Source organism: Streptomyces sp. NPDC091682, from assembly GCF_044756625.1.
Taxonomy (GTDB): Bacteria; Actinomycetota; Actinomycetes; order Streptomycetales; family Streptomycetaceae; genus Streptomyces.
Genome location: NZ_JBIVTH010000001.1, coordinates 199,242 through 254,801, shown reverse-complemented (window position 1 = coordinate 254,801; position 55,560 = coordinate 199,242). Strand labels below are relative to the sequence as shown.

Annotated in this window: 56 protein-coding genes (2 of these 56 running past the window's edge); 22 read left to right on the top strand and 34 right to left on the bottom strand. The window is 71.5% G+C overall.

Annotated elements, in window-relative coordinates; all coding sequences use genetic code 11:
* The 3 genes from ACIQK6_RS01230 to ACIQK6_RS01220 form a co-directional block, all read left to right on the top strand.
* A protein-coding gene (locus ACIQK6_RS01230; RefSeq protein WP_329099406.1) for an acyl-CoA carboxylase epsilon subunit crosses the window boundary here: on the top strand, positions 1–158 show its 3' portion. 52 nt of this gene lie to the left of the window's left edge; only the last 158 of its 210 coding nucleotides appear in the window; its start codon lies off the left edge, out of view; it ends in the stop codon at positions 156–158.
* Between the two features lie 79 nt (positions 159–237).
* Entirely contained in the window at positions 238–372 is a 135-nt protein-coding gene (gene mmpB / locus ACIQK6_RS01225; protein ID WP_263411711.1) for a morphogenic membrane protein MmpB, read from the top strand.
* A gap of 42 nt (positions 373–414) precedes the next feature.
* Positions 415–1,038, top strand: coding sequence for a nucleoside triphosphate pyrophosphatase (locus ACIQK6_RS01220; protein ID WP_329099407.1), 624 nt, complete (start codon positions 415–417; stop codon positions 1,036–1,038).
* Here ACIQK6_RS01220 and ACIQK6_RS01215 read toward each other — a convergent pair.
* Both ACIQK6_RS01215 and ACIQK6_RS01210 read right to left on the bottom strand, forming a co-directional pair.
* Entirely contained in the window at positions 1,019–1,510 is a 492-nt protein-coding gene (locus ACIQK6_RS01215; RefSeq protein WP_329099408.1) for a hypothetical protein, read from the bottom strand. The genes ACIQK6_RS01220 and ACIQK6_RS01215 overlap by 20 nt on opposite strands.
* A 155-nt stretch (positions 1,511–1,665) precedes the next feature.
* The gene (locus ACIQK6_RS01210; protein ID WP_402694070.1) at positions 1,666–3,270 is read right to left on the bottom strand and encodes an MFS transporter; all 1,605 of its coding nucleotides are present in this window, start codon (positions 3,268–3,270) and stop codon (positions 1,666–1,668) included.
* Between the two features lie 609 nt (positions 3,271–3,879).
* Between ACIQK6_RS01210 and ACIQK6_RS01205 the strand changes: the two genes are divergently transcribed.
* On the top strand, positions 3,880–5,643 hold the full coding sequence (locus ACIQK6_RS01205; protein ID WP_329099410.1) for a biotin carboxylase N-terminal domain-containing protein: 1,764 nt from the start codon (positions 3,880–3,882) through the stop codon (positions 5,641–5,643).
* A 93-nt stretch (positions 5,644–5,736) separates the two neighbouring features.
* Here ACIQK6_RS01205 and ACIQK6_RS01200 read toward each other — a convergent pair whose 3' ends face one another.
* From ACIQK6_RS01200 to ACIQK6_RS01190, 3 genes are all read right to left on the bottom strand, one after another.
* Positions 5,737–6,144, bottom strand: a complete 408-nt coding sequence (locus ACIQK6_RS01200; RefSeq protein WP_402694069.1) for a hypothetical protein — start codon at positions 6,142–6,144, stop codon at positions 5,737–5,739.
* Positions 6,145–6,329: 185 nt separating this feature from the next.
* The gene (locus ACIQK6_RS01195) at positions 6,330–7,280 is read right to left on the bottom strand and encodes a DeoR/GlpR family DNA-binding transcription regulator (RefSeq protein ID WP_329099412.1); all 951 of its coding nucleotides are present in this window, start codon (positions 7,278–7,280) and stop codon (positions 6,330–6,332) included.
* Positions 7,281–7,455: 175 nt separating this feature from the next.
* A complete protein-coding gene (locus ACIQK6_RS01190) occupies positions 7,456–8,895 on the bottom strand; it encodes an NAD(P)H-quinone dehydrogenase (protein WP_329099413.1) in 1,440 nt (479 codons plus the stop codon).
* 196 nt (positions 8,896–9,091) lie between these two features.
* On the opposite strand from ACIQK6_RS01190, the gene ACIQK6_RS01185 reads away from it, so the two are divergent.
* From ACIQK6_RS01185 to ACIQK6_RS01175, 3 genes are all read left to right on the top strand, one after another.
* Positions 9,092–9,529, top strand: coding sequence for a gamma-glutamylcyclotransferase (locus ACIQK6_RS01185; RefSeq protein WP_328789036.1), 438 nt, complete (start codon positions 9,092–9,094; stop codon positions 9,527–9,529).
* 567 nt (positions 9,530–10,096) lie between these two features.
* Positions 10,097–10,903, top strand: a complete 807-nt coding sequence (locus ACIQK6_RS01180) for a purine-nucleoside phosphorylase (RefSeq protein ID WP_329099414.1) — start codon at positions 10,097–10,099, stop codon at positions 10,901–10,903.
* A gap of 28 nt (positions 10,904–10,931) precedes the next feature.
* Positions 10,932–12,590, top strand: a complete 1,659-nt coding sequence (locus ACIQK6_RS01175; RefSeq protein WP_402694068.1) for a phospho-sugar mutase — start codon at positions 10,932–10,934, stop codon at positions 12,588–12,590.
* 223 nt (positions 12,591–12,813) lie between these two features.
* On the opposite strand, the gene ACIQK6_RS01170 is transcribed toward ACIQK6_RS01175, so the two are convergent.
* Together ACIQK6_RS01170 and ACIQK6_RS01165 are read right to left on the bottom strand one after the other, a co-directional pair.
* A complete protein-coding gene (locus ACIQK6_RS01170) occupies positions 12,814–13,281 on the bottom strand; it encodes a hypothetical protein (protein ID WP_329099416.1) in 468 nt (155 codons plus the stop codon).
* The gene (locus tag ACIQK6_RS01165) at positions 13,268–13,501 is read right to left on the bottom strand and encodes a hypothetical protein (protein ID WP_329099417.1); all 234 of its coding nucleotides are present in this window, start codon (positions 13,499–13,501) and stop codon (positions 13,268–13,270) included. The genes ACIQK6_RS01170 and ACIQK6_RS01165 overlap by 14 nt, the downstream gene beginning before the upstream one ends.
* A 133-nt stretch (positions 13,502–13,634) precedes the next feature.
* Between ACIQK6_RS01165 and ACIQK6_RS01160 the strand changes: the two genes are divergently transcribed.
* Positions 13,635–14,390: an XRE family transcriptional regulator gene (locus tag ACIQK6_RS01160; protein WP_402694067.1), complete on the top strand. Its 756-nt coding sequence runs from the start codon at positions 13,635–13,637 to the stop codon at positions 14,388–14,390.
* Positions 14,391–14,521: 131 nt separating this feature from the next.
* On the opposite strand, the gene ACIQK6_RS01155 is transcribed toward ACIQK6_RS01160, so the two are convergent.
* Genes ACIQK6_RS01155 through afsQ1 form a run of 3 tightly spaced genes read right to left on the bottom strand, consistent with a single transcriptional unit; the run spans position 14,522 to position 17,314 of the window.
* The gene (locus ACIQK6_RS01155; RefSeq protein WP_402694272.1) at positions 14,522–15,160 is read right to left on the bottom strand and encodes a hypothetical protein; all 639 of its coding nucleotides are present in this window, start codon (positions 15,158–15,160) and stop codon (positions 14,522–14,524) included.
* Positions 15,153–16,583 (bottom strand): HAMP domain-containing sensor histidine kinase, encoded by a 1,431-nt coding sequence (locus ACIQK6_RS01150; RefSeq protein WP_329107694.1) that lies wholly within the window; start codon positions 16,581–16,583, stop codon positions 15,153–15,155. The genes ACIQK6_RS01155 and ACIQK6_RS01150 overlap by 8 nt, the downstream gene beginning before the upstream one ends.
* Positions 16,584–16,636: 53 nt before the next feature.
* Positions 16,637–17,314, bottom strand: coding sequence for a two-component system response regulator AfsQ1 (afsQ1, locus tag ACIQK6_RS01145; protein ID WP_063754818.1), 678 nt, complete (start codon positions 17,312–17,314; stop codon positions 16,637–16,639).
* Positions 17,315–17,503: 189 nt separating this feature from the next.
* Here afsQ1 and ACIQK6_RS01140 point away from each other — a divergent pair, with 189 nt between their 5' ends.
* On the top strand, positions 17,504–18,202 hold the full coding sequence (locus ACIQK6_RS01140; RefSeq protein ID WP_329099420.1) for a SigE family RNA polymerase sigma factor: 699 nt from the start codon (positions 17,504–17,506) through the stop codon (positions 18,200–18,202).
* A gap of 155 nt (positions 18,203–18,357) precedes the next feature.
* Here the strand turns inward: ACIQK6_RS01140 and ACIQK6_RS01135 are convergent, their stop codons facing one another.
* The 4 genes from ACIQK6_RS01135 to ACIQK6_RS01120 are packed head-to-tail and all read right to left on the bottom strand — an operon-like array spanning position 18,358 to position 23,722.
* Complete coding sequence (locus ACIQK6_RS01135; RefSeq protein ID WP_329099421.1) at positions 18,358–19,428, bottom strand: NlpC/P60 family protein; 1,071 nt, start codon at positions 19,426–19,428, stop codon at positions 18,358–18,360.
* 50 nt (positions 19,429–19,478) lie between these two features.
* Positions 19,479–19,961 (bottom strand): poly-gamma-glutamate biosynthesis protein PgsC/CapC, encoded by a 483-nt coding sequence (locus ACIQK6_RS01130; protein WP_030009641.1) that lies wholly within the window; start codon positions 19,959–19,961, stop codon positions 19,479–19,481.
* Complete coding sequence (gene pgsB / locus ACIQK6_RS01125; RefSeq protein WP_402694066.1) at positions 19,958–21,460, bottom strand: poly-gamma-glutamate synthase PgsB; 1,503 nt, start codon at positions 21,458–21,460, stop codon at positions 19,958–19,960. The genes ACIQK6_RS01130 and pgsB overlap by 4 nt, the downstream gene beginning before the upstream one ends.
* 6 nt (positions 21,461–21,466) lie before the next feature.
* Positions 21,467–23,722 (bottom strand): HAMP domain-containing protein, encoded by a 2,256-nt coding sequence (locus tag ACIQK6_RS01120; RefSeq protein ID WP_402694271.1) that lies wholly within the window; start codon positions 23,720–23,722, stop codon positions 21,467–21,469.
* A gap of 346 nt (positions 23,723–24,068) precedes the next feature.
* Here ACIQK6_RS01120 and ACIQK6_RS01115 point away from each other — a divergent pair, with 346 nt between their 5' ends.
* The gene (locus ACIQK6_RS01115) at positions 24,069–24,953 is read left to right on the top strand and encodes a hypothetical protein (protein WP_329099424.1); all 885 of its coding nucleotides are present in this window, start codon (positions 24,069–24,071) and stop codon (positions 24,951–24,953) included.
* A gap of 12 nt (positions 24,954–24,965) precedes the next feature.
* Here ACIQK6_RS01115 and ACIQK6_RS01110 read toward each other — a convergent pair whose 3' ends face one another.
* Positions 24,966–25,667, bottom strand: coding sequence for a uridine kinase (locus ACIQK6_RS01110; protein WP_329099425.1), 702 nt, complete (start codon positions 25,665–25,667; stop codon positions 24,966–24,968).
* Positions 25,668–25,718: 51 nt separating this feature from the next.
* Between ACIQK6_RS01110 and ACIQK6_RS01105 the strand changes: the two genes are divergently transcribed.
* Positions 25,719–26,066: a hypothetical protein gene (locus tag ACIQK6_RS01105; protein WP_329099426.1), complete on the top strand. Its 348-nt coding sequence runs from the start codon at positions 25,719–25,721 to the stop codon at positions 26,064–26,066.
* A gap of 240 nt (positions 26,067–26,306) precedes the next feature.
* Here ACIQK6_RS01105 and ACIQK6_RS01100 read toward each other — a convergent pair whose 3' ends face one another.
* From ACIQK6_RS01100 to deoC, 3 genes are read right to left on the bottom strand one after another with little or no spacing between them, the layout of a single operon-like run.
* Positions 26,307–27,200: an aldehyde dehydrogenase family protein gene (locus ACIQK6_RS01100; protein ID WP_329099427.1), complete on the bottom strand. Its 894-nt coding sequence runs from the start codon at positions 27,198–27,200 to the stop codon at positions 26,307–26,309.
* Complete coding sequence (locus ACIQK6_RS01095) at positions 27,193–28,629, bottom strand: aldehyde dehydrogenase family protein (RefSeq protein ID WP_030010884.1); 1,437 nt, start codon at positions 28,627–28,629, stop codon at positions 27,193–27,195. The genes ACIQK6_RS01100 and ACIQK6_RS01095 overlap by 8 nt, the downstream gene beginning before the upstream one ends.
* 5 nt (positions 28,630–28,634) lie before the next feature.
* The gene (gene deoC / locus ACIQK6_RS01090) at positions 28,635–29,597 is read right to left on the bottom strand and encodes a deoxyribose-phosphate aldolase (protein WP_329107696.1); all 963 of its coding nucleotides are present in this window, start codon (positions 29,595–29,597) and stop codon (positions 28,635–28,637) included.
* Between the two features lie 244 nt (positions 29,598–29,841).
* On the opposite strand from deoC, the gene ACIQK6_RS01085 reads away from it, so the two are divergent.
* The 5 genes from ACIQK6_RS01085 to ACIQK6_RS01065 all read left to right on the top strand — a co-directional run bounded on the left by ACIQK6_RS01085 (position 29,842) and on the right by ACIQK6_RS01065 (position 33,435).
* Entirely contained in the window at positions 29,842–31,095 is a 1,254-nt protein-coding gene (locus ACIQK6_RS01085; RefSeq protein ID WP_402694065.1) for a hypothetical protein, read from the top strand.
* Between the two features lie 128 nt (positions 31,096–31,223).
* On the top strand, positions 31,224–31,838 hold the full coding sequence (locus ACIQK6_RS01080) for a class F sortase (RefSeq protein ID WP_329099429.1): 615 nt from the start codon (positions 31,224–31,226) through the stop codon (positions 31,836–31,838).
* Between the two features lie 25 nt (positions 31,839–31,863).
* On the top strand, positions 31,864–32,517 hold the full coding sequence (locus ACIQK6_RS01075; RefSeq protein ID WP_329099430.1) for a PH domain-containing protein: 654 nt from the start codon (positions 31,864–31,866) through the stop codon (positions 32,515–32,517).
* Between the two features lie 107 nt (positions 32,518–32,624).
* The gene (locus tag ACIQK6_RS01070) at positions 32,625–33,197 is read left to right on the top strand and encodes a VanZ family protein (RefSeq protein ID WP_329099431.1); all 573 of its coding nucleotides are present in this window, start codon (positions 32,625–32,627) and stop codon (positions 33,195–33,197) included.
* 37 nt (positions 33,198–33,234) lie between these two features.
* Entirely contained in the window at positions 33,235–33,435 is a 201-nt protein-coding gene (locus ACIQK6_RS01065; protein WP_329099432.1) for a PspC domain-containing protein, read from the top strand.
* 46 nt (positions 33,436–33,481) lie between these two features.
* Here ACIQK6_RS01065 and ACIQK6_RS01060 read toward each other — a convergent pair whose 3' ends face one another.
* From ACIQK6_RS01060 to ACIQK6_RS01050, 3 genes are all read right to left on the bottom strand, one after another.
* Positions 33,482–34,258: a hypothetical protein gene (locus ACIQK6_RS01060; RefSeq protein ID WP_329099433.1), complete on the bottom strand. Its 777-nt coding sequence runs from the start codon at positions 34,256–34,258 to the stop codon at positions 33,482–33,484.
* Between the two features lie 133 nt (positions 34,259–34,391).
* Positions 34,392–34,649, bottom strand: coding sequence for a hypothetical protein (locus ACIQK6_RS01055; protein WP_329099434.1), 258 nt, complete (start codon positions 34,647–34,649; stop codon positions 34,392–34,394).
* A gap of 139 nt (positions 34,650–34,788) precedes the next feature.
* Positions 34,789–35,937, bottom strand: coding sequence for an adenosine deaminase (locus tag ACIQK6_RS01050; protein ID WP_329099435.1), 1,149 nt, complete (start codon positions 35,935–35,937; stop codon positions 34,789–34,791).
* Positions 35,938–36,050: 113 nt separating this feature from the next.
* Between ACIQK6_RS01050 and ACIQK6_RS01045 the strand changes: the two genes are divergently transcribed.
* The 3 genes from ACIQK6_RS01045 (at position 36,051) to ACIQK6_RS01035 (ending at position 38,594) form a co-directional block, all read left to right on the top strand.
* A complete protein-coding gene (locus tag ACIQK6_RS01045) occupies positions 36,051–36,785 on the top strand; it encodes an alpha/beta hydrolase (protein ID WP_329099436.1) in 735 nt (244 codons plus the stop codon).
* Positions 36,786–36,866: 81 nt separating this feature from the next.
* Entirely contained in the window at positions 36,867–37,238 is a 372-nt protein-coding gene (locus tag ACIQK6_RS01040) for a cupin domain-containing protein (RefSeq protein WP_329099437.1), read from the top strand.
* 327 nt (positions 37,239–37,565) lie between these two features.
* Positions 37,566–38,594 carry a helix-turn-helix transcriptional regulator gene (locus ACIQK6_RS01035; RefSeq protein ID WP_329099438.1) on the top strand — a complete coding sequence of 343 codons (1,029 nt, stop codon included), beginning with the start codon at positions 37,566–37,568 and terminating at the stop codon, positions 38,592–38,594.
* Here the strand turns inward: ACIQK6_RS01035 and ACIQK6_RS01030 are convergent.
* Positions 38,591–39,628, bottom strand: coding sequence for a hypothetical protein (locus ACIQK6_RS01030; RefSeq protein ID WP_402694270.1), 1,038 nt, complete (start codon positions 39,626–39,628; stop codon positions 38,591–38,593). The genes ACIQK6_RS01035 and ACIQK6_RS01030 overlap by 4 nt on opposite strands.
* 66 nt (positions 39,629–39,694) lie before the next feature.
* Positions 39,695–40,696, bottom strand: coding sequence for a LysR family transcriptional regulator (locus tag ACIQK6_RS01025; RefSeq protein WP_329107700.1), 1,002 nt, complete (start codon positions 40,694–40,696; stop codon positions 39,695–39,697).
* A 62-nt stretch (positions 40,697–40,758) separates the two neighbouring features.
* Here ACIQK6_RS01025 and ACIQK6_RS01020 point away from each other — a divergent pair, with 62 nt between their 5' ends.
* Entirely contained in the window at positions 40,759–42,042 is a 1,284-nt protein-coding gene (locus ACIQK6_RS01020; protein WP_329099439.1) for an MFS transporter, read from the top strand.
* A 106-nt stretch (positions 42,043–42,148) separates the two neighbouring features.
* On the top strand, positions 42,149–42,874 hold the full coding sequence (locus ACIQK6_RS01015; RefSeq protein WP_329099440.1) for a L,D-transpeptidase family protein: 726 nt from the start codon (positions 42,149–42,151) through the stop codon (positions 42,872–42,874).
* A 53-nt stretch (positions 42,875–42,927) separates the two neighbouring features.
* Here ACIQK6_RS01015 and ACIQK6_RS01010 read toward each other — a convergent pair whose 3' ends face one another.
* Complete coding sequence (locus ACIQK6_RS01010) at positions 42,928–44,238, bottom strand: MFS transporter (protein WP_329099441.1); 1,311 nt, start codon at positions 44,236–44,238, stop codon at positions 42,928–42,930.
* A gap of 198 nt (positions 44,239–44,436) precedes the next feature.
* Between ACIQK6_RS01010 and ACIQK6_RS01005 the strand changes: the two genes are divergently transcribed.
* A complete protein-coding gene (locus ACIQK6_RS01005) occupies positions 44,437–45,435 on the top strand; it encodes a sigma-70 family RNA polymerase sigma factor (protein WP_329099442.1) in 999 nt (332 codons plus the stop codon).
* Here ACIQK6_RS01005 and ACIQK6_RS01000 read toward each other — a convergent pair.
* From ACIQK6_RS01000 to ACIQK6_RS00955, 10 genes are all read right to left on the bottom strand, one after another.
* Positions 45,331–45,669, bottom strand: coding sequence for an STAS domain-containing protein (locus tag ACIQK6_RS01000; protein ID WP_329099443.1), 339 nt, complete (start codon positions 45,667–45,669; stop codon positions 45,331–45,333). The two genes, ACIQK6_RS01005 and ACIQK6_RS01000, sit on opposite strands and share 105 nt — an antisense overlap.
* 81 nt (positions 45,670–45,750) lie before the next feature.
* On the bottom strand, positions 45,751–46,341 hold the full coding sequence (locus ACIQK6_RS00995) for a Uma2 family endonuclease (RefSeq protein ID WP_402694064.1): 591 nt from the start codon (positions 46,339–46,341) through the stop codon (positions 45,751–45,753).
* A gap of 95 nt (positions 46,342–46,436) precedes the next feature.
* Positions 46,437–47,714, bottom strand: coding sequence for a thymidine phosphorylase (locus tag ACIQK6_RS00990; RefSeq protein ID WP_329099445.1), 1,278 nt, complete (start codon positions 47,712–47,714; stop codon positions 46,437–46,439).
* A gap of 103 nt (positions 47,715–47,817) precedes the next feature.
* The gene (locus tag ACIQK6_RS00985; RefSeq protein ID WP_402694063.1) at positions 47,818–48,216 is read right to left on the bottom strand and encodes a cytidine deaminase; all 399 of its coding nucleotides are present in this window, start codon (positions 48,214–48,216) and stop codon (positions 47,818–47,820) included.
* Positions 48,213–49,502, bottom strand: a complete 1,290-nt coding sequence (locus tag ACIQK6_RS00980; RefSeq protein ID WP_329099447.1) for an ABC transporter permease — start codon at positions 49,500–49,502, stop codon at positions 48,213–48,215. Before ACIQK6_RS00980 ends, ACIQK6_RS00985 begins: the two co-directional genes overlap by 4 nt.
* Complete coding sequence (locus ACIQK6_RS00975) at positions 49,499–50,611, bottom strand: ABC transporter permease (protein WP_329099448.1); 1,113 nt, start codon at positions 50,609–50,611, stop codon at positions 49,499–49,501. The genes ACIQK6_RS00980 and ACIQK6_RS00975 overlap by 4 nt, the downstream gene beginning before the upstream one ends.
* Complete coding sequence (locus ACIQK6_RS00970; protein ID WP_329107702.1) at positions 50,608–52,191, bottom strand: ABC transporter ATP-binding protein; 1,584 nt, start codon at positions 52,189–52,191, stop codon at positions 50,608–50,610. The genes ACIQK6_RS00975 and ACIQK6_RS00970 overlap by 4 nt, the downstream gene beginning before the upstream one ends.
* A gap of 222 nt (positions 52,192–52,413) precedes the next feature.
* Complete coding sequence (locus ACIQK6_RS00965) at positions 52,414–53,460, bottom strand: BMP family ABC transporter substrate-binding protein (protein WP_329099449.1); 1,047 nt, start codon at positions 53,458–53,460, stop codon at positions 52,414–52,416.
* A gap of 395 nt (positions 53,461–53,855) precedes the next feature.
* Complete coding sequence (locus ACIQK6_RS00960) at positions 53,856–55,106, bottom strand: amidohydrolase (RefSeq protein WP_329107704.1); 1,251 nt, start codon at positions 55,104–55,106, stop codon at positions 53,856–53,858.
* Positions 55,107–55,243: 137 nt separating this feature from the next.
* Positions 55,244–55,560: the end of a hypothetical protein gene (locus ACIQK6_RS00955; RefSeq protein WP_329099450.1), read on the bottom strand. 856 nt of this gene lie beyond the right edge of the window; only the last 317 of its 1,173 coding nucleotides appear in the window; the start codon falls outside the window, past its right edge; it ends in the stop codon at positions 55,244–55,246.

Below are 55,560 nucleotides of genomic sequence, written 5' to 3'. Positions count from 1 at the left end.
CACTGGCGGTGGTCCGAGCGCGCGCGGCGGCGCTGGCCGTGGCGCCGTCGGGCGCTCCGCCGGTCGCGGACGAGTGGTCGGCGCCGGCCCGGGTGGCCCGGCGGCGGGTTCCGCATCCGGGGCCGCGGGCCTGGGGCCGTACGTACTGGCCCGCGTAGCCCGATCGGTATGAACGGATGGTGGCGCCTGAGTACCCGTACTCAGGCGCCACCGCCGTTCCCGCGCCAGGATCGGGGCATGCTCTGGTCCGACCCGAAGAACGAGCCGCCCAAGGACATGCGCGACGCGCAGGCGATGATCCGGCGGCTGACCCTGGTGCTCGCCCTCGCCATGCTCGTGGTGGTGTACGTCCTGGGTGTGGGCCACTTCTAACGCCCTGTTCGGGGGGTCCGGGCCGCGCCTACGATGGCCTCCATGACTGCGACACCTGAGCCCTCCACGACCGGGCGCACGCTCGTCCTGGCCTCCGCCTCCCCCGCCCGGCTGAACCTGCTGCGGCAGGCCGGGCTCGCCCCGCACGTGATCGTCAGCGGCTTCGACGAGGACACCCTGAACCACGACGAGCCGGCCGCCCTGGCGCTGGCCCTGGCCGAGGCGAAGGCCGCCGTCGTGGCGGGGCTGGACGAGGCCGCGGGCGCCCTGGTGATCGGCTGCGACTCGGTGCTGGAGCTGGACGGCGAGGCCCTGGGCAAGCCGGCGGACGCCGAGGAGGCCACCGCGCGCTGGAAGTCGATGCGCGGACGCGCGGGCGTGCTGCGCACCGGGCACTGCGTGATCGACACGGCGGACGGCCGTCAGGTCTCGGCCACGGCGTCGACGACGGTCCGGTTCGGTGAGCCCACGGACGCTGAGGTGGCGGCGTACGTGGCGAGCGGAGAGCCCCTGCACGTGGCGGGGGCGTTCACCCTGGACGGGCTGTCGGCGCCGTTCATCGACGGCATCGACGGGGATCACAGCAACGTCATCGGGCTGTCGTTGCCGCTGCTGCGTTCCCTGCTGGGCGAACTGGACGTGTCCATCACGGACTTGTGGGCTTGAGCTCCCCGAACGGCGGCGGTGGCGGCGGGGTGTCCCCGCCCGCACCGCCCTCGCCGCTGCCGTTCCCGCCGGGCCGGGCGGGCCGGGCGGCGTAGGACGTCAGGGTCAGTACGAGCAGACACAGGATCAACATCATCGCCGCAAAGGCGGCCCAGCCGACCAAGGCGACGCAGAGGATGCCGAGCACCCCGTGCGCGACGGCGCCGCTGATGAGCACGACGCGGCCGAAGCGGCCCGGGGAGCGGTCGCGGAGCGCGGTGGTGGCGGCGAGCACGGCGCACAGGACGAGGAAGGCGCCCATGCCCGCCCCCATGACGTAGGTCGCCTTGGACATGACATCCGGATCGCTGCCCGCGATCGACATCGACTGGTTCGCCGTGGTCCGGCCCAGCACGATGTGGACGAGCACGAGCGCCGCCGCTTCCACGACGAGCACGATCGCGGCCAGTCCGGCCACGAGTCTTCGCAGCACGACGCCCCCACCCCCACGTGTCACAAGCCCGTTCGACGCCCTGGAGGCTACTAACGGGTAGCCCGGCGGGCAAGACATCCGCGCACCCGGCTTGCAGACGTCTCCCGCCCCACGGCGCGCCCGCACCGCGCCCCGCGCCACGCCGTACGTCGGGACTACGCCGACGGCTTCGGCTTCTTCTCCCGCGGCCAGACGGTGTACGACCAGGACCAGACGGTGTCGATCACCCAGATGGTCAGCCAGATCCGGCCGACCCAGACCAGCGGTCCGCGCTGCCCGTCGGGCACGGCACCATCGGTGAGCTGCCGAACGATCCAGCTGGAGTCCAGGTACCACAGGACCAGTTGCCCCAGCGCGAACGCGACCGTGTGGAGGTACCAGTCCCGCCGCTCCTTGCGGGCATGGGCCTTCGGCCCGGGGCCGGTCTCCGCCGCCGGCCGCGCCACTTCCCACTCGCTCATGTCCGCCCCCGTCCCCGTGTTCGTGTCCGTGTTCGTGCCCGTGTTCGTGTCGATGTCGATGCCCCTGTCGATGTCGGTGGCCTCTTGGCCCCCTCCCCCGTCGCCGGGCCGCGGCCCGGACTCCTTGTCCTCCTGCGCCAGGCCCAGGGTGCGGACCGCGTACGGCACCACGAGCGCCCCCAGGACCGAGGTGGCCGCGGCCGCCGCGCAGGCGGCGACCCAGCCGGCCTCCTCGTAGAGCAGGCCCATCACCAGGGGGCCGACCACCACACCGGCCAGGCGGGCGCTCTCGTACAGGCCCATGGCCCGGCCGATCCGCCCCCCGGAGGCGGCGGCCACGGTCGCCTGCTCCACCGGGATCTGCGCGGCGAAACAGGCGGCGGCCACGGTCCACAGGACGGCGACGGCCGGCGGCGTGGAGACCACCGCGAGCCCTCCGGCGAACAGCGCGCCCGCCGCGAACGAGGCGACCATGGCCGGGGTGCGGCCCAGCCGGTCGGTGAGGTGGTGCGCGTGCGCCGGCAGCAGGACGAACACCACGAAACCGGGGGTGAACACCAGCGCGATCTCGTTCGGGGACAGCCCCAGGTCCGCCTGCAGCCGGAGCAGCAGGAGCATCCACAGCCCCGCCTCGGCCGCGGCCGTCACCGCGGACACCACCATCAGCGGCAGCAGCCGGCGCTCCGCCGCACCCCACCGTTCCCGGCGCCCGGTCGCGGCACGGGCCCGCTCCTGGCGGGGCCCGCGCAGCAGCAAGCCCGTCGCCACCGCGCAGGCCGCGCTGCCCAGCCAGAACAGCAGCGGATAGCCACCGCGTTCCAGCAGGGAGAACGCCACCAGGTAGCCGACGAAGGCGCCCTGACCCTCCGCCGACAGCAACCTGCCGTAGGCGGAGGTGCCGTCGCCGCCCTGCGCCCGCTGCCCGGTCCAGGCCCGCAGGGCGACCCAGAACAGGGCGCCGCCGGCGCCGCCCAGGCCCGCCGCGACGAAGGCCACCACCAGCGAGTCGGCGAGCGCGTAGCCGGCGAACGACAGGGCGTACAGACCCGCGCCGACCGCGGCCACCCGCCGCTGGTCGAAGCGGTCGGCCAGCTCCCCGGCCAGCGGGCGCACGATCAGCGACAGCACCGCCTCGAAGGCGATCAGCATGCCGACCACGAAGGCCCCGGCGCCCAGCGTCGAGCCGGCCCACAACGGCAGCAGGAAATCGAACACCTCCGCCGGGGCGCTGGCGAACAGCGCCGCCGACAGGACCCGGCGCCCGGCCGGATCCGCGGGCGCCTCCGTCCCGGCGCTCACGCCCCGGCCGCCGGTGAGCAGCGCGCGGCCCCCGCCGCGCCGGACCGGTTGGGAGCGGGCCCCGGAACGGAGTCCTCTAACGCCATGTGCCTCGCCCTCGTCTCGTCGTCGTCGTTTCCACGCAGTTCGTGAGACGCCGTTCGGCCCGCCCGGGTTGTCACGCCGATGCCGCCACCGCCACCGCCGCGCGGTCGCGGGCCCCGATGTCGTCCATCCGTAGGACACGCCCGGCGCGCTGCCACCCGTCCGGGCCCGTACGGTCCGCATCGCAGTGGGTACGGTGTTGTCCCTGTTCACCCAGCGGGACGGCCGGGCTACCAATCAGTAAACAAGGGGACAACTCCGCTTACGACCGCAGAGAAACTGTGGGCCGTTCGTAGGGACTCAACAAAGAATCACCCGGGGCCGCTGACCGGAGAGACAGAGACCTCGACTACATGACGGGGTTACTGTGCAGTCGGGGATCCCCCTGACCTGGGGCGCCACAAGGGTTCTCCGGCGGATCGACCCTCGCATCACACTCTGTGTGGGCAAGGTCACCACCGGGGGAGGGTCGAAAGGCCGTGTGGGCTGTCCCTAAACTCAGCTTGTTTCAAGGAGGGAGCCATCGTGCGCAAGGTGCTCATCGCCAACCGTGGCGAAATCGCTGTCCGCGTTGCTCGGGCCTGCCGGGACGCCGGGATCGGGAGCGTAGCCGTCTACGCCGATCCGGACCGGGACGCCCTGCACGTCCGCGCGGCCGACGAAGCTTTCGCGTTGGGCGGTGACACCCCGGCCGCCAGCTACCTGGACATCTCCAAGGTCCTCCAGGCCGCAGCCGACTCCGGTGCGGACGCCATCCATCCCGGATACGGCTTCCTCTCCGAGAACGCCGACTTCGCCCAGGCCGTGATCGACGCCGGCCTGACCTGGATCGGTCCGCCTCCGCAGGCCATCCGTGACCTCGGCGACAAGGTGGCCGCCCGTCACATCGCCCAGCGCGCCGGCGCGCCGCTGGTCGCCGGTACGCCGGACCCGGTCTCCGGGGCCGAGGAGGTCGTCGCCTTCGCCAAGGAGCACGGCCTGCCGATCGCCATCAAGGCGGCCTTCGGTGGTGGCGGTCGCGGTCTGAAGGTCGCCCGCACCCTCGAAGAGGTGCCGGAGCTCTACGAATCCGCCGTCCGCGAGGCCGTCGCCGCCTTCGGCCGCGGCGAGTGCTTCGTCGAGCGCTACCTCGACAAGCCGCGCCACGTCGAGACCCAGTGCCTGGCCGACTCGCACGGCAACGTGGTCGTCGTGTCGACCCGTGACTGCTCCCTCCAGCGCCGCCACCAGAAGCTCGTGGAGGAGGCCCCTGCACCGTTCCTGAGCGAGGCTCAGAACGCGGAGCTGTACGCCGCCTCCAAGGCCATCCTGAAGGAAGCGGGCTACGTCGGCGCCGGCACCGTCGAGTTCCTCGTCTCCGCCGACGGCCTGATCTCCTTCCTGGAGGTCAACACCCGCCTCCAGGTCGAGCACCCGGTCACCGAAGAGGTCTCCGGCATCGACCTGGTCCGCGAGATGTTCCGCATCGCCGACGGCGAGGAGCTCGGCTACGGCGACCCGGTCCTGCGCGGTCACTCCATCGAGTTCCGCATCAACGGCGAGGACCCGGGCCGCGGCTTCCTCCCGGCGCCCGGCACGGTCACCAAGTTCAACGCCCCCACCGGTCCGGGCGTCCGCCTCGACGCGGGCGTCGAGTCCGGCTCCGTGATCGGCCCGGCCTGGGACTCGCTCCTGGCCAAGCTGATCGTCACCGGTGCCACCCGCGAGCAGGCCCTGCAGCGCGCCGCCCGCGCGCTCGCCGAGTTCGAGGTCGAGGGCATGGCCACGGCCATCCCCTTCCACCGTGCGGTCGTCGCCGACCCGGCGTTCGCCCCCACCGACGGCAGCCCCTTCACCGTCTTCACCCGGTGGATCGAGACCGAGTTCGTCAACGAGATCCCGGCGTTCACGGCTCCGGCCGCGGACGACACCGAGGACGAGCCGGGCCGCGAGACGGTGGTCGTCGAGGTCGGCGGCAAGCGCCTCGAAGTCTCGCTCCCGTCGTCCCTGGGCATGACCCTGGCCCGCACGGCCGCCGCCGGTGGCGCGAAGCCGAAGCGCCGCGTGGCCAAGAAGTCCGGCCCGGCCGCCTCCGGCGACACCCTCGCCTCCCCGATGCAGGGCACGATCGTCAAGGTCGCGGTCGAGGAGGGCCAGCAGGTCAACGAGGGCGACCTGGTCGTCGTACTCGAAGCCATGAAGATGGAGCAGCCGCTGAACGCGCACCGCTCCGGCACCGTCGTCGGCCTCACCGCCGAGGTCGGCGGGTCCGTCACCTCGGGCGCCACGATCTGCGAGATCAAGGACTGACCTCCCCGGCAGCAGCCGCGAGACGAAAGACGGCCCGTACGCCCCTTCCGGGGTGTGCGGGCCGTCTTCCTTGCCGGAGTTCCGCCCCAAGGGCTAGAACGCGGAGGGGCTCGTGAAGTTGCACCGGACGTACTCCGAGTCGTTCTCCTCCAACGCCAGGCAGTAGCCGCCCAGGCGGTCGAGGTGGTCGTACAGGGAGTGCGCGAACGCCTCCGCGTCCTGCGCGTGCGCGAGCCGGATGGACGCCGGAACCATGTTGCGCGGCCAGTCGGCCGTCGACCAGTCCACGATGAGCTGGGCGAAGAACTCGTCCGACCGGAAGTGGCTGAAGAGCTGGAAGGAGCTCCGGGTCACTTCATGGGGCTCTCCGTAGAATGCCGTCAGATCGGCCACGAGGCGGCGCCACAGGCCTTCGACATCGCCCTCGCGAAATGATTCCGCGACCGTGTCTCCGGCGGGAGCCAATCCGGCGAACAGGTAATACGTCTCCTTCTCGCTCACCGTGGATCCACCTCACATCGTTCGCTCGTCGATCTTGTCGTCCGTGGTGGTGAACCAGACTTCCTCATCGGACGCCCCGGAACAACATCGATAGCCGATGCGGCACCGCGCCACGGAGCCCCGCCACGGACCATCGTCCGGGGCGGGGCTCCGCTCCGTCGTACGCCGCCGGGCCGGCGGCGGTGCTACCGGCGCCGCATGTCCGCCACCCGGGCCCGTTCGCGTTCACCCGGGTCCGACAGCGGCGACGCGCTGCGCAGCTGGGCCGTCGGGCCGCCGCGACGTTGGACCGGCAGGGGGGACTCCCGGCGGGGGCGGCGGGCGCCCATGCCGTCCACGCCGCCGGAGGCGACGGGGCCGCCGGCCACGGTGATCTGCACGCCCTGGTCCGCCAGCGCCTGCAGCTCCGTACCCGCCCGGTCGTCGTGCGGCGGCGGCTCGTCGGTCACCAGCCGCGTCATCACGTCGGTGGGCACCGTCTGGAACATGGTGTCGGTACCGAGCTTCGTGTGGTCGGCCAGCACCACCACTTCCGCCGCCGCCTGCACCAGCGCCCGGTCCACGCTGGCGGACAGCATGTTGGACGTGGAGAGCCCGCGCTCGGCGGTCAGACCGCTGCCCGACAGGAAGGCCCGCGAGACCCGCAGCCCCTGGAGGGACTGTTCGGCTCCGCTGCCCACGAGGGCGTAGTTGGACCCGCGCAGGGTGCCGCCGGTCATGACCACCTCCACCCGGTTCGCGTGGGCCAGGGCCTGGGCGACGAGCAGCGAGTTGGTCACGACGGTCAGTCCGGGCACCCGGGCGAGCCGACGGGCCAGCTCCTGGGTCGTGGTGCCCGCGCCGACGACGACGGCCTCGCCCTCTTCGACGAGGGAGGCCGCGACATCGGCAATGGCGGTCTTCTCCGCCGTCGCGAGATGGGACTTTTGCGGAAAGCCGGACTCCCGCGTGAAACCGCCCGGCAAGACCGCACCGCCGTGTCGGCGGTCGAGGAGTCCTTCTGCCTCCAGTGCCCGCACGTCCCGCCGTACGGTCACTTCGGAGGTCTGGACGACGCGGGCGAGCTCCCGGAGCGACACCGCTCCGTTGGCCCGCACCATTTCGAGGATCAATTGGCGACGTTCTGCAGCGAACACGAAACTGACAGTAACGCCAACGACCGTCTGCTTTCAGCTCTTTGCGCCGGAATACCGAAGTTGTCCATAAGGCGGGGCGACTAGTGGTATACGCGGCCCGAGAGTTGGGTGAACTTCTCGCCACGAAACCGCACCCCGCCCCAAACCCCTTACGGTGTGCGGCGGTTAGCGGGGCTCACGCCTCGCCGGCGGCCTTCCGCGTGTGCAACTGACGGGCCACCTCGGCGATCGAGCCCGACAGCGAGGGGTACACGGTGAACGCTTTTGCGATCTGCTCGACCGTCAGGTTGTTGTCGACGGCGATCGAGATGGGGTGGATCAGCTCGCTCGCGCGCGGGGAGACGACCACGCCGCCGACGACGATGCCGGTGCCCGGACGGCAGAACAGCTTCACGAAGCCGTCCCGGATGCCCTGCATCTTGGCGCGCGGGTTGCGCAGCAGCGGGAGCTTCACCACGCGGGCGTCGATCTTGCCGGCGTCCACGTCCGCCTGGGTGTAGCCGACGGTGGCGATCTCGGGGTCGGTGAAGACGTTCGAGGAGACCGTCTTGAGGTTCAGCGGGGCCACCGCGTCACCGAGGAAGTGGTACATCGCGATGCGGCCCTGCATCGCCGCGACCGACGCGAGCGCGAAGACGCCCGTGACGTCACCGGCGGCGTACACGCCGGGCGCGGAGGTGCGCGAGACCTTGTCGGTCCAGATGTGCCCGGAATCCTTGAGGCGGACCCCGGACTCCTCCAGGTTCATGTTCTTGGTGTTGGGGATCGCGCCGACCGCCATCAGGCAGTGCGTACCGGTCAGCACGCGGCCGTCGGACAGGGTGACCTCGACCCGGTCGCCCACCCGCTTGGCGGATTCGGCGCGCGAGCGCCCGACGACGTTCATGCCGCGGCGCCGGAAGACGTCCTCCAGCACGGCGGCGGCGTCCGGGTCCTCGCCGGGCAGCACGCGGTCGCGGGAGGACACGAGGGTCACCCGGGAGCCGAGGGCCTGGTACGCGCCGGCGAACTCGGCGCCGGTCACACCGGAGCCGACCACGATGAGCTCCTCGGGGAGCTCGTCGAGGTCGTAGACCTGGGTCCAGTTCAGGATCCGCTCGCCGTCGGGCATCGCGTCGGGAATCTCGCGCGGGGTGCCGCCGGTCGCGATCAGGACGGCGTCCGCGGTCAGGATCGTCTCGGTCCCGTCGGCGGCGGTGACGATGACGTCCCGGGTGCCGTCGATGCCCTGCGGCCCGCCGAGCTTGCCGCGGCCGCGCACCACGCGGGCGCCGGCCCGGGTGACGGAAGCGGTGATGTCGTGCGACTGGGCGAGCGCGAGGCGCTTGACGCGCCGGTTCACCTTGCCGAGGTCCACGCCGACGACGCGCGCGGCCTGCTCGATGTGCGGGGTGTCGTCCGCGACGACGATGCCGAGCTCCTCGTACGAGGAGTCGAAGGTCGTCATCACCTCGGCGGTCGCGATCAGAGTCTTGGAGGGTACGCAGTCGGTCAGGACCGAGGCCCCGCCCAGACCGTCGCAGTCGACGACGGTCACCTCCGCGCCTAGCTGGGCCCCCACCAGGGCTGCCTCATACCCGCCGGGTCCGCCGCCGATGATCACGATCCGGGTCACGAAAAGTCCGCCTCACGTCTACCCGGCCGGCTGCCGCCCCGGCCGGTGTTCCGGGGGGTCTCCCCGGGGGATGCATTCCGTGCTCCATTGTCCCGCACGCTTCACGGTGCTTCGCGCCCGGTCCCTCTCCCCGACTCCGTCCGGGGGTACCCGCCGGGCACGCGTGCACCGGCACCCCTCCCGTACTCTCGACTCCATGTCGCTCTACGCCGCGTACGCCGGCAACCTCGACCCGCGGCTGATGACGCGCCGCGCTCCGCATTCGCCGCTGCGCGGCACGGGCTGGATCAACGACTGGCGGCTGACCTTCGGCGGCGAACAGATGGGCTGGGAGGGCGCTCTCGCCACCATCGTCGAAGCCCCCCGCCAGCAGGTCTTCGTCGCCCTGTACGACATCGCGCCGCTGGACGAGGACTCGATGGACCGCTGGGAGGGTGTCGGGCTCGACATCTACCGGCGGATGCGGGTGCGCGTGCACACGCTGGACGGCGAGGAGGCGGCCTGGGTGTACGTCCTGAACGGCTACGAGGGCGGTCTGCCCTCGGCCCGCTACCTGGGCGAGATCGCGGATGCCGCCGAGTCCGCGGGCGCCCCCCACGACTACGTGATGGAAATCCGCAAGCGCCCCTGCTGACCCCCTGCGGGGCCGCTCGCCCGATTCCGCCCCGCCCGGCGCAGGACCGGGGCTCCGCCCCGCCGCCCCGGCCCCACCTGCACTCAAGGCGCAGGGCCCGGGGCGGGTCGCACCCGCCCCGGGCCTCGCCGGCGCACGGGGCGCGGGTCCCGGGGCGAGCCCCGCCGCTCCAGCCCCGCCGGCGCTCAAGGCCTGGGGCCGGGGCGAGCCCCTCGGTTCCAGCCTCGCCGGCGTTTGAGGCGCGGGGTTCGGGGCGGAGCCCCACAGCTCCAGCCCCGCCGGCGTTTGAGGCGCGGGGCCCGGGGCAGAGCCCCACAGCTCCAGCCCCGCCGGCGCTCGAGGCGCCGGGCCCGGGGCGAGCCCCACACTCAGCCCCGCCGGCGTTTGAGGCGCGGGGTTCGGGGCGGAGCCCCGTTCTTTCGGCCCCGCCGGCTGCGGCGCCGTAGCCGCCCCGCACGGCCCGCCACCCCCACGGGGACGTTTGGGCGGAAACGACAAGGCAACGATCCGAACACCGTGAGCTGTGCCATCTACGCGCGTAGCCGGAAAGCGGTTACGCTCGTCCGCGTGAACGCATCTGTTACCGACCCCTTCGCCGCCGCCGACGCCGCAGCCGCCCGCCTGCGTGAGCTGACCGGCGTGGACACCCACGATGTCGCCCTCGTCATGGGCTCCGGATGGGCCCCCGCCGCAGAGGCGCTCGGCGCCCCCGAGGCCGAGTTCCTCGTCACCGAGCTGCCCGGCTTCCCGCCCGCCGCCGTCGAGGGCCACGGCGGCAAGGTCCGCTCGTACAAGATCGGCGACAAGCGCGCGCTGGTCTTCCTCGGCCGGACCCACTACTACGAGGGCCGCGGCGTCGCCGCCGTCGCCCACGGCGTGCGCACCGCCGTCGCCGCCGGCTGCAAGACCGTCGTGCTGACCAACGGCTGCGGCGGTCTGCGCGAGGGCATGAAGCCCGGCCAGCCCGTCCTGATCAGCGACCACCTCAACCTGACGGCCACCTCGCCGATCGTCGGCGCGAACTTCGTCGACCTCACCGACCTGTACTCGCCGCGCCTGCGCGCGATGTGCAAGGAGATCGACGCGAGCCTCGAAGAGGGCGTCTACGTCCAGTTCCCCGGCCCGCACTACGAGACCCCGGCCGAGATCAACATGATCCGCGTCATGGGCGCAGACCTGGTCGGCATGTCCACCGTCCTGGAGGCCATCGCCGCCCGTGAGGCCGGCGCCGAGGTGCTCGGCATCTCCCTGGTCACCAACCTGGCGGCGGGCCTGTCCGGCGAGCCGCTGAACCACGAAGAGGTCCTCCAGGCCGGCCGCGACTCGGCCGCCCGCATGGGCACGCTGCTGACGCAGGTCCTCGCCCGCATCTGATCGACGTACGAGAGCTAAGGCGGAAGCAGTGCAGGAACAGGCACAGGCACAGGACGACCTGATCACCCGGGCGCAGGCCTGGCTGGCCGAGGACCCGGACCCGGAGACGGCCGCGGAACTGGCCGCGCTCATCGGGGCCGGCGACACCGCGGAGCTCGCGGACCGTTTCTCGGGCACCCTGCAGTTCGGCACCGCCGGACTGCGCGGTGAGATCGGCGCCGGCCCGATGCGGATGAACCGCGGCGTGGTCATCCGGGCCGCGGCCGGCCTCGCGGCCTACCTGAAGGCCCAGGGGCACGACGGCGGCCTGGTCGTCGTCGGCTACGACGCCCGCTACAAGTCCGCGGACTTCGCCCGCGACACCGCGGCCGTCATGACCGGTGCCGGGCTGCGCGCGGCCCTCCTGCCCCGCCCGCTGCCGACGCCCGTCCTCGCGTACGCGATAAGGCACCTCGGCGCCGTCGCCGGCGTCGAGGTGACCGCGAGCCACAACCCGCCCCGGGACAACGGCTACAAGGTCTACCTCGGCGACGGCTCGCAGATCGTCTCCCCGGCCGACACCGAGATCGCGGCGCAGATCGCGGCGGTCGAGAAGCTGGCCGACGTACCGCGCCCGGAGTCCGGCTGGCAGGAGCTCGGCGACGAGGTCCTGGAGGCCTACCTGCACCGCACGGACGCCGTCCTGACCCCCGGCTCCCCCCGGGGCGTGCGGACCGTCTACACGGCCATGCACGGCGTCGGCAAGGACGTCGTCATGGCGGCCTTCGCCCGGCACGGCTTCCCGGAGCCGGTGCTCGTCGCCGAGCAGGCCGAGCCCGACCCGGCCTTCCCGACCGTGGCGTTCCCGAACCCGGAGGAGCCGGGCGCGATGGACCTGGCCTTCGCGAAGGCCGCCGAGGTCCAGCCCGACATCGTGATCGCCAACGACCCCGACGCGGACCGCTGCGCCGTGGCCGTGCCCACCGCGGACGGCTGGCGGATGCTGCGCGGCGACGAGGTCGGCGCGCTGCTGGCGGCCCACCTGGTCCACAAGGGTGCCCGCGGCGTCTTCGCCGAGTCCATCGTCTCCTCCAGCCTCCTGGGCCGGATCGCGGAGGCGGCGGGCGTCGGCTACGAGGAGACCCTCACCGGCTTCAAGTGGATCGCCCGCGTCGAGAGCCTGCGCTACGGGTACGAGGAGGCGCTCGGTTACTGCGTGGACCCCGAGGGCGTCCGCGACAAGGACGGCGTGACCGCCGCCCTGCTGGTGGCCGAGCTGGCCTCGGTGCTCAAGGAGCAGGGCCGCACCCTGACCGACCTGCTCGACGACCTGGCGATGGCCCACGGCCTGCACGCCACGGACCAGCTGTCGGTGCGCGTCTCGGACCTGTCGATCATCGCCGACGCGATGGCGGCGCTGCGCGCGCAGCCGCCGGTGTCCCTCGCCGGTCTGCAGGTGGTCTCGGCGGAGGACCTGTCCAAGGGCACGGAGAGCCTCCCGCCCACGGACGGCCTGCGCTACTACCTGGACGGCGCGTACAAGGCCCGGGTCATCGCCCGCCCGTCGGGCACCGAGCCCAAGCTGAAGTGCTACCTGGAGGTCGTGGTCCCGGTGGCCGAGGCCGCCGACCTGGCTGCGGCCCGCGTCCGCGGCCAGGAGGTCCTGGACGCGATCAAGAAGGACCTCTCCGCGGCCATGGGCATCTGATCCCGTCGGGGCGCCCCGCGCGCCCCGGCCCCGGGGGCCTCACCGGCCCCGCGCCGCCGTGCCGGACTCCGTCCGTCGGGCACGCGGCCGGAGCCCCGACCCCCTGACCGGCCCGGTCCCGCCCCGTCCGGCGGGACCGGGCCTCTTACTTGCTCCCCCCTCGGCCCCTTGAGCTCCGGCTCGGGGGCCTCACCGTCCCCGGGAGCCTGCGAACGGCTACCCGTCACCACGGCGCCTGCCGGCCTTCGCCCTGGCGCAGTGCCCGGCTCGCGACGTACAGGAACGGCGCGGCCGCCTGGAGCAGCGCCCCGGGCATGTGCTGGTCGATGTACGCCAGCACCGGATCGAACAAGGCCCAAGAATGTTCGTGGGGGTGGCCCGCGAAGTATGTGCACACGTCCCCGTGCCCCATGGCGTCGCTCGTACCACAGTTCCTGAGGACTTCCACGGCGAACGGGGGCTCTCCACTGCGCCAAGAGGTCCAGACGGCGCTGTCTTCGCCGTCCATGTCCAGGACCAGGTCATGGTGGCGCCCACGGTGCGGTGCGAGGGTGCACCGGAGGGTCGGATCGATCAGGTCGAGACCCTCCCGGCCGTCGTCGGCAACCTGCACCGCGGCGAATGCCAGAGCCCTGGGCAGCTCACCGGTCACCCCGCAGACGTGCCGCATCTCGCCGTCAGGCACGGTCATCACGCTCATCGCCCGGGCCATCGGCAAAACCATCCGACGCGCTCGGAGCCGTAAGTATCCGCAGCCGACGCTCGTAGCCCTCGCCGAAGAGCCGGCGGGCACGGTCGTGCTCGTCCGAGCAGACGACGGCCAAGGCCGCCACCAGCTGTTCCAGCGAAGTGAAGCGTTCAGGTGGAGTCATGACGACCCCGCCCCTGACCGCACGTTCGTACCTGTCCATCAGACCTCCGGCATCCGGTCGTCGATGGACTCAGACTGCTCCTTGCGCTGGGACGTATCTCCCCATATCCGGAGCCAGTTGGACCGTTCCGCGCTATGTTCCGAAGAACGCCCAGACGTCCCGTGGAGGAGCCTTGAACACGGCCTTGAGTTCGACTATGGCCGATGCTGGTGTGAGGCCACATCAACTGGCTGACCGCATCGGGGTATCCGGGAAAACCGTGACCCGCTGGTTAGCCGATCCGGAGCTGGTACCGCATGCTCGGAACCGTGCAGATGTGGCGCGGGCGTTGGGAGTTGAAGAGCGCATGATCTGGCCCGAGGCAGTGACCGGCCGCATGAAGGTGGGGCAGGACAGGGAACTCGTCCACTCATACCCGTACCGTTCCGCGTGCCCCTCCACGGTGTGGGCGAAGCTCGCCGCCGAAACGACTGCCGACATGCTGCTGTCCGGGTACACGAACTACTTCTTCTGGACCATGATCCCTGACTTTTCCGGGATCATCCGGAAGAAGGTCGCGAGCGGCTGTCGGGTTCGTTTCCTGTTGGGCGATCCGAGCGGGGAGACCACCCGTCGGCGCGAGGCCATCGAGGGCGCGGCCCTCACCGTCTCCACTCGCATCCGTATGACTCTGGAACAACTGGATCGGCTCGGCCCCCTGGACGGCCTGGAAGTGCGGGTCAGCGCCCCGGAGGACGCCACGAACCATGTGGGGCTCAGCGTTTTCCTGTTCGACTCCGACGCTCTCGTCACACCTCACCTCGCTCGTGTCATCGGGCATGACTCGCCCATGTTCCACCTGCGCCGACGCGGCGAGGAGGGCATGTTCGACCGGTTCGCCGGCCATGCCGAGGAGTTGTGGGAGCGGGGTACACCGTACGCGTCGTAACCGTCCGTCGCGTGGTCGGACACGGGTGGCGCCGCGACGTCGGCGCACGCCACGGCCCACGACGGTGCGGCGCGCACGCCGGTCGGAGGCCGGCGCCACACCCGCCCGAACCGACCGGAACCTGCGGCGCGTCAGGAAGGAGTGGGCGTCGGGCGGACCAGTTCGCCCAGCGTCGGCACCGATTCCGGCCGCGAGCGGACCGCTTCCGTGCACTCCCACGCCCGCGGCGGATCCACGTCCGGCCCGCCCAGGATCACCGGGCCCGGGGTCGCCTTCAGCGCCTCGCTGCCCGCGAGCGTGCACACGATCTGCGAGAGCGCCACCGGCGGCAGGTCCTCCGGCTTGCGACTCAGTCGCACCGTGCCCGCCGGGTCGTCCGCCCTCGGCAGTCCCGCCGACAGCCCGAGCGGGACCTCGCTCGTGAAGCCGGCGTCGCGCTCCTCCGTGCTCGGCGTCCGCTCCAGCGCTTCCAGCAGCGCCTGTGCGACCAGCGCCAGGGGGTCCCGTACGGGCTTCTTCTCGGGCACCGGAACCACTCGCTCCACACCCACCAGTTGCGATCCGCAGACCAGTTCCACGGTGGCCCGGAAGCCCTGCACCCCGCTCGGCTGCTCCTGCGTGTCGCACGACACGCGCGACGGTGCCGGGCCCACGTCCACGGGCACGGTCGTCGCCCGGATCCCACAGGCCGACGTGGCGAGCAGGGCCACCGCGACGAACGGGACCAGCACCACCGGTACCGTCGGCAGAACCGGCAGCGCCCTACGCATCCTCGTCACCCGCGATCACCTTTCCCACGTCCACCGGTAGCCGCAGCGTGAACAGCGCCCCGCCGCCCGCCACGTTGGCGGCCGTGATGTCGCCGCCGTGGATGTGCGCGTTCTCCACGGCGATCGACAGGCCGAGCCCGCTGCCGTCCGACTTCGGCCGCGACGCGCTCGCCTTGTAGAAGCGGTCGAAGACGTGCGGCAGGACCTCCTCGGGGATGCCCGGACCGTTGTCCTGCACCGCGATCACCAGCCACTCCCCCTCCACCGTCACCGACACCCGTACCGGCGAGCCGCCGTGCTTGAGGGCGTTGCCGATCAGGTTGGCGAGGATGACGTCGAGGCGGCGCGGGTCGAGGCGGACCACGATGCCCCGCTCGGCGTCGAGTTCGACCGCGTCGAGCCAGGCCCGGGCGTCGATGCAGGCCGTGACCTGGTCGGCGACGTCCACGTCGTCCAGCACCAACTTGGCCGTACCCGCGTCGAAGCGGGTGACCTCCATCAGGTTCTCCACCAGGATGTTCAGCCGCCGGGTCTCGCTGACCACCAGTGCCACCGCCGGTGCGATCATCGGATCGAGGTCTTCGACCTCTTCCTCCAGCACCTCGGCGACCGCCGTCAGCGCCGTCAGCGGCGTCCGCAGTTCGTGCGACATGTCCGCGACGAACCGTCGGCTGGCCTCCTCCCGCGCGCTCATGTCGGCGACCTTCTTCTCCAGCGCCTCGGCCGTCTTGTTGAAGGTGTGCGACAGGTCGGCGAGTTCGTCCGTGCCCGACACGTCGAGGCGGTGGTCCAGCTCGCCCTCGCCGAGCCGCCGCGCCGCGTCCCCGAGCCGTTGCACGGGCTTGAGCACGGTGCGGGCCGCGGCCTGCGCCAGCAGGGCTGAGCCGAGCAGCGCGAGACCGGTGGCGATGGTCAACGACCAGCCGAGCGCGTTCAGGTCGTCCCGCTCCTGCGCCAGGGACTTGTACATGTAGCCGGTGAGCCCGCCGCCGACGATCCGCGTCCCGCCGATCAGGTACGGATTGCCGTTCGGCTTCGTCCGCTGCCAGTACACGTGGTATTCGGAGTCGTTCGCGGCGGTGGTCTTCTGCCGGTCGTTCACCGCGTTCTGCAGGGACTTCGGTACGTTGGCCAGCCCGAAGGAGTCGGGCCCCGCCGCGCCGAAGACCTGCCGGTTGTCCTTGCCCACCTGCACCAGCAGCACGCTGTAACCGGGGCTGCTGCCCGCCATCAGTTCGGCGGTGCGCTGCAGCTCCTCGGCGGTGGGGTCGGCGGGCAGGGCGGCGGCACGGTTCTGCATCTCCTGCCGGAAGTCGCCGAGTGCCGCGTCCTGGACGCGGGTGAGGACGGCCTCGCGGTTGAGCCAGTAGGCGATGCCGGAGGCCGAGACCGCGGCCGTGAGCGCGACCAGGCTGAACACCATGAGGAGCCGCAGCCGCAGGCTGGTCCAGCGTCGGCCCGCGAGCAACGCCCGGATCACTGTGGGGAGTCCAGGCGGTAGCCGACGCCCCGGACGGTACGGATCAGGGTGGGCGAGGACGGCACGTCCTCGACCTTGGCGCGCAGCCGCTGCACGCAGGCGTCGACGAGCCGCGAGTCACCGAGGTAGTCGTGCTCCCAGACCAGCCGCAGCAACTGCTGGCGCGAGAGCGCCTGGCCGGGCCGGCGGCTCAGTTCGAGCAGCAGCCTCAGTTCGGTCGGCGTGAGCTGCAGGTCCTCGCCGTTCTTCGTCACGGTCATGGCGGCCCGGTCGATGACCAGGGAGCCGAAGCTCGCCGAGTCGCTCGACTCGCGCTCGCCGCGGCGCAGTACGGCCCGGATCCGGGCGTCGAGGACCCGGCCCTGGACGGGCTTGACCACGTAGTCGTCGGCTCCGGACTCCAGGCCGACGACCACGTCGATGTCATCGCTGCGCGCGGTGAGCAGGATGATCGGCAGCTGGTCGGTGCGGCGGATCCGCCGGCACACCTCGAAGCCGTCGATTCCGGGCAGCATCACGTCCAGCACGATCAGATCCGGCCGCTGCTCGCGCAGCAGTTTCAGGCCGTCCTCGCCCGTCGCCGCAGTGGCCACACGGTGGCCCTGGCGAGACAGGGAGAGTTCGAGGGCCGTGCGGATGGCGTCGTCGTCCTCGATCAGCAACAGGAAAGGCACGGGCTCATTCTGTCCCATCGGCCGTCGGGAGTTCGACCGTCGCGCGACGTGATCCTGTCGGGGTCCTGTCAGAAGTCGCTGTGACACGGCTGTGACAGTCGACGGACACCGCGGTTAAGTCGGCCGGGCAATCTTTTCATCAACGCACGACGGACCGAAGCAGAGACACTCCACGACGGGGGGCGCGAGATGAACACGCTGCACAGCACCACGACCAGCGCGGTCGTCACGCGGCTGCACGATGTGAACCGCCGGGCGGGTGTCCGTACGGTTGCGGTCGCCCGTCCCCGGCCGGCCCACGTCGTAGCCATTGACGCACACCAGTACCAGGCGGTTCCCGCCGCCGAGCAGACTCCTTCCTCCATCTCGGAGGCGGAGTTCACGGCGTACGTCCAGGAGCGGCGCGCCGCCCTGTACGCGACGGCCTTCCACCTCACCGGCGACCGGTACGAGGCCGAGGACCTGCTGCAGAGCGCGCTCTTCTCCACCTACCGCGCCTGGGACCGGATCAGTGACAAGGCGGCCGTCGGCGGCTACCTGCGCCGCACCATGACGAACCTGCACATCAGCGCGTGGCGTCGGCGGAAGCTGAACGAGTACCCGACGGAGGAGCTGCCGGAGACGGCCTCCGACACGGACGCGATGCGCGGTACGGAGCTGCGCGCGGTGCTGTGGCAGGCCCTGACCCGGATCCCGGAGCCGCAGCGCACCATGCTGGTGCTCCGCTACTACGAGGGCCGCACGGACCCGGAGATCGCGGAGATCCTCGGCATCAGCGTCGGCACCGTGAAGTCGAGCATCTGGCGCTCGCTGCGCCGCCTGCGGGAGGACGAGGCGCTCAGCTTCGGCCGTGACGAGGCGGAGTCCTTCGAGGAGCTCGTCGCGTAACGCGGCGCACACAAAAAGCCATCGGGCCAGGGGCCCGTCCTACGGGGGTGGGGCGGGGGTCGCGGGGGGAAAAGGCGGGATCAAGCGGACGGGGGTCCGCTTGATCTCGCCTTTTCGCACGTCCGGTGCGTCCGCGGGCCGCACGGACGACCGGGTCACAGGCGCTTGGCGCTGCGCAGGGCGGCGGCGTAGTAGCCGTTGCCGTCGAGGCGGGAGGCGCCGCCCTTGTCACCGATGGTGGGGCCGTTGGCTTCTTCACGGCTCGATATGAAGATCTTGTGCCCGTCGGTGTCGTTGCCGAGGTACATGCCGGTGTGGTCCAGACGGTCGCCGGTGCGCCCGTCGAGCTTGAAGAACACCAGGTCGCCCGGCTGGAGGACGTCGATGGAGGCCGGCCGGTCCTGCGGGCCGACGCCCTTGAGGGGCAGGACGTCCACGCCGGTCTTCGAGCGGGCCATTCCGTTGGCGGTGCGCGGCAGTCCGTTGCCGCCGGTGTCGGAGGCCATGAGGGGGAAGCGGGCGCGGTAGCCGAAGACGGTGCGGATGAAGCCGGAGCAGTCCAGGGACCGGTGCTTGGCCTTTTCGGGCGCTTGCGTGGTGCCGTTGCGAAAGGTGTACGGGATGCCGAGGTAGTCGTAGAAGTCCGACTGCTCCAGGCGGAGGTCGTTGCCCTCGGAGCCCTTCGGGTTGAGCGGCCCGAAGGACGCGTCGCCCGCGTACTGGACGCCGGCCGCGTCCTTCTTGACCGGCGCCTGGTCCCCGTACTGGAAGGCGAAGGCGAACAGGTCGTCCTCCTCGCTCCCGTAGTACTTCTTGAACCAGTCCTGGAACCACTGCTCGCGCTCCGCGCCGCTGCGCCAGCTCTCCGGCAGCAGGCGGACCCAGTTGTCGGTGACGACGCGGGTCTTGGTGGTGGCCGGCTCGGTGAAGGTACGGCTCTTGCCGGTGAGCGAGGCGGTGCGCGCGCCGTCCGTGAAGGTGGCGAGGACGGCGCCGTCGGCGCCGCGCAGGACGGAGCGCTCCGGGTTCTTCAACCGCTCCCACTTCTGGGCGCCCTCCTGGGCGCCGCCCTGCTGCGCCCGGTCGGTGACGCGCAGCACCGCGGGGGCCTTGGCCTGCTCCTCCTTGCGCAGCTCGTAGGTGAAGTACGCGCTGCCGGCCAGCAGGATCCCCACGACGGCGGCGTGCAGGACGGGGTGGGTGCGGCGGGCGGGCTTGGCGGTCATCGGTGTGCTCCGGGCGGTGCGGGTGGTGCGGGTGGTCGGGCTGGCGTCGGTCAGGCGTGCGGCATGAAGCCGAGCAGGATGCCCGAGGTCAGGACGACGTACGTCATGAGGGTCGCGGAGCCGGTGGCGAGCAGCGTGGCGCCCTTGGGCTGGCGGACGAGCTGGTAGGCGATCAGTCCGGGGACGATGAAGCCCAGGGTCTGGTTCGCGTACAGCAGGGGGAACTTCATCTGGAGCACGATCACCACCGTGGCCTGGAGGAGCACCCCGATGAGGACGACGGCCGCGAACAGGCGCTTGCCGTAGAGGATGACGAACTTCTGGGTGACGAGGGTGAGCGCGTACGTCAGGGCGGTGATGCCGACGACGAGCGCGGCGCGCTGCAGGTCCTCGATGAGGGTGAGCGCGAGCCAGCCGGGGGTGATCATGCCGCCGGGCGAGAGGTTCGTCGTCAGGTAGCACAGCAGGGAGAAGAGCAGGCCCAGCGCGATGCCGATCGCGGCGATCTCGGGGGTGAGGACTGCGGGGATCAACGGGGGTCTCCTGGGCTCTGCCACTGCTGGTTCGGGTGGGGCTCGTACGGGTGGGGCTCGTACGGGCGGGGCGGCCAGGGCTCCCCGTACTGCTGCTGCGGGTGGGGGTCCTGGTGCCACTGCCCGTCCGGCTGCGGCGGGTGGACGTACTGCCGTGGCACGGGGGGCTGCACGAACCGGGCTTCCTGGGCGGCGCTGAGGTCGGCGTACGGGTCGAGGTGCGGTACGTACAGCGGTGCCACGGGGGCGGTCCGCCGGGGTACGGGGGGCTCGCGGTCCGGGTCCGCCGCGAAGGGCTCCTCCGGGTCGGGCTCGTCCTCGAAGCCGGGGAGTTCCGCCAGGTGTTCCAGGAGGATCTCGCCCTGGCCGTGGATGTTGCCGATGGCGACCAGGGAGGAGGTCTCGCCCAGGTGGTCGAGCAGTTCGTTCATGAACTCCTCGCCGTCGCGCTGGTCGCCGCCGAGGTCGACGGCGCGCCCGCGCCACTCGGCCGGGATCGCGTCGATGGCGCTCTTGGCCGGGTGCCCGATCACGAAGACCTTGTCGGGCATCAGGTCCGGGACGATCGCGCCCATCTGGCCGTTGCGCTCGACGCGGTCCGGGCGGCAGTTGATGACGACGTTCAGGGGGCGGTCGACGGCGCCGAGGTCGAGGAGCTGGTTGATGTTCATCAGCGTCGACTCGGGGTCGTTCGCGGCGAAGACGTTGGCGAAGCGCACCCGCTTGCCGCCGGGGGCCACGTACCGCTCGACGGAGAGCACGCCGGGGTCCGGCGGCGCGTCGTACATCCCCTGGAGGGCGGTTTCGCGGTCGACGCCGAGGAGCTCGGCGACGGTGAGCGCGATGGCGACGTTCTCCTTGAAGGTGAACCAGCTGAAGCCGCGCAGCTCGTCGTCGCTGACCGTGTCGGGGTCGGCGTAGACGAGCGTGCAGTTGCGCGCGTCGGCCTCCTCCTGGAGGACGTGGAAGCGCTCCTTCTCGGCGGTGACGCAGATTCCGCCGTGCGGCATCGAGCGCGACAGGGAGCGCGCGATGTCGTCGAGGGTGGGTCCCATCTCGGCGACGTGGTCCTCGCGGACGTTGCACAGGACGCCGATGGTCGACTGGATCAGCTTCGACTGGTTGATCTCCTGGAGTGCGGGCATGACCGCCATGCACTCCATGACCAGTGCGTGCGGCCGGTAGGCGGCGGCGCGCCGGACGATGCCGATCTGTTCGACGACGTTGGCGATGCCGAACTTCCGGTAGACGGGCTCTTCGGTGGCGTCCGGGTGGATGAAGCGGGCCGCGGTGCCGGTGGTCTTGGCGACCGTCAGCAGCCCGCCGCCGCGCAGGGCTCCCGCGCACAGCCGGGTGATGGAGCTCTTGCCGCGGATGCCGTTGACCAGCACCCGGTTCGGTATCTGCGCGAGGTTGGCGTAGTGCCGGCGCTGCTCGACGACGCCCGCGACGAGCATGACCAGGCAGCAGAAGAGCAGCACGCAGTAGAGGAAGAGCACGGGGGATCAGTTCCTTCCGGCCGGGGCGGCACGGCCGGGCGTCCGGCCGGTGGCGGCGCCGGCGGCGTCCCGCTTGCGCTGCTCCAGCAGCTGCAGGCGGATGACTTCGAGGCTGCGGGTGACGGCGCCGACCTCGTCGTGGTGGGTCGGATAGACGACGGTGCGGCGGTCGCCGTCGGCCAGGGCCTCCGCGCGCCGGGCGAGGTCGCGCAGGGGCCGCACCACGATGATGTGGATCCAACCGAGGCAGGCCACGGCGCCCGTGAGACCGAGCAATCCGGCCAGGACGGTGCGGTTCTGGGTGGTGTACGCGGGAATCTCCAGGCCCTTGGCCGGCTGCCAGGTGACGACGGTCCAGTTCAGGGGCTGGGCCACGCCGCCGCCGGTCATCGGCGCCGCGGCGGCGATGGAGACGCCGCCGTCGCGGAGCAGGGTGCTCTTGGCGCGCGGGCCCTTGTCCGTCTTCTCGTCGGCGGCGCTCTTCGCGTCCGCGCCGCTCTTGTCGTTGGCGGAGTGCACCAGGGCGTCGAGCTTGGTGTCCGGCAGCGACGTGAAGGCCCGGTAGCCGTTGTTGCCGCCGATCACCCGGCGCTCCGCGTCGACGACGCGGACCTCGCCCAGGCCGGGCCGCTTGAGCAGGGCGTTGAGGAAGTCGATGCGCAGTTCGCCGACGACGGCGCCGGCCAGGCCGGGAGCCTCGGCGTACTCGGTGATGACGGGCCGGTTGCCGCTGTCGACCAGGGTGACGGGCTGCTTCGCGGGGCCCTTGCCGGCGGGGTGGTGGGGCGGGCCGCCGGCGCGGGCCAGGACGGTGCCGTCGGCGTTCAGGACGTAGAGGGATTCGTAGCGTCCGTGCTGGTTGCGGGTGCGTTCCAGCAGCTTGGTCAGCTCGGCCGGGGTGGTCTTCTCGCCGATGACGGAGGCGACGGAGGTGAGGTCGGCGTGCCCTTCGTTGAGGGCGCGGCGTACTCGGTCGGCCAGGGTGTCGGTGCGTTCGCGCTGGTCCTCGACGATCGTCTTGGGTACGGCGACGGAGGCGCCCGCGCGATTGAGCGTCAGCAGGAGCGGCGCCGACCACACCAGGAGCAGGATCCCGCACACCCCGAGGAGGGCGCGGGTCCCGATCCGGGCGCGGCGGCCCCTGCGGGGGCCCTCGGTACGGGCCACGGGCGCGCCGAGGAGCTGCCGGCGCAGCCGGTCGAGAGCGGCGCCGATGCGGGCGGCCTCGCCGTACTTCGGCACGGTGACCGGCCGGTACAGGTCGCCGCGGCCGATCCGGCGGCTCTCCAGGAACAGCCGGAGCAGCGGGCGCTGCACGGTGGTCACGAGCAGGGCCACGGCCAGTGCGCCCAGCACCAGCAGGGCGGCGGAGGCGGCGATCCAGAAGAAGGAGTCGACGGCGGCGGAGCGTTCCTCAGCGACGCCGACGAAGGAGACGACGGTGAGGCCGAGTGCGGTGGCGTCGGTGCCCACGCCGGCTTGCGAACCGGTGAGCTTCGCGTAGCCGGCCACGGAGCGGCGACCGTCCTTGGAGTCCCCGAGCAGGCTGCCGCTGATGCCCGCGAAGCCGCCGGAGCCGGGCTCCTTGGCCTGGAGCGGGTGCTGCCCGGCCTTCTGGGCGACGGTCTTCGCGAACTTCCCGAGCTGCTTCTTCTCCTGGGCGGAACCGCCGATGCCGTCGCTGCCGAGGACCTGGCCGGAGGAGTCGAGGACGGCGACGGCCCGGGACCGGCCCAGGCTGATGCCCGGGACCTTCAGGCTGCTGGAGGCGACCAGGAGCTGCTGGGGGCGGTCAGGCCAGGACAGCAGGGCGAGGGTGAGCAGGCGGGTCTCGCCGTTCTCCAGCCGGACCATGCGGGGGGCGAGGCCGGACTCCCCGTCGAGCGCGGTCAGGTCGAGGGCGGTCAGCGGGAGGTTCTCGCCGCGCTGCGCCTCCAGACGGCCCGACTTGATCTCGATCACGGCGGTGCCGCGCCACTTCTGGTAGACGCTGCCGAGCTTGTCGAGCACGGAGTCGGGCGAGACCGGTTCGCCGGAGCTGAACAGGGAGGAGGTCCTGCCGATGTCCGTGATGCTCTCGTCCAGGGAGGCGCGCAGGGCGATGGCGCCGTCCTCCGCGAAGTACTGCTGGGAGGTGAGGACGGCCGGCGGTACGGGCTCCCGGCCCACGTGCCCGAGTTGGAACGCGGTGAGGGCGGCGAGGGCCAGCAGCAGGGCGGACAGGGCGGCGATGGGCGGACGGATGCCGCCCAGCAGCGACATGTCGGCCCGCAGGCGGGTCCCATGCCGCCGCTTCGGTCGCGACGCGGCCAACGCGGGCTCCTCTTCGTTCTGTCCTGGAGCCGGTGCGGCCTAGGGAGTGTGATGATCTGGGCTTGCGGGGCGCGCGGGACCTGCCGCGCGGGCCCCGGTGCGTCCGGTCAGCGCGGGCCGGTCCGTCGGCGGGGCCCGATGGTGGGCGAGCCGGGACGAGGAACGGAGGGACGAGAAGCGGAGGGCATCACTCCGTTATTTTCGTACGACTATGAACGCTCCACCGACCAGGCGAATAACGATTGCGGCTCTGTGCGGCGCTTTCATCGCCCTTTGTGCCGTTTTGACTCTTTGGGTGGAGCGCCCGGAAAGTGCGCCGCCGACCCGTCCGGCCGGTCCCTCTCCACAGCGCTCGGCCGACATCGACCTGGAGCAGCGGATCGCCCGCTTCACCGCCGGCTTCAGCGAGCGCGGCGGCTACCGCACCCCCACGGACCAGGAACGACTCGCGTTCACCAGGGCCTTTGCCCACCTGCTCGACGGCGATCCGGAAGCCGCCCGGACCGGCTTCGCCGAGATCGACTTCACCCTCCGCACCGTCACGGACGCCGCCGGCGGACGCCGGTACGCCGAAGTGGCGGACGGGGTGAGTGAATCGGGCCACACCAGCCGCGGCTGGGGCCGGGTGTACGTCGATCTCGACCGGCCCGCACACTGGTCGGTCCAGGTCCCCCACCCCGTCGCCGACGCCCGCACCGAACTCCTGGGGGCGCGGGTGCTGCGCGGCGCACCCGGCGGGGTGCTGGTGCTCGCGGGCGCCCACCGCGATGCGGGCGAGGACGGGGCGGCGGACGTGGCACACCGTGACGACTCGGTCTTCCACGGCGTGGTGGCGGAGCTGGCACGGCGGAACCTGCCGGGGGTCCAGCTGCACGGCTTCGCCGACGATTCGTTCCGCGGACGCGACGCGGTGGTCTCCACGGGCGCCGGCGACAGCGCCGTGGCGGACGCGGAACAGCTGACCGCCGCGCTGCGGCGCGACGGGCTGGAGGTCTGCACGGCGTACTCCGCGCGCTGCAAGCTCGCCGGCCGGGAGAACGAACAGGGCCGGACCGCCGCCGACCGGCAGTCCCGCTTCCTCCACGTCGAGCTGAACAAGACGCTCCGCGGCGACGACCGCGGCCTCGACCGGGCCGCGGCCGCGCTCAGCACCCTGACGGAGCGCTGGTCCCGCCGGTGAGCGAGACGCCCCCTACGCCGGGGCCGCCGCACGGTGGCGGCCCGCCGCAGCCGCCGCCAGGCGGCCAAGAGCCTCGTCGCCCGCGCAGGCGTGCGCGCCCAGCGCGACGTGGCGGGCCACGATGCCGCGTTCGGCGCGCATCAGCCGCAGGCCCCTGCGCAGCAGGAACGGCACCGACTTGCGGCCCTCCCGCAGGTCACGGACCAGCCGGCGACGGAAGGTCGTGGAGGGGCGCCCCCGCAGGCAGATGGCGTCCGCGAGGAGGCCGAGCTGCTGGCAGCGGGCGACCACGTCGGCGGCGAAGATGCCCTCCGCGATGAACAGCGGAGTGCGGGCGATGTCGAGGGTTTCGGTGCCCGTGCGGGAGCTCGTCGCGATGTCGTAGACGGGAACGTCGGTCCGCCCCGCCGCACACAGGTCGGCGATCGCGGCGACCGCCGCGTCCGCGTCCCAGGACTGCGGGGAGTCCCAGTCGATGTCGGAGCTGCCGTCGACGAGCGGCAGGGTGGGGTCGACGGCCTCCTTGTAGAAGTCGTCGAGGCGCAGCACGGGCAGCCCTGAGCGGGCGGCCAGCGAGGATTTTCCGGAGCCCGACGGACCGGTCAGCAGGACGACGCGGGTCGGTGAAGTAGAGGGGGAGCTCACGGGACACCAGTCTGAACCATTCCCCCGGGTAGGGGATCCTCCCGGTGACCGGTTGGTGTCCAGGAACACACCTCAACTACGCTGCGTGCGCACGCGACCACGACCTCAGGCGGGATCTCCATGGCACGTCACGCAGCCCCTTCCCTTCCGAACCGGCTCCGCACCGCCGGACTGACCGTCTCGATGGCCGGCGCGGCCCTGGCGATGGCGGCGGGCGGCGCCCAGGCCGGCGAGCTCGACCTCCCGGCCGCCGTGGCCGGGGTCACCGACCCGATCGCGAACCTCAAGGTGAACCCGCTCGCCCACACCGGCGTGGACCCGCTGGACAACGGCGTCGCCACGAAGGTCGCCGACTTCCCGTCCGTCGGGACCGGCATGGTCACCGGCATCCTGACCCAGGGGCCCTCGGTGGGCGAGCTGCCCGCGGCGACGGTCTCGTCCCTCCTGGGCCCCCTCGCCCCCCGCTGAGGTCCCACCACGCCTGGAGCCGGCACACGCCCCCGGCGAGTGAGCCGAAGGCGGCGCGCCGGCGAAGGCGGGCGAGCGCCCGGAGGAACCGTGAGGAACGAACGGTTTCGAGGACGCACGCACGCCTGGAGCCGGCAGAAGCGCCGCCGGAGGCGAACCGAGCCCGAAAGAAGGAGGCCCCGGCAGCGCGGGGGACGCTGCCGGGGCCGGTCTCGTACAACGGGGCCTGCCCCGGGAGGACTAGTAGGACGAGCCGCCCGCGCCCAGCGACCCGGTCGGGTGCCAGACGGTCTTGGTCTCCAGGAACGCCGTCATCCGGGAGGTGCCCGGGTCGGCGCTCCAGTCGTCCACAGGCTGTGGACGCAGGACGCGCTTGAGGTTGTCGGCCGCCGCGATCTCCAGCTCCTTGGCCAGCGCCGCATCGGCTCCGGCCAGGTCGATCGCGTTGACGTCCTGGTGGGACGCAAGGTGCGGGCCCATCTCGCCGGCCTTGCCGGACAGGATGTTGACCACGCCGCCGGGCAGGTCGGAGGTGGCGAGCACCTCGCCCAGGGACAGGGCCGGCAGCGGGGACTTCTCGCTGGCGATGACGACGACGGTGTTGCCCGTCGCGATCACCGGGGCGATCACCGAGACCAGGCCCAGGAAGGACGACTCCTGCGGGGCCACGACCGTGACCACACCGGTCGGCTCCGGGGTGGAGAGGTTGAAGAACGGGCCCGCGACCGGGTTGGCCCCGCCCACGATCTGGCCGATCTTGTCGGTCCAGCCCGCGTACCAGACCCAGCGGTCGATCGCCGCGTCGACGACCGCGCCGGCCTTCGACTTCGACAGGCCCTCGGCCTCGCCGACCTCGCGGACGAACTGCTCGCGGCGGCCCTCCAGCATCTCGGCGATGCGGTAGAGGATCTGCCCGCGGTTGTACGCGGTCGCGCCGGACCAGCCGCCGAAGGCCTTGCGGGCCGCGACGACCGCGTCACGCGCGTCCTTGCGGGAGGACAGGGGGGCGTTGGCCAGCCACTTGCCCTTGGAGTCCGTCACTTCGTACACCCGGCCGCTCTCGGAGCGGGGGAACTTGCCCCCGACGTACAGCTTGTAGGTCTTGAAGACGTTCAGACGGGTCGACTCAGACATCGAGGTAGCCCTCCAGGCCGTGGCGGCCGCCCTCGCGGCCGAAGCCCGACTCCTTGTAGCCGCCGAAGGGCGAGGTCGGGTCGAACTTGTTGAACGTGTTGGCCCAGACGACTCCGGCGCGCAGCTGGTTCGCGACCGCGAGGATGCGCGAGCCCTTCTCCGTCCAGATGCCGGCGGACAGGCCGTACTGGCTGTTGTTGGCCTTGGCGACGGCCTCGTCGGGCGTGCGGAAGGTCAGCACGGACAGCACCGGGCCGAAGATCTCGTCACGGGCCACGGTGTGTGCCTGGGTGACGTTCGTGAAGAGCGTCGGGGCGAACCAGTAGCCGGAGGACGGCAGCTCGCACGCCGGGGACCAGCGCTCGGCGCCCTCGGCCTCGCCGGTCTCCGCGAGCGCGGTGATCCGGGCGAGCTGCTCGGCGGAGTTGATCGCGCCGATGTCGGTGTTCTTGTCGAGCGGGTCGCCCAGGCGCAGCGTGGAGAGGCGGCGCTTGAGGGAGTCCAGCAGCTCGTCGTGGATCGACTCCTGGACCAGCAGACGGGAGCCCGCGCAGCAGACCTGGCCCTGGTTGAAGAAGATGCCGTTGACGATGCCCTCGACGGCCTGGTCGATGGGGGCGTCGTCGAAGACGATGTTGGCGCCCTTGCCGCCCAGCTCCAGGGTGACCTTCTTGTCGGTGCCGGCGACGTGGCGGGCGATCTTCTTGCCCACTGCGGTCGAGCCGGTGAAGGCGACCTTGTTGACGTCCGGGTGCTCGACGAGGGCCGCGCCCGCGTCGCCGTAGCCGGTGAGGATGTTGACGACGCCCTTGGGCAGGCCCGCCTGACGGCAGATGTCCGCGAAGAACAGTGCGGACAGGGGGGTCGTCTCGGCGGGCTTCAGCACGACCGTGTTGCCGGTGGCGAGCGCCGGGGCGATCTTCCAGGCCAGCATCAGCAGCGGGAAGTTCCACGGGATGACCTGGCCGGCCACGCCGAGGGGGCGCGGGTTCGGGCCGTAGCCCGCGTGGTCGAGCTTGTCGGCCCAGCCCGCGTAGTAGAAGAAGTGCGCGGCGACCAGGGGGAGGTCCGCGTCGCGGGTCTCCTTGATCGGCTTGCCGTTGTCCAGGGTCTCCAGGACGGCGAGCTCGCGGCTGCGCTCCTGGATGATCCGGGCGATGCGGAAGAGGTACTTGGCGCGCTCGGAGCCCGGCAGCGCGGACCAGGAGGCGAAGGCCTTGCGGGCGGCCTTGACGGCGCGGTCCACGTCGGCGGCGCCCGCCTGGGCGACCTCGGCGAGGACCTCCTCGCTGCTCGGCGAGACGGTCTTGAAGACCTTGCCGTCGGCGGCGTCGGTGAACTCACCGTCGATGAAGAGCCCGTAGGAGGGGGCGATGTCGACGACCGAGCGGGACTCGGGAGCCGGTGCGTACTCGAATGCAGATGCCATGGTGATCAGTCCACCGTCACGTAGTCGGGACCGGAGTAACGGCCGGTGCTCAGCTTCTGGCGCTGCATCAACAGGTCGTTGAGCAGGCTGGAGGCGCCGAAGCGGAACCAGTGGTTGCTCAGCCAGTCCTCGCCCGCGGTCTCGTTGACCAGGACCAGGAACTTGATCGCGTCCTTGGTGGTGCGGATGCCGCCGGCCGGCTTCACGCCGATCTGGATTCCAGTCTGCGCGCGGAAGTCGCGTACGGCTTCGAGCATGAGCAGGGTGTTCGCCGGAGTGGCGTTGACCCCGACCTTGCCGGTCGACGTCTTGATGAAGTCGGCGCCCGCCAGCATGCCGATCCAGGAGGCGCGGCGGATGTTGTCGTAGGTCGACAGCTCGCCGGTCTCGAAGATGACCTTCAGGCGCGCGGCGCTGCCGTCCTCGCGGACGCAGGCCTCCTTGACGGCCTTGATCAGCTCGTACGTCTCCAGGTAGCGGCCGGCGAGGAAGGCGCCACGGTCGATGACCATGTCGATCTCGTCGGCGCCGGCGGTGACGGCGTCACGGGTGTCCGCGAGCTTGACGGGCAGGGCGGCACGGCCGGCCGGGAAGGCGGTCGCGACGGAGGCGATCTTGACGTCGGCGCCGTTCAGCGCGGCCTTCGCCGTGGCCACCATGTCGGGGTAGACGCAGACGGCGGCCGTCATCGGAGTCGTACGGTCGGTCGGATCGGGATTGACGGCCTTGGCGGAGAGCGCCCGGACCTTGCCCGGGGTGTCCGCGCCTTCCAGCGTCGTCAGGTCGATCATCGAAATGGCCAGGTCGATGGCGTACGCCTTGGCCGTCGTCTTGATCGAACGGGTGCCGAGGGAGGCCGCGCGGGCCTCCAGGCCGACAGCGTCGACGCCGGGCAGCCCGTGCAGGAAGCGGCGCAGCGCACTGTCGGACGTCGTCACGTCAGCGAATGCGGTGAGGGTGGTGGGCATGGTCACCAGATGAGCATATCTACGCGCGTAGCGACCTGTCACCCCCGCCCCTGGATCCGCGACGGAATCGACACCTCCACTCTCTGTTACGAGGCGATGACAGGAGCAGGATCTTCCGCACGCACAAGATCCGTAACTTTGTTCTCAGCAGCCCGCCAGACACTCATCCGGCTCTCACCGAAAGAGAAAACCGCGGCATGCGACTCTCCTCCACCCTTCCCGAACAACGCTTCAAGGAGTCGTTATGCGTACCGTCCTCCGTGCCTCCATCTCCACCGCCGTCCTCGCCGGTGCCCTCCTCGCCCCGATCGCGGGCACTGCGTACGCGGCCACCGCCCCGCAGGCCGCACCCGCCGCGCCCACCGCGGGCCACGGCTACGGAGCGGACACGCAGATCGACGTCGCCCCCGGGTTCACCGCGGTGGTGCGCCACACTGCCGGCGGCCCGGAGGTCGAGATCCTCGCCGTCGGTTCGGAGGACCCGAACACCTTCCCGACCCGCAGCCTCGGGGTGCTCACCCCGGGCGGGCCGGCCATCTCGGCCAACGGGCTGGAGCTGAAGCTGGTCAAGAGCGGCAAGGGCCACGTCCTGACCGCGACCAAGGACGGTTCGACCAAGTCGTGGACGCTGCCCGAGGACGAGCCCAGCACGGACTGCCAGGTCGGCCCGATCGGGCAGGACATCGGCGCGGGGATGTATGCCGAGCTGTTCATCTCCGAGCAGGGCCCGAAGGTGCTGCTCTTCGAGGCCGCCGACCGCGGCCGCAACTTCGACGAACTGAACCGCAGCCACCCCTCGGTGTCCGCCGGCTTCATCGCCCGGATCGTGAACCCGAGCGGTGCCAAGCCCGTCTTCGAGTGGAAGACGCAGGGCGGCAACGACGTGCTCGGCCAGGTCGCGTTCCCCGCGCTCCCCAAGGGGTGCAAGCCGAGCTACCCGACCACCAACGACAGGCCCACCTCGTGCGTCTCCAAGGTCAAGCAGGTCGACCTCGGCGCCGGCCTGCAGGCCGACCTGACCATGTCCTCCATGGGCCCCAAGGCCGTCATGCACGGTAGCGACCCCGCCGGCACCTGGAACCAGACCCTCACCCGCTCCAACCCCAAGGGTTCGCCGGACTACTTCTCCCGCATCAACAACCCGAGCGGCGCCAAGCCCGTCTTCGAATGGAAGACCCAGGGCGGCGACAACGTCCCGTCCGGCTTCGAGAACTTCCCCGCGCTCCCCAAGGGCTGCACCCTCGACTACAAGGTCACGGAGGAGACCCCGGCCCCGAAGCCCGAGCCCTCCACCGCGAAGCCGGTGACCGCCACGAACGTCTCCGCCCAGACCGTGGGCCAGACCACCGTCGTCCCCCAGGGTTCCGTCGCCGCGGGCGCCGAGATCGCGTCCGAGGACACCGACAACAGCACCACCGTCGCCGCTGGCGCCGGCCTCCTCGCGGTCTCCGCCGCGCTCGGTGCGACCGTCCTGCGCCGTCGCCGCAGCCACAGCTGACGAACGGCCGCCCCGCGCGGCCCCCGCGTCACCCTTCCCCTCATGGGGGTGTCTCGCCTATCGGGCCGGACACGCCCTCGGCGGGCCACCCTCGGGGTGGCCCGCCGGTCCCCGTTCAGGAGCCCCGCATGTCCCGCGCCGCCCTCCGCGCCACCGCACTGCTCGCCCCGCTCGCCCTCGCCGCCCTGACCGGCTGCGGCGGCGCCCCCGCCGCGGACCCGGCCACGGACCCGGCCCCGCACGTCACCGCTGCCTCCGCCGCTCCGGCCGAAGCCCCGGCCGCCGGCCCGATGACCGCCTCCGAGCCCGTCCGCGTGCGCATCCCCTCGGCCGGGGTGGACGCCTCCCCGATCCTGGGGTTGGGGCTCACCGCCGACGGCGCCGTCGAGGTGCCCTCGGTGGCCGACGCCGACAAGATCGGCTGGTACACCAAGGGCGTCACGCCCGGCCAGACCGGTCCCGCCGTGCTGATCGGCCACTTCGACACCGAGCGCGGCCCGGCCGTGCTCAAGGACGTCTCGCGCGTGCGCACCGGCGAGGAGATCACCGTCTCCCGGGCCGACGGCACCACCGCCGTCTTCCGCGTCCGGGAGCTGGAGCAGGTCGGGAAGAAGGAGTTCCCGACCGCCAAGGTGTACGGGGACACCACCCGCCCCGAGCTGCGCGTCATCACCTGCGGCGGCGAGCTCACCGACGGCCACCGGCCCGACAACATCATCCTGTACGCCGATCTCGTGGGCTGAGGGGGCGTGGGGCAGAATCGACCCCATGAGCAGCCAGCAGCCGACCGACGAACCGGTGTACGCAGACCGGGTCTACCGATCCTCCATGGGCGTCGTCTCGGGGGTACTGCTGCTCGCACTGATCGCCTGGCTCTGCGGCGACGCCGTCCTGCGGGGCTCCGGCAGCACCCCGTGGATCGGACTGGCGGTGGCGCTCACCGCCGTACCGCTGGTCGTCGCGTTCACGATCCGCCCTGCCGTCTTCGCCAACGAGGACCGGTTGCGCGTGCGGAACCCCTTCCGGATCATCGAGCTGCCCTGGGCGGCCGTGGACGCCGTGCGCGCCGGCTACTCGGCCGAGGTGCTGGCCGAGGGATCGAAGTACCAGCTCTGGTCCGTGCCGGTCTCGCTGCGGGAGCGGAAGAAGGCCCACCGGCAGCAGATGCGCCGCAACGCGATCGACCGTCGCGACCCGGGCAGCTCGGGCCAGCCCGCCGCGCGGGCCCGTACCTCCGCCGCCGACTCCGAACCGATGCGGGCCAACGCCGACCGGATCGTCGACGAGCTCCAGGGGTTGGCCGAGCTGAACGCCGCACGGCCGGGCGCGCAGGGCAGCGTGCGCGTGCGCTGGTCGTACGAGATCATCGCGCCCGCCCTGGTCGGCGTGCTGCTCCTGATCGTCCTCATCGCCACGCGCTGACCGGCCGGAACTCCGGGTCCCGGGCCCGTCGGGTGCGGTCGGGTGCTCCCCACCACACCCCCCTCTTGGCCGGAACCGTGGCTACCGGGTGATGCGTCCTCGCAGGTGTGCAGCGTCATGAGGCCGGCGAAAGCGCCACCACCGCGATCCACCTCCGTCTCCGACTCCTGGCCGGGCTCCTGCTCGCGGCCCATTTCGTGGTCGTCGGCTGGCTGACCCTGCGGCCGCTGGACGTGCCCTGGGCCGCTGCGGCCAATCTGAGTCCGCTGGAGGGGATCACGGCGGACCTGGCCCTCGGTCCGCTGGAGGCCGCCCGGCAGATCGGCGAGGGGCTCGCGCTGCTGGCGCCGCTCGGGGTGTTGGTGCCGTTGATCAGCGGACGGCTCGCTCCGTCGGCCCTGTCCGCGTGGTCCTCGCTGGTCCGGACGGCTGCCGCGGGTGCGCTGGTCTCGGTGTGCATCGAGATGCTGCAGACCGCGGTTCCGGGGCAGGTCGTGGACGTGGACTCGGTGCTGCTGAACACCGCCGGTGTGGTGCTCGCGCACGTGGCCGTCGTACCGGCACTGAGGGCCCGGCTGAGGCGCTCACACACCGTTTATCAGGGGGATACCCCGAAGATTTCCAGGGTCGGGCTCGGCCCCTGGACCGACGTCCTGTCGGCGGTCCAGCGGGAGTATTGAGCCATCGCAGAGAGCGATACCGACGAAGGAGAACCTCATGAGCGCCCTGGTCCGCCCCCGTGACGGCCGCTGGATCGGCGGAGTCTGCGCCGGACTGGCGCGGCGTTTCGGAATTTCCGCCAACGCGATGCGCGCCATTTTCGTCGTCTCGTGCCTGCTGCCCGGCCCGCAGTTCCTGGTCTACATAGCGCTGTGGGTCCTGCTGCCGAACGAGAAGTCCGCTTCGACCGCCTGGTAGTCCGGGGGCCGGCGGCCGACGGGTCGTCGGCTCGACCGGTCACCCGTCAGCCGGCCTGCTGGACCTTGCGGATCTTCTCCAGCTGCTTGTCGGCCACTTCCTGCGGCACCTGCGCCTTCTGCTGGGTCGCCGCCACGTTGAGGGCCATCAGCCGCACGACGGTGTCGCCCTCGCGCACGACGACCAGGTGGACCTGTGCCGAGACGCCCTCGGCGGCGGCGGTCATGGTCCAGCTGACGCTCTCGTCGCCGCCCGCGCGGAAGTCGGCGGGGCGCACCTCGCGGTAGGCCCCGGTCTGCTTCTCGATCTTGGCGGAGAAGCCGGTACCGCAGGCGGCGACGGCGGCCTTGAGCCGGGCGACCAGTGCCTTGGCGTCGCTCTCGGAGTAGGAGCTGACGGAAGCGGAGACGGCCAGCCCGACCTGCTTCTGGGAGCCGACGCCGCGGCTGAGGGTCTCGCGCGCGGACGGGTCCGGCTCGTCGCCCATGATGTCGGCCAACGGCTGGCAGGCCTTCTTGTCGGCCTGCGGCTGGCCGTCCGGGGCGTTGGGGTTCTTGCCCTGGGCGGAGACCTGGTAGCCGGGCAGGTCACCCTGTGCCAGCGCGGACCGCTCAAGCCTGCTGCCACCGGTCTTCGGCGCGGCCGCTCCCGTCACCGCGGCAGACGGCGCCGGGGCTCCGGGCGCGGCGGAGGCGCTGCCCGCGGAGCCTTTGGGATCGGGGGTCCTGCCCGTCGCGGGGGTGTTCGTACTGCTGCACCCCACGGCCGCGAAGAGCAGGGTGGGGACCAGCGCGACCATCGTCGCTCGTGCCTTCATGCGCATGACCGAGAACCTCATACCCAAGACGTAGGCGGGCAGTTGGTGGCGATCGTGGCACACGGTGCGGTGGGAGACATACCCGGTCGAAAGGGCATGCGCCCGCCGCACACGTGTACGCATCACGGCGAGAGCGGTCTCAGCTGCCGAGGCCGTTCAGAGCGCCGGTCAGCGGAGTCAGGGCTCCGGTGATCTGAGAGGTGGGGTCGCTCGACTGCTGGGCCCCGCCGCTCACCTGCTGCTGGCTGGTGGCGCCCTGGAGCATGCCCGCGGCGGAGCCCAGCGCGTCGGTGAGGCCGACCGCCGGAACGGCGGCGGAGGCGGTGCCGGCGGCGACCGCGGCGAAGGCGACACCGAGAACGGCGGTACCGAGGGTCTTGGCAGCTGACTTCTTCATGAAGAGTTGTCCTTGCGACGGGGAATTGAGCGGCTCCGCAAACTAGTCACTTCAAACCCCCGTCCGCAAACATCCTTAAATACGAGAAAGCGCCCGGGGATTCTCCCTCCCGGGCGCTTTCGCGGGGTAAAGCCGTGGCCTAGGCCGAGACGGAACCGCTGGTGGAAGCGGTCTGCTGGAACAGCCACTCCGACTTCAGCTCCGCGTAACCGGGCTTGATCACTTCATTGATCATGGCCAGTCGTTCATCGAAAGGAATGAACGCGGACTTCATCGCATTGACGGTGAACCACTGCATGTCGTCGAGGGTGTAGCCGAAGGTGTCGACCAGGTGCTCGAACTCGCGGCTCATGCTGGTGCCGCTCATCAGGCGGTTGTCCGTGTTGACCGTGAGCCTGAAGTGCAGCTTGCGCAGCAGACCAATCGGGTGCTCGGCATACGAGGCGGCCGCGGCGGTCTGCAGGTTCGAGGTCGGGCACATCTCCAGGGGGATGCGCTTGTCCCGGACGTACGAGGCCAGACGGCCCAGGGTCACGGAACCGTCCTCGGCGACCTCGATGTCGTCGATGATCTTCACGCCGTGACCGAGGCGGTCGGCGCCGCACCACTGCAGGGCCTGCCAGATCGACGGCAGGCCGAAGGCCTCGCCCGCGTGGATGGTGAAGTGGTTGTTCTCGCGCTTGAGGTACTCGAAGGCGTCGAGGTGGCGGGTGGGAGGGAACCCGGCCTCGGCGCCGGCGATGTCGAAGCCGACCACACCGTTGTCGCGGTAGCGGTTCGCCAGTTCGGCGATCTCCAGCGCGCGGGCGGCGTGGCGCATCGCGGTCAGCAGGGCGCCGACGCGGATGCGGTGGCCGCCGGCCTTCGCGCGGCGCTCGCCCTCGCGGAAGCCGTCGTTCACGGCCTCGACGACCTCTTCGAGGGTCAGACCGGCTTCCAGGTGCTGCTCGGGCGCGTAGCGGATCTCGGCGTACACGACGCCGTCCTCGGCCAGGTCCTCGGCGCACTCGGCGGCGACCCGGAAGAGGGCGGCCTTCGTCTGCATGACCGCGCAGGTGTGCGCGAAGGTCTCCAGGTAGCGCGGCAGGGAACCGGAGTCGGCGGCCTCGCGGAACCAGATGCCGAGCTTGTCGGCGTCGGTCTCGGGGAGGTTCTCGTAGCCGACCTCGCGGGCCAGCTCGATGATGGTCCCGGGACGCAGTCCGCCGTCGAGGTGATCGTGCAGCAGCACCTTCGGGGAACGACGGATCTGATCCGGGGTCGGCAGGTTGGGGGTCTCGCTCGTCATCTGCGCACTCTACTCCTACGCGCGTAGAGCGGAATGTCCCCGGCGGGCGTCGATATGTAACAGAGACCGCGCGGACGGATGGCGTACACCTGAAGGTCTGAGACTGTTCCGCCATGGCACAGCATGCGCCGCCGGCGCGCGGGGCCCGCCTGGGGCGGGCGGCCGGCGCGAGAACCGGCTCGGGTTCGACGGAAAGTGCGGTCAACGGGGTGGTGCTCCTGCTTCCCGGGGCCTCCCGGTTCTCGCCGGGTCCCACGCGTCCGCTCGCGCGGGCGCTGGCCCGGGCGGGCGGGGCGGAGGGGCTGGTCACGCACCTGGTCATCCACGGCGGGGACTCCGCCCGGGAGGAGCAGGCGGGGTGGGCCGCCGACGAGGCGGTGCGGCGGTACGGGGACGTACCGGTGTGCCTGGTCGGCTACGACGCGGGGGGCCTGGCCGCCCTGCGGGCGGCGGGACACGGGGCCGTCAACTCGGTCGTGGCGATCGCCCCTTGCTTAGGGGCGACGGCCCGGGCCGACTGCCCCGAACCGGTGAAACAGCTGTCGGGGCGCCAGGTGTTGATCGTGCACGGCACCAACGACGCGCGCAGCGACCCGGAGGCGTCCTTCCGGCTGGCGGCGCGCGCGAAGAAGGCGAATCGTTCGACCTGCCGCTTCGAGGTGCACTCGGACGGCCACGGGCTGCGCGAGCACCAGCCGGAAGTGGTGGCGCTGGCCGTCGACTTCGTCCTGGGCGCGGTCTGTTCGGGGCGGTACTCGCGGCCGGTGACGGACGCCCTGGCCGCGCCCCCGCCACTGGGCCTGCGGATGCCGCTGGCCTCGGGCTTCGGGAGGTCGTTGAGGAGGTGATCCACGGGCGCGGCGCGGCTCGGCGCGCGTACCGTGGGAAGTGGACTCGGGGCGCTGCTCAACTCCCGGAGGCGACCGGCCATGGGCGGATTGGTCCACAGGAACTTCGACAGGCCCGATGAGACGCGCCCCTTCGAGGCCGGCACCGGCAGGCTGGACCTGTTCAACACCGAGGGCGGGGCGGTCGGGCGCGCGGTCTTCGAACCGGGGTGGCGCTGGTCGCTGCACATCAAGCCGCTGGCCGGCACGGACAGCTGCCTCTCCGCCCACACCGGGTACGTCGTGAGCGGCCGAATGAAGATCGTCATGGACGACGGGGAGAGCGGCGAGGTCGGCCCGGGCGACTTCATCCAGATCGCCCCCGGGCACGACGCCTGGGTCCTCGGTGACGAGCCGTGCGTCGCGCTGGACTGGACCGGCTACGGCGACTACGCGAAGCCGGCGACCGACTGACGGACCCGCGTCCTTCGAGGTCGCACCCCTCGAGGTCGCACCCTTCGAGGTCGCACCAGACCGTCCGTGCCCGCCGCTCCGCCCCCTCACGGTCGGATGGCACCGACGGATCCGGCGCGACCACCACGGCGGGCCGCGGGCTCAGCAGGACACGGGCCCCCGTCCTCGCCTGGGTGTTCGCTGCCGCATACCGCGCTTCCCCCTCACGCCGTGCTGACCACTGTGCCGCTCCGGCATGTGCCGGGGGCGGCCGTCCTGGCGTCGTCTTGCCGCCTTGCGGGAATACGAGGGGTTTACAAACCGGCCCATCTCGGGACGCATACGCCTATGCCTGCCGAGGAATCCGGGCCGGCCGCAGCGGCCTGGGAGCTGAGCCCCGCCGCCCGGCGCCTGTACGCGTACGCCGTCGAGCGGCACGCCTTTGACCTGCGCGAGGCCACCGGAGCCCTGGGGGTGCGCGCGGCCGCGGCGATCACCGAGCTGGCGGCCGCGCACCTGCTCCAGCGGGCCCCGGGCGACGAACCGGACCGCTGGAGCGCGGTGGCCCCCCGGGCCGCCGCGGCCCGGGCCCTGGCTCCGCTGGCCCTGCTCGTACGGGAGACCCACGACGAGATGGACCGGCTGCGCGGGCGCCTGGAGGCCCTGGTACCCGCGTACGAGGCGGGGACCGCGCAGCGGGACCTCAGCGGATCGGGCCGGCTGGAGCTCGTGACGGACCTCGGGGCGGTACGGGGGCTGATCGCGGAGCTGGTCGCGGCGTGCGAGCGGGAGCTGCTGACCTCGCAGCCGGGCGGGGGCCGCCCGCTGGAGACGCTGGAGGAGTCGATCGGGCGGGACGAGTCGCTGCTGACCCGCGGGGTCCGGATGCGCACGATCTACCAGCACACGGCACGCTACTCACGGCCCACGGCGGCGTACGTCGAGCGGGTGACGGCACTGGGCGCCCAGGTACGGACCCTGGGCGACGGGCTGATGCGGATGCTGATCTTCGACGACCACACGGGCGTGATGGCGGTGCCGGACCGCACCGGGGCGGCGCTGGTGGTGCGGGAGCCGAGCGTCGTGCACTTCATGACGACGGCCTTCGAGCGCTCCTGGGTGGGCGCGGAGCCCTTCCCCACGTCGGTGAGCCCGGAGGCGGCCCGTTCGATCTCGGACGAGCTGCGGCAGACGATCGTCCGGCTGCTGTCGGAGGGGCTGGAGGACAAGGTGATCGCGCGCCGCCTCGGCATGTCGGAGCGCACCTGCCAGCGCCACATCGCGGAGATCATGCGCGCGGTGGGCGCCAAGTCCCGCTTCCAGGCGGGCTACTTGCTCTCCTCGCACCCGGCCCCGACCCCGCCGGACCCGGCCTAAGTCCTGGCGTACCGGTCGTAGTAGGTGCGCAGCTCCGGGCGGCGTATGCCGGGGAGGCACGCCAGGGTGTTCCCGAACGCCCGGTGGTGGGGCCAGAACGCGTGCCGCGGGCGCAGCGGCAAGGGGTAGTCATCGCGCAGGACGCCTTCCGGCAGCGTGCCGGAGGCGGGCAGCGGCGAGGTCTCCCCCGGAAGTACGAGATGGGCCCAGACCCCGATGTCCAGTGGCACCACGGACGGGGCCCCGCCGTACGCGGGCCGCCACGGCTCGCCCGTGACCGGGTGGCGGGGTACGAGAAGGACGTCGGCGCCGGACCGGGGCACGGGCGTGCCCGGCCCGGCCAGGCCGCTGGTGAGGACCGGGGGCCCGGCGGGCAGGCAGCCGGCGGTGGCGCCGACCAGTTCGGCGAGGGGGCCGGGCAGCGCCACCGGGCGGCCCTCGCAGGCCACCACCAGGTGGGCGAGCGCCACGGGAACCGCGGCCGCCCAGCGGCGGCTCCAGGAACCGTCGAGCTCGACGGGCGGCACGGCGTACGACTCCAGCACCAGCTCGTCCCAGCCGGGGACCGGGACGGCGGGCAGGCCAGAGGGCACGCGCCGCACGGCGGCGGGCTCCAGCCACACCGTCTGCCACAGCCCGCAGTCGTCCATCCGCGTCGCCACCGCGCGCCCGCAGCCCTCGCAAGCCAGATTGGGTCCGTCCCTACCGTCGATGCCCATGCAGTGGCCCGCACACTTCTCGGGGATCAGGGCCATGCCCCGGGAGTCGCCGGGCGCGATGACGACCGCACCCCGCGACCCGAACGACACGCAGTACTGCGGCAGGTACACCCCCTGCTCGGCCGCCAGTTCCTCCCCGACCTCGTCCCACAGCCGCCAGGGCGGTCCGCTGGGCCGGGGTTCGACGGCGTACGTCGCCGGCTCCATCAGCGGGGGGTGCAGTTGCTCCCACGCCCCGTAGTAGGCGTGGACGGGGAGGGCGACCCGGGAGACCGGGGCCGTCAGCTCCGTACCGCATCCGGCGCACGCGAACACGTCCAAAAAGCATCTCCCCCGACCCGGCAACCCCGTGATTCTGCTCGCCGGGGCCGCGGACGGCCATCAGTTTTCGGGCTGGTGGCCCTCCTGCGGCGCGAGCGGTTCCAGTTCCGGGATGAGGCGGCCGCGGCGGGAGAGGAGGAAGCGCTTGAACTCCGCCACCGGCGGGGTGTCGGGGTGGCCGTCGAGCCAGGCGAGGCCGATCTCGCGGACGGCGCGCGGGGCGGTGACCGTCAGCTCGACCACGCCGGGGCGGGCCACGGCCGGGGGCGGCAGGAGGGCCACGCCGAGGCCGGCGGCGACCAGGCCGCGCAGGGTCTCGGCCTCCTCGCCCTCGAAGGCGATCTTCGGGGTGAACCCGGCCTCCGCGCACAGGGCGTCGGTGATGCGGCGCATGCCGTAGCCGGGCTCCAGGGTGACGAAGGTTTCCTCGGCGGCCTCGGCAAGGCGGATGCGCTTGCGGGTCGCGAGCCGGTGGTCGTCCGGGACCACCAGCCTCAGCCGCTGTTCGTCGAGGCGCCGGGCGACCAGGTCGGGCGCGTCCGGCAGCGGGGAGGTCAGGCACAGGTCGAGTTCGCCGGCCCGCAGCTTCTCCAACATGGCCTCGCCGTAGTTCTGGACGAGGGAGAAGCGGATGCGCGGGTGGTCGGCGCGGAAGGCGCGGATGAGGCCGGGTACGGTCTCGGACCCGAGGGTGTGCAGGAAGCCGAAGGCCACCTTGCCGGCCGCCGGATCGGCGTCCTGCTGTACGGATTCGGCCGCACGGTCGATCTCCGTGAGGGCCTGCTCGGCCGAGGCCAGGAAGGTGCGGCCGGCCGTGGTGAGGGCGACCGTACGGCCCTTGCGGGCGAACAGCGTGACACCGAGGTCCTGTTCGAGCCGGACCATGGCGCGGGACAGGGTGGACTGCGGGACGCCCAGCTCGTGGGCGGCGCGCGTGACGTGCTCGTGGCGGGCGACGGCGACGAAATACGCCAGCCGCGGCGCGAGCAAGGTTGTTACGGCCATGTCTTCTACGTAACGGTTCATCGACATCCAGGCCTCTGAGCTGGGTTGATGCATCAGCGGATCGATTATTGCAATTCCGTGCATTGGACGCATGAAACCAACAGGCCTACCGTCGAAGCATGCCTCCCGTTCATACCGGGGCACCCGTCATCCCGGGTGCCTCCACCCCGTCGTCCCCCGCACCGCAGCCCCTCTCCCCCGGCCGCCCCGGCTACCGCCGGATGAGCCTCGCGCTCTTCGCCGCCGGACTCGCGACGTTCGCCCTCCTCTACTCCACCCAGGCACTGTTGCCCGCGATCTCCGCCGGCTTCGGGGTGACGGCGGGCCGGGCCAGCTGGACGGTGTCCGCGGCCACCGGCGCGCTCGCGCTGTTCGTCCTCCCGCTGAGCGCACTGTCCGAGCGGTTCGGCCGCACCCGGATGATGACGTACTCGATGGTGATCGCCGTCGGCGTCGGCCTGTTGGTGCCGTTCGCGCCGAACGTGGAGTGGCTGGTGGCGCTGCGCGCCGTCCAGGGCGCGGCGATCGCCGGGATCCCGGCCTCCGCGATGGCGTACCTGGCGGAGGAGGTCAAGCCGAAGGCCCTGGTGGCAGCGATCGGCCTGTTCGTGGCGGGGAACTCCATCGGCGGCATGAGCGGTCGTCTCGTCACCGGCTGGGCCGCGCAGTTGTGGGGTTGGCGCGCGGGCCTGTTGGCCGTCGCCCTGGTGGCGCTGGCGTGCGCCGTGGCCTTCCTGGTACTGCTGCCCCGGGCCCGGTTCTTCCGTCCGGCGTCGCTGAACCCGCGCGCGGTGGGCCGTACCGTCGCCGGTCATCTGCGCGATCCGCTACTGCTGCGCCTGTACGGGATCGGCGCGCTGTTCATGACGGTCTTCGGCGCGGTCTACACCGTGATCGGCTACCGCCTGGTGGACGAGCCGTTCTCGCTCGGCCAGGGCGTGATCGGGTCGATCTTCCTGATCTACCTGGTCGGTACGGTCTCTTCGGCCGCCGCCGGCAAGCTGGTGGCCCGCACCGGACGGCGCGGCGCGCTGTACCTGGCCGTGACGACCACGGCGCTCGGGCTGCTGCTGTCGCTGTCCGACTCCCTGGCGGCGATCGTGCTCGGGCTGGTCCTGATCACCGCGGGCTTCTTCGCGGGGCACGCGGTGGCCTCGGCCGCGGTGAGCCGGACGGCGAAGACGGGCCGGGCGCAGGCCTCCGCGCTCTACCAGTCGGCGTACTACCTCGGCTCCAGCGCGGGCGGCACCCTGGGCGCCCTGGCCTACCACGGGGCCGGCTGGGCGGCCACGGTCGGCATCGCGCTGCTGGCGGTGCTCGGCGTCGTGTCGATCACCTTGTACGGGTCGCACGCGGCGCGCGCGGAGCGGCGGATGCCGGCGTCGGCCCTGGGCGCGCGCTGACGAAAATTACGCCCCTCGTAGGCAACCCCGGCTCGTTTTCCGGGCATTCAAAACGGAGGACGACGGTGTGCGATCAGGGGAGGACCGGATGGGGACGGGAACGGGGATGGGGACAGGGACGGGGACGCGTGCGTCACGCGGGCGGGCGGGGCAGCGGGTGGCGGTGCTGGGCGGTGCCCTCGCGCTCGCGCTGCCGGTGGTGATCACGGGAGGCGGGGCGGCGCAGGCCGCCGCCTCTTGCAACCTCACCACCGGGCCGTACCAGCGGCAGGTCGAGCAGTTCCTCGGCCGGCCGGTGGACGGGAAGCAATCGGCGGCCGACTGCTCGGCGATCCGCTCCTTCCAGGCGAGCCACGGAATCACCCCGACCCAGGGCTACGCCGGGCCGCTGACCTGGCAGACGATGAGCACGATCCTGGCCCAGCGGGCGGCCGGCAGCACGCCGAACAAGGCGGGTGACTGCCCCGTGAACCGGGGGCGGATCGCCTGCGTGGACCTGACGCGGCAGCTCAGCTGGATCCAGGACGGCGCCACCCTGACGTACGGGCCCGTCCCGGTCCGCACCGGCAAGGACGGCACGGAGACGCGCACCGGCCTGAAGAAGATCTACTACCGGAACATCGACCACTGGTCGACGCTCTACAACGTCTCGATGCCGTACGCGCAGTTCTTCGACGGCGGCATCGCCTTCCACTCGACGACCAAGAGCATGTGGAACCCGCCCGGTTCGGGCGGCTGCGTGAACATGCGCTCCGCCGACGCCAAGGCCTACTGGAACCTGCTGGGGCAGGGCGAGGACGTCTACGTGTACGGGCGCAAGCCCGGCACCTGAGGGCTGTCCGCGGGGGTGGTCGACCCAGCGGGTGCGGGCTCGGCGGGCGGGGCTTAGGCCGTCGAGGGCTCGGGCGCGGGCCTGGTGTTCAGGCGGTCCAACCGCCGCAGGGCGGAGCGGCGTTGGACGAGGGACAGGCCCGCCACCCCGGCCCCGAGGACCAGCCAGCCGACCGGTCCGGCCGCCATCACCGCGCCGGTGAGCAGCAGCGGGCCGGCGGACTTCTGGACGGACTGTGCCATGCCGGCCACCCCGAGGTACGAGGCGCGCGCCTCCGGGGGCGCGAGGGAGACCGCCAGTTCCCAGGAGCTCACCGAACGCATCAGCTCCGCGGCGGTGGCCAGGACGGCCGCGGCGAGCAGGGTGATCGAGGCGGCCCGGGTCCCGCCCGCGGGGGCGGTGGCCAGGCAGACGCAGCAGGCGAGCGTCGTCAGGCCGTACAGGGCGACCGCGCCCGCCGCCTGGCGGGCGTCCCGGACCCGCGCCGACACCCGTAGCTGCAGGGCGACGACGAGCACGGTGTTGATGACCAGGAAGGCCGGGATCAGGGCGTGCGGGGCCGTGGTGTGGCCGACGAGCCACAGCGGCACGCCGACGCCGAGGATCGAGTCGTCCAGGTTCATCGGAACGTCCAGCAGGACGAACCGCAGGTAGCCGCGGTCCCGCCAGGGGCTGGGTCCGGCCCGGCCGGGAGCGCCCTCCTGCGCTCCGGGCCGGGCGACCACGAGCCCGCGGCCGTGCGGCTCGCGGGTGCGCCACACCAGGGCCGCGGCCACGAGGAACGACAGGGCGTTGGCGAGGATCAGCACCTGGTAGGCGCCGCGGGTGCCGACGGCGAGTCCGATGGCGGCGAGGCCCGCACCGAGGGCGTATCCGGCGTTCGCCGAACTGCGCGACAGTGCCTGGTAGGTGGCGCGCCGCTCGCCCGCGACCCGGGTGGCGAAGAGCATCTCCAGCGTCTTGGCCGCCCGGTCTCCCAGGTGGGTGACGGCGAACAGGAGCAGCAGCGGGCCGAAGTCGGTGACCACCAGCAGCACGCAGAGGGCCCCGAGGCGGACGAGGTGGCAGCCGATCAGCAGGGTGCGCACCGGGAAGCGGTCGGCGAGGTGGCCCGCGAGCGGCGATCCGGCGATGCCCGCCACCCCGGCCGCACCCAGCAGCAGGCCCAGCTGTCCGGCGTCGAGGCCGACGACGAAGGTGAAGTAGAGGACGGAGGACGCGGCCCACACGCCGGTGCCCGCTCGGTCCAACGCCTGGGTGAGCAGCATGATCCGCGCGTCACGGCCGCCCGGCGGCCGGCGCAGTTGCGCCAGCAGACCTCCGTCCCCCTGCCGTGCCTTCCGGATCCGCCCGCCGATCCGCATCCCAGTCCCCCGTTTCGACCGCGCCCGCCACCCATGTATCTCGACATCGAGATACATGACGGAACCCTGCCTCACATTAATCTTGACGTCAAGAAACTTGATGACGACATATGTGGGTGCTCCGGCGCTTCCGGCTGCCGTTGTCGGACCCCTCCGGTAGGTTCCGAAGGAGCGGAACGACCAGGGGGATGAACGGACATGAGTGATCTCGCCACCGATGTGGACCTCGACACCGCGATGGACCGGTACCGGGTCGAGCTCACCGGCTACTGCTACCGCATGCTCGGCTCGTCCTTCGACGCCGAGGACGCGGTGCAGGACACGTACATCCGGGCCTGGCGCAGCTACGAGAAGTTCGAGGGCCGCTCCTCGCTGCGGTCGTGGCTGTACCGGATCGCCACCAACGTCTGCCTGGACCTGCTGAACGCCGGGAACAAGCGGGCCCGCCCGATGGACCTGACCGCCCCGCAGCACCAGGCCTCCGCCGTGCTCAACGAGCGCCCCGAGGTGACCTGGCTGGAGCCGGTCCCGGACGGCCGGGTGCTGCCGCAGACCGCCGACCCGGCCGAGATGGCGCTGGCGAAGGAGTCCGTCCGCCTGGCCTTCGTCGCGGCGCTCCAGCACCTGCCGGCGAAGCAGCGGGCGGTGCTCATCCTGCGCGAGGTGCTGGCTTGGAAGGCCGACGAGGTGGCGCAGCTCCTGGAGACCACGACGGCCTCGGTGAACAGTGCCCTCCAGCGGGCCCGGGCCACCCTGGCCGGGCAGTCGCTGCGCGACAGCGACCCGGCGGATCCGCTCGACGCGGACCAGGCGAAGCTGCTGGAGCGGTACCTCTCCGCCTTCGAGGCCTACGACATCTCGCGGCTCACCACCCTCCTCCACGAGGACGCGGTGCTCTCGATGCCGCCGTTCGACCTGTGGCTCCGGGGACACGAGGACATCGCGGCCTGGCACCTGAACCAGGGCATCGGCTGCAAGGGCTCCCGGCTCGTCCCGACCACGGCGAACGGCCTGCCCGCCTTCGGCCAGTACCGTCCGCGCGAGGACGGACGGCCGGGCCACACCCCGTGGGCGCTCCAGGTGCTGGAGATCTCAGACGGCAAGATCGTCGGGCTCAACGCCTTCCTGGACACCGCGCGGTGGTTCCCGCTGTTCGGCCTCCCCGAGCAGCTCGACGAGGCCCACGAGGCCCAGTAGGGCCCGGAGGGCGGGCGCGGCCCCGGTCACCCGCAGCGGCCGCCCCCGGGCGGTCAGCCGCAGCCGGGCCAGTACCTGTACGTCGGCCAGCCCGGGCGCCGTCACCGCGGCGGCGTCGCAGACCACCGCGACCACCCCGGCGTCGTAGAGCCGGGCCAGCCGGGCGCACAGCGGTGCGGCGTCCTGCGGGGCGGCCGGCCCGGGGCCGGGCAGCACGAGTCGTCCGATGTCCACGAGGGGGTGACTCCCCCGCCCGCCGGAACTCATCGGCGGATCCGCACCACGGCCCGGTGAGGTCCCGCCGGGGCTGTGAAGTCAGGGGCGGGGGAAGCCGAAGGTGTCGAGCACGAGGTCGAACGGCTCGGGGAGATGGACGGCCTCGCCGAACTTGCCCGCGTGCAGAAGGCGGTACTTGCCGTCGCTGGGCTCGCCGTACAGGTGGATGGTGGGGCTGCCCGTGGCGTGCGGGTCGATGAGCAGGTAGAGCGGGATGCCCGCCGCGGCGTATCCCTTGAGCTTGGACACGCGGTCGTTGACGGCGTTCGACTTGGAGGTGACCTCGACGACGAGCTCGGCCGCGGCCGCGGGAACGAAGTTCTCCCCTCCCGGGACCTCTTCCCTGGGGACGACCACCAGGTCCGGGACGTAGAGCCCGGTATGGCTGGGCACGGCCACGTTGAGGGTCTGGAAGATCTCCCAGCCGTCAGGGATCACGGTGTACAGACGGCGCTGCACGGATACCGCGATCAAGTTGTGGTCGTTGACGGGTGGTGGTGCCACGGTGATGATCCCCTCGATGATCTCCACCTTGCAGCCCTCGGGCCAGTCCATCTCCTCCCAGAGACGGACGAGGCCCTCCCAGCTGTCGCCGTTTGCCGGCTCCTGCTGGACGGTGAGTGCGCTCATGGTGTGCTCCTCAATCGGTTCGTCACCGATCCCAGCATGACGAACGGGACCGGTGGGCGTCCACCGGTCCCGTTCAGCCGCACGAGTGAGTAAGGTCAGGCGATGCGGTCCATGACGATCGGCGTGGCGGAGAAGGCCGTGCCCGCCGGGGCGATGTCGTACGTGCCCGCCAGGGAGGCGAGGGCGTAGTCGAACTTCTCCGGGGTGTCCGTGTGCAGGGTCATCAGCGGCTGGCCCGCCGTCACCGTGTCGCCCGGCTTCGCGTGGAGCTCGACGCCCGCGCCCGCCTGCACCGGGTCCTCCTTGCGCGCGCGGCCGGCGCCCAGGCGCCAGGCGGCGACGCCGACCCCGTACGCGTCGAGGCGGGTCAGGACGCCCGACTCGGGGGCGGTGACCACGTGCTGCTCGCGGGCGACCGGGAGGGTCGCGTCCGGGTCGCCGCCCTGGGCCGCGATCATCCGGCGCCAGTGGTCCATCGCGGAGCCGTCGGCCAGGGCCTTCGCCGGGTCGGCGTCCTTGATGCCCGCCGCGTCCAGCATCTCCTTGGCCAGCGCGATGGTCAGCTCGACCACGTCGGCGGGGCCGCCACCGGCCAGGACCTCGACGGACTCGCGGACTTCGAGGGCGTTTCCGGCGGTCAGGCCCAGCGGGGTGGACATGTCGGTGAGCAGCGCGACGGTCTTGACGCCCGAGTCGGTGCCGAGGCCGACCATGGTGCGGGCCAGCTCGCGGGCGTCCTCGATGTTCTTCATGAAGGCGCCGGTGCCGACCTTGACGTCCAGGACGAGCGAGCCGGTGCCCTCGGCGATCTTCTTCGACATGATCGAGGAGGCGATCAGCGGGATGGCCTCGACCGTGCCGGTGACGTCGCGCAGCGCGTAGAGCTTCTTGTCCGCCGGGGCCAGGCCGTCGCCGGCCGCACAGATGACCGCGCCGGTGGTGTCCAGGACGTGCAGCATCTCCTCGTTGGAGAGGAGCGCGCGCCAGCCGGGGATGGACTCCAGCTTGTCGAGGGTGCCGCCGGTGTGGCCGAGGCCGCGGCCGGACAGCTGGGGGACGGCCGCGCCGCACGCGGCGACGAGCGGGGCGAGCGGGAGGGTGATCTTGTCGCCGACGCCGCCCGTGGAGTGCTTGTCGGCGGTCGGGCGGGAGAGGGAGTCGAAGTTCATGCGCTCACCGGAGGCGATCATCGCCGCGGTCCAGCGGGCGATCTCGGTCCGGTTCATGCCGTTGAGCAGGATGGCCATCGCCAGCGCCGACATCTGCTCGTCGGCCACGACACCGCGGGTGTACGCGTCGATGACCCAGTCGATCTGCTCGGGGCTCAGCTCACCGCGGTCCCGCTTGGTCCGGATGACGGAGATGACGTCCATGTGGTGCTTCCTTCTACGCGCATAGAGAGGGGGAGATGAAGGGTTCAGGAACGGAAGTGCGACGGCCCTCCGCCCCGGCAGGGGCGAAGGGCCGTCGGTACGGCTATCTCAGGTGGCCGGGCCCGAAGGCCTGCGGCAGCATCGCCGCCAGCGGGAGGATCCCGTCCGGGGTCTCCACCAGCAGCTCGTCACCGCCGAATTCGTAGAGCAGCTGGCGGCAGCGGCCGCACGGGACGAGGATCTCGCCCTTGCCGTCCACGCAGGTGAAGTGCGTGAGGCGGCCGCCGCCGGTGGCCTGGAGGGAGGAGACCAGTCCGCACTCGGCGCACAGGCCCAGCCCGTAGCTGGCGTTCTCGACGTTGCAGCCGGTCACGACGCGGCCGTCGTCCACCAGGGCGGCCACCCCGACCGGGAAGCCCGAGTACGGGGCGTACGCCCGGGTCATCGCTTCCCGGGCGGACGTCCGCAGGGCTTCCCAGTCCACCGTCGGCTCCGGGGTCACTTACCCTCGCCCTTGCGGTAGCGCATGCCGTCCGCCTTGGGCATCCGCAGCCGCTGCGCGGAGAGCGACAGCACCAGCAGGGTCACGATGTACGGGGTGGCACTGACGAACTCGACCGGGACGCTCTCCGTGCCGAGGTACCAGATGAACACGCCGACACCGATGACGATGGCGATCGAAGAGGTGATCCAGCGCTTCTTGTACGCCTTCCAGGCCGCGATCGCGACGAGGACCGCGAACAGCAGCAGGAGCAGCGCGTGCACGGACTGGCCGCCGCTGCGCAGCTGCAGGGCGTCGGCGAAGCCGAACAGGCCGGCACCCATCGCGAGGCCGCCCGGCCGCCAGTTGCCGAAGATCATCGCCGCGAGGCCGATGTAACCGCGGCCGCCGGTCTGGCCCTCGTTGTAGATGTGCGAGGTGACCAGCGACAGGTAGGCGCCGCCGAGGCCGGCCAGACCGCCGGAGACGATCACCGCGATGTACTTGTACTTGTAGACGTTGACGCCCAGCGACTCGGCCGCGATCGGGTTCTCGCCGCAGGAGCGCAGCCGCAGACCGAACGCCGTCTTCCACAGCACGAAGAACGTGCCGATGATGAGGGCCACGGCGACGATCGTCAGCAGCGAGAGGTTGGTGACCAGGCCGCCGAGGATGCCCGCGACGTCCGAGACGACGAACCAGTGGTGCTTCTCGATGTCGGCCAGCCAATCGGACAGGCCCGGCACGCTGAACGAGGTGATGCTGTCGGCCGGCGGCGACTGCTTCGGGCTGCCGCCCGCGGCGGCGGCCGCACCGGTGTTGAACCACAGCTTGGCGAAGTAGGTGGTGAGACCGACGGCCAGGATGTTGATCGCGATGCCGGAGATGATGTGGTCGACGCCGAAGGTGACGGTGGCGACGGCGTGCAGCAGGCCGCCGAACATGCCGCCCAGGACGCCGACGAGGACGCCGAGCCAGGGGCTGGTCTGCCAGCCGGCCCAGGCGCCGAAGAAGGTGCCGAGGATCATCATGCCCTCGAGGCCGATGTTGACCACGCCCGCGCGCTCGGCCCACAGACCGCCGAGACCGGCCATGCCGATCGGCACGGCCAGCGAGAGGGCCGCACTGATCTGGCCCGACGAGGTCAGGTCCTGCGCTCCGGTGATGGCGCGCACGGCGGAGAGCGCGACGAGCGCGCCCGCGATGATCAGCAGGATCACCGGGAGGGAGAGCCGGGTGCGGCCGCCCTTGCCACCGGCCGCCTTGGGGGCGGCGGGCGGCGGGGTGGAAGTCGCCGTGGCGGTCACGCCGACACCTCCGTCTGGTCGTTGGAACGGGCCTGGGCGGCGAGCTTCTCGCCGACCTGTCGCTGCTGGCGCTTGAGGCCGTAGCGGCGCACGAGTTCGTAGGCGATGACGACACAGAGGACGATGACGCCCTGCATGACGCCGACGATCTCCCGGTCGTAGTTCTCGAACTCCAGCTTCTGGCCGCCGCGCTCCAGGAAGGCCCAGAGGATCGCGGCGAGCGCGATGCCGATCGGGTGGTTGCGGCCGAGCAGGGCGATGGCGATGCCGAGGAAGCCGATGCCGAGGGGGAAGTCGCCGCCGAACTCGTACGAGTCGTTGAGCAGCGTCGGCATGCCGATCAGACCGGCCATGGCGCCGGAGATGAGCATGGCCGTGATGACCATCTTCTTGACGTTGACACCGCTGGCGGCGGCGGCCGTGTCGGACTGGCCGACGGTGCGCAGGTCGAAACCGAAGCGGGTGCGGGCCAGCGTGAACCAGTACCCGACACCGGCGATCACCGCGACCACGACGAAGCCGTAGATCGGGGTCGGCGCGGTCGGGATGTCGAAGAAGTGCGAGGAGTCCGGCAGCGGGGTCGTGGCGACCTTGGTGCCGGCCGCGTCCAGGTGGCCGAGGCGGCCGGGCTGGAGGAGGTAGCCGATGATCGCGGTCGCGATCATGTTCAGCATGATCGTGGAGACGACCTCGCTGACGCCCCGGGTGACCTTGAGGACACCCGCGATGCCGGCCCACATGGCGCCGACGATCATCGCGGTGAGGATGATCAGCGGGATCTGCACGATGCCCGGCAGGGCCAGCGCGCCACCCACGGCGGCGGCGAAGAAGGCCGCGAGACGGTACTGGCCGTCGACACCGATGTTGAACAGGTTCATGCGGAAGCCGACGGCCACCGCGATACCCGCCAGGTAGTACGGCGTCGCCTTGTTGATGATGTAGACCTGGCTGTCCGACTTCACGCCGTATTCGAACATGATCCCGAAGGCGCTGAACGGCTCCTTGCCGGTCGCGGCCAGGATCAGGGCGGTGATCAGGAACGCGGCGACGATCGCGAGCAGCGGGGCCGCGATGCCCAGGAGCAGCCGCTCCTTGTCGATCTTCTTCATCGGGCCTCGTCCTCCGGGCCGTCGGTGCCCTCAGGGCTCTCTTCGTGCTCAAGGTGTCCGGCGGCGGCACCGGTCATGGCCGATCCGAGCTCCTCCGGGGTGATGGTCGCCGGGTCGGCGTCCGCGACCAGCCGGCCGCGGTACATCACGCGCAGGGTGTCGGAGAGGCCGATCAGCTCGTCCAGGTCCGCGGAGATCAGCAGCACCGCCAGGCCTTCGCGGCGCGCCTCGCGGATCTGGTCCCAGATCTGCGCCTGCGCACCGACGTCCACGCCCCGGGTGGGGTGCGCGGCGATCAGCAGCTTCGGGTTGTGGCTCATCTCGCGACCGACGATCAGCTTCTGCTGGTTGCCGCCGGAGAGCGACGCCGCAGTGACGTCGATGCCGGGCGTGCGGACGTCGTACTCCCGCACGATCCGCTCGGTGTCCTTGCGGGCGGCCCTCAGGTCGAGGATCGGTCCCCGGGAGTTCGGCTTCTCGGTGACGTGACCGAGGATGCGGTTCTCCCAGAGGGGGGCCTCCAGGAGCAGGCCGTGCCGGTGGCGGTCCTCGGGAATGCAGCCGATGCCGTCCTCGCGGCGCTTGCGGGTCGGCGCGGTGGAGATGTCGTTGCCGTCGAGGGTGACCACGCCCTGGCCGGGGTGGCGCATTCCCATGATCGAGTCGACGAGCTCGGACTGGCCGTTGCCCTCCACGCCGGCGATGCCCAGGACCTCGCCCTTGTGGATGGTGAAGGTGATGCCGTCGAGGACCGCGCGGACGACTCCGTCGGGGTCGACGGCGCTCAGCGACAGCCCGTCGACCGTGAGCATCGGGACGTCCGTCACCGTCGACTCGCGGGTCTCCGGGGAGGGCAGCTCGGCGCCGACCATCAGCTCGGCGAGCTGCTTGGTCGTGATGTTCGCCGGGTCCGCCGTACCGACCGTCGTGCCGCGCCGGATGACGGTGATGTCGTCGGCGACCGACAGGACCTCGCCCAGCTTGTGCGAGATGAAGATGACGGTGAGGCCCTCGGCCTTGAGCTCGCGGAGGTTGTCGAAGAGCGCGTCGACCTCCTGCGGGACCAGGACGGCGGTGGGCTCGTCGAGGATCAGCGTCCGGGCACCGCGGAACAGGACCTTGAGGATCTCCACACGCTGCCTGTCGGCCACACCGAGGTCCTCGACGAGGACGTCCGGGCGGACGCCCAGTCCGTACGCGTCCGAGATTTCCTTGATCTTGGCGCGGGCCTTGTCGCCGATGCCGTACAGCTTCTCGGAGCCGAGGACGACGTTCTCGAGGACGGTGAGGTAGTCCGCGAGCATGAAGTGCTGGTGCACCATGCCGACGCCGCGGTCGATGGCGTCGCCGGGGTCGTTGAAGACGACCTGCTCGCCGTCGACCGTGATGGTCCCCTCGTCCGGCTTCTGCATGCCGTAGAGGATCTTCATCAAGGTCGACTTGCCCGCGCCGTTCTCGCCCACGAGGGCGTGCACGGTGCCGCGGCGCACGGTGATGTCGATGTCGTGGTTGGCCACGACTCCGGGGAAACGCTTGGTGATGCCGCGGAGTTCTACGGCGTTGGGACTGGAGGCTTTGATGGCGCACTCTCCAAGGAAGGGAGCGTGGGAGGACGAGGCTGGACGGGGCTCGAACGAGGCGAGGAACGGGCAGAAACGCGGGCGCTGGTGGCGAAAGCTACCGTGCGACCAGACATGCTACGCGCGTAGCATTGGCAAAAATGTTCAACTGCCCGCATGCGTACACGGAAAGGGGCCCGGAGTGTCGGCCGAAGCCGTTCCGGGCCCCCAGTGTGACCCGTGTCAGAGGGTCGTGGCGACCTTGATCTGGCCGTCGACGATCTTCTTCTTGGCCTCGTCCAGCTGGGCCTGGATGTCCTTCAGGTGGTCACCCGTGGTCGTCAGCGAGACACCGTTCTCGGCGAGCGAGTAGGCGTGCGTGCCGGTCATCGGCTTGCCGTCCTGGACGGACTTGACGAGCTCGAAGACACCGGTGTCGACGTTCTTGACGACCGAGGTCAGGATGGAGCCGGCGTACTTGGACAGGGCCGGGTCCTTGGCCTGGTCCGAGTCGACGCCGATCGCCCACGCGCCCGGCTTGGCGGCGACGGCCTCGATGGCGCCGGCGCCGGAGCCGCCCGCGGCCGAGTAGACGACGTCGATGCCCTTGTCGAGCATGCCCTTGGCAGCGGCCTTGCCCTTGTCCGGGGCACCGAAGCCGGACATGTCCGTACCGGTGGACAGGTACTGGATCTGCACGTTGGCCTCGGGCTTGGTGTCCTTGACACCCTGCTGGAAGCCGGCGGCGAACTTCTTGATCAGGGGGATGTCCACACCACCGATGAAGCCGATCTGGCCGTCCTTGGACTTCAGCGCGGCAGCGACACCGGCGAGGTAGGAACCCTGCTCCTCGGTGAAGACGATCGAGGAGACGTTCGGCTTCTCGGAGACGGAGTCGACGAGACCGAAGGTGGTCTTCGGGTACTTGGCCGCGGCCTTCTCGAGCGCGTCCTTGTAGGCGAAGCCGACACCGATGACGGGGTTGTAGCCGCCCTCGGCGAGGGAGACGAGACGCTGCTCGCGGTCGGCCGGCGTCTCACCGGTCTTGGCGGTGAGCTCCTTGGTCTCGACACCGAGGTCCGCCTTGGCCTTGTCCAGGCCACGCGCGGCGGAGTCGTTGAAGGAGTTGTCGCCACGGCCGCCGACGTCGTAGGCCATGCCGACCTTGACCTTGCCGTTGCCGTCGCCGGAGCCGGAGCTCTCGGTGGACGACTCACCGCAGGCGGTGGCGGAGAGGGCGAGAGCCGCAGTCACGATGGACGCGGAGACGATCTTAGATACCCGGCGCAAGAGGAGGGTCCCTTCGAGACTGACCGAAAGCGCCTCTTCCGGCGCTGGTTTCGCGGCGATCGTAACGCGCGTAGATGTCAGTTAAAGGCCCGTTCATCAGTCGTTATCGGATCGTCGCGAACCGGACAGTGACCGATCAGTGACGCCCGTACGCCCAGCCCTTGCGTCCCAAGGGCTGGACTCGCCTGCGCAACAGATCGTCGACGGTGTACCGAACCGGACCGCCGTACCGCGAATGCGGGCATTTACACGCTCGGATACGAGCACGGGCGCATCTGATCCGCCGCTGAGCCGGCTCCTTCCCGGCCGCAGTGTTCCAGTGCTGCGCACCGACGGGAAGGCGTGGCTCGCACCCACCGGAGGGGCCGGGCGATGACGGCCCGGCCCCTCTTCGGTCAACGGTCGCCGACGGGCCTCGCGCGACGTCCGTCGAGCAGCGCGGCGGCCGTGAAGAACTCCACGCCGATGCCGATCGCGGACTCGTCCACGTCGAAGTCGCCCCGGTGCAGGTCGCGCTTGGCGGTGTCACCGGGCGCACGGACCCCCAGCCGGGCCATCGCGCCCGGAACGTGCTCCAGGTACCAAGAGAAGTCCTCCCCGCCCAGGCTCTGCTCGGTGTCCTCGACGGACTCCGCTCCGCAGCGGGCCCCCATCGCCTCGCGCAGCAGCTCGGTGATCACCGGGTCGTTGACCACCGGGGGCACCCCGCGCACGTGGTTGATCTCGAACTTGGCCCCGTGCATGGTCGCGATCTCGTCGATCGCGGCGTGGATCATGTCCGGCGCCTCGTGCCAGGCGTTCAGGTCCAGGCAGCGCACCGTTCCCGAGAGCTCGGCGTGCATCGGGATGACGTTGCAGGCGTGCCCGGCCTCGATCCGGCCCCAGGTGACGGACATGCCCGAGCGGGCGTCCATCCGGCGGGCCAGCAGGGCCGGGGCGTCGACGGCCACCCGGGCGGCGGCCGTCACCAGGTCGGTGGTCAGGTGCGGCCGCGCGGTGTGACCGCCGGGGCCGGAGAGGGTGACCTCCAGCCGGTCGCAGGCGGAGGTGATGGGGCCGGCCCGCAGCCCGATGCGGCCCGCGTCGACGCGGGGGTCGCAGTGCACGGCGACGATCCGCCCGACCCCGTCCAGGACCCCGGACTCGATGGCGTCGGTGGCTCCGCCCGGGAGCACCTCTTCGGCGGGCTGGAAGAGCAGCCGGACGGGGCGGGGCAGCAGGCCCTGCCGGTCGAGTTCGGCGAGGACCAGGCCGGCGCCGAGGACGACCGTGGTGTGCACGTCGTGGCCGCAGGCGTGGGCGCGGTCGGCGAAGGTCGAGCGGTACGGGACGTGCGTCTTGGCATCGGGAATGGGCAGGGCGTCGATGTCCGCGCGCAGGGCCAGCATCGGCCGGCCCCCGTCCCAGGTGCCCACGTCACAGATCAGGCCCGTACCGGACTTCAGCACCCGTGGTCGCAGGCCGGCTTTCTCCAACCGGGCCTTGATCGCCGCGGTGGTACGGAATTCCTGGTGTCCGAGCTCCGGGTGCATGTGCAAGTCCCGGCGGAAGGCGATCAGTTCGGTACGCAGGTGGTCCGGAAGCTTGCCGGGCAGCTCGGGCCGGTCGGACGCGGCGGGCTGGGCGGTCTGGGACTCGCGGGACATCAACTGGTTCACCCGTTGAAGGGTAGGCCCACGGACGGGTCAACTGGCCGGGGATCACGAAAAGTTCATGCCGTTAGGGGAAAGAAACCCGGCCTCTGGACGCATGACCGGATGCACCCGGGGGTAAACTCGCGCGCTCATCCGGCCGTGGGAGCCGCCTGGGCAGGCAGTCTGCGCACATCACGGGCGGTGTCGGTGACCCCCGCGAGGAAGCTGCGGGCGCGCGGGGAGGCGGACCCGGTGAGCCAGGCGGGATCCACCTCGCACACCGCGACCGTGACACCGGTACCGGTCAGGGCGTACGGCAGGGTGTGGACGACGGTGGACGGAAAGCTGACGATCGTCCGGCCGACGGGCCCGCGCCGGGCGATCAGTTCCAGCGGCAGGTCCGGGCGCACGATCTCCAGTCCCGTCGCCCGGCTCAGGGCGCGCAGCTTCTCCGGGGACTCGCGGC

Coding starts and splice junctions, on each gene's coding strand:
- ACIQK6_RS01095 (WP_030010884.1), bottom strand. CDS start 28,629: ATGGCATCTGCATTCGAGTACGCACCGGCTCCCGAGTCCCGCTCGGTC.
- ACIQK6_RS00995 (WP_402694064.1), bottom strand. CDS start 46,341: ATGAGCGCACTCACCGTCCAGCAGGAGCCGGCAAACGGCGACAGCTGG.
- ACIQK6_RS01040 (WP_329099437.1), top strand. CDS start 36,867: ATGGGCGGATTGGTCCACAGGAACTTCGACAGGCCCGATGAGACGCGC.
- ACIQK6_RS01020 (WP_329099439.1), top strand. CDS start 40,759: ATGCCTCCCGTTCATACCGGGGCACCCGTCATCCCGGGTGCCTCCACC.
- ACIQK6_RS01150 (WP_329107694.1), bottom strand. CDS start 16,583: ATGGTGTTCAGCCTGGTCGCGCTCACGGCCGCGGTCTCGGCCTCCGGC.
- ACIQK6_RS00990 (WP_329099445.1), bottom strand. CDS start 47,714: ATGGACGTCATCTCCGTCATCCGGACCAAGCGGGACCGCGGTGAGCTG.
- ACIQK6_RS01165 (WP_329099417.1), bottom strand. CDS start 13,501: ATGGACAGGTACGAACGTGCGGTCAGGGGCGGGGTCGTCATGACTCCA.
- ACIQK6_RS01170 (WP_329099416.1), bottom strand. CDS start 13,281: ATGACCGTGCCTGACGGCGAGATGCGGCACGTCTGCGGGGTGACCGGT.
- ACIQK6_RS01065 (WP_329099432.1), top strand. CDS start 33,235: ATGAGCGCCCTGGTCCGCCCCCGTGACGGCCGCTGGATCGGCGGAGTC.
- ACIQK6_RS01140 (WP_329099420.1), top strand. CDS start 17,504: ATGAACACGCTGCACAGCACCACGACCAGCGCGGTCGTCACGCGGCTG.
- ACIQK6_RS00975 (WP_329099448.1), bottom strand. CDS start 50,611: ATGAAGAAGATCGACAAGGAGCGGCTGCTCCTGGGCATCGCGGCCCCG.
- ACIQK6_RS01105 (WP_329099426.1), top strand. CDS start 25,719: ATGGCACGTCACGCAGCCCCTTCCCTTCCGAACCGGCTCCGCACCGCC.
- ACIQK6_RS01085 (WP_402694065.1), top strand. CDS start 29,842: ATGCGTACCGTCCTCCGTGCCTCCATCTCCACCGCCGTCCTCGCCGGT.
- ACIQK6_RS01005 (WP_329099442.1), top strand. CDS start 44,437: ATGAGTGATCTCGCCACCGATGTGGACCTCGACACCGCGATGGACCGG.
- ACIQK6_RS01050 (WP_329099435.1), bottom strand. CDS start 35,937: ATGACGAGCGAGACCCCCAACCTGCCGACCCCGGATCAGATCCGTCGT.
- ACIQK6_RS01155 (WP_402694272.1), bottom strand. CDS start 15,160: ATGCGTAGGGCGCTGCCGGTTCTGCCGACGGTACCGGTGGTGCTGGTC.
- ACIQK6_RS01185 (WP_328789036.1), top strand. CDS start 9,092: ATGTCGCTCTACGCCGCGTACGCCGGCAACCTCGACCCGCGGCTGATG.
- ACIQK6_RS01100 (WP_329099427.1), bottom strand. CDS start 27,200: ATGTCTGAGTCGACCCGTCTGAACGTCTTCAAGACCTACAAGCTGTAC.
- deoC (WP_329107696.1), bottom strand. CDS start 29,597: ATGCCCACCACCCTCACCGCATTCGCTGACGTGACGACGTCCGACAGT.
- ACIQK6_RS01010 (WP_329099441.1), bottom strand. CDS start 44,238: ATGCGGATCGGCGGGCGGATCCGGAAGGCACGGCAGGGGGACGGAGGT.
- ACIQK6_RS01220 (WP_329099407.1), top strand. CDS start 415: ATGACTGCGACACCTGAGCCCTCCACGACCGGGCGCACGCTCGTCCTG.
- ACIQK6_RS01075 (WP_329099430.1), top strand. CDS start 31,864: ATGAGCAGCCAGCAGCCGACCGACGAACCGGTGTACGCAGACCGGGTC.
- ACIQK6_RS01015 (WP_329099440.1), top strand. CDS start 42,149: ATGGGGACAGGGACGGGGACGCGTGCGTCACGCGGGCGGGCGGGGCAG.
- ACIQK6_RS01080 (WP_329099429.1), top strand. CDS start 31,224: ATGTCCCGCGCCGCCCTCCGCGCCACCGCACTGCTCGCCCCGCTCGCC.
- ACIQK6_RS00960 (WP_329107704.1), bottom strand. CDS start 55,106: ATGTCCCGCGAGTCCCAGACCGCCCAGCCCGCCGCGTCCGACCGGCCC.
- ACIQK6_RS01120 (WP_402694271.1), bottom strand. CDS start 23,722: ATGTCGCTGCTGGGCGGCATCCGTCCGCCCATCGCCGCCCTGTCCGCC.
- mmpB (WP_263411711.1), top strand. CDS start 238: ATGCTCTGGTCCGACCCGAAGAACGAGCCGCCCAAGGACATGCGCGAC.
- ACIQK6_RS01060 (WP_329099433.1), bottom strand. CDS start 34,258: ATGCGCATGAAGGCACGAGCGACGATGGTCGCGCTGGTCCCCACCCTG.
- ACIQK6_RS01135 (WP_329099421.1), bottom strand. CDS start 19,428: ATGACCGCCAAGCCCGCCCGCCGCACCCACCCCGTCCTGCACGCCGCC.
- ACIQK6_RS01045 (WP_329099436.1), top strand. CDS start 36,051: ATGGCACAGCATGCGCCGCCGGCGCGCGGGGCCCGCCTGGGGCGGGCG.
- ACIQK6_RS01035 (WP_329099438.1), top strand. CDS start 37,566: ATGCCTGCCGAGGAATCCGGGCCGGCCGCAGCGGCCTGGGAGCTGAGC.
- ACIQK6_RS01055 (WP_329099434.1), bottom strand. CDS start 34,649: ATGAAGAAGTCAGCTGCCAAGACCCTCGGTACCGCCGTTCTCGGTGTC.